Origin of the sequence: Caulobacter sp. CCG-8, from assembly GCF_037402475.1 — a bacterium.
Classification (GTDB): Bacteria; Pseudomonadota; Alphaproteobacteria; order Caulobacterales; family Caulobacteraceae; genus Caulobacter.
On the sequence record NZ_JBBEUD010000022.1, the window covers coordinates 1 to 55,447 of the forward strand.

Genomic DNA, 55,447 nt, shown 5'->3' on the forward strand with positions numbered 1-55,447 from the left:
ACGTTGCTGGCGTTTTCCTCGCCGCTGGCGGGGATAGACGCGGCTCGATCCCCGCGCCGGGGACATGCTCTCACGGCAAGGCGTCTGAAATCCTGCCAGGGCGATCAGGGTGAGTGCGTGTCCCCACCTTCGCCCCGAGCGTGTCCGGCAAGTCCACGGCCGACTTGGGGGACACGCACTCACTCCGACCTCGGCGCGAAGCCGGCAGGCGCAGCGGAATGAGTGCATGTCCCCGTCAGCGATCGTCAGCGGCGCGCGGCCTCTTCCGCCCGCCGCAGCAGCAGCGCCTTCTCCCGCCCGTTCCCCGCCAGCTCGGCGGCGGCCTCGAACGCCGCGCGGGCCTCCTCGAACCGTCCCAGCTTCAGCAGCAGGTCGCCCCGAACGGCGGGCAGCAGGTGGTAGGCCTTCAGCGCCGGCTCGTCGGCCAGGGCCTCGACGATCGCCAGACCCTCCGCCGGCCCCTGCGCCATGCCCACCGCCACGGCGCGGTTCAGCTGCACCACCGGCGACGGCGCCACCCGGGTCAGCTCGGCGTAGAGGGCGGCGATGCGCAGCCAGTCGGTGTCGGCCGCCGTGGGCGCCTGGGCGTGGCAGGCGATGATCGCCGCCTGCAGGGCGTAGAAGCCGCCGGCCCCGCCCAGGTCCTGGGCCCGCTTCAGCGCCTTCAGCCCTTGCCGGATCTGCAGCAGGTCCCAGAGGCTGCGGTCCTGGTCCAGCATCAGCACCGGCTCGCCCCCGGCGTCGGTCCGCGCCGCCGTGCGCGAGGCGTTCAACTCCATCAGGGCCAGCAGGCCGTGGACCTCGGGCTCGTCCGGCGCGACGGCGGTCAGCACCCGGCCCAGCCGCAGGGCCTCGTTGCACAGCTGCGGCCGCTGCCAGTCCTGACCCCGCGTGGCCGTGTAGCCCTCGTTGAAGATCAGGTAGACGACCTCCAGCACCGAGGCCAGGCGCGCCGCGCGTTCCGGCCCGCGCGGGGTCTCGTAGGCCAGGCCGGACTCCGACAGGGTGCGCTTGGCCCGCACGATGCGCTGGGCGACCGCGCTCTCGGTCAGCAGGAAGGCGCGGGCGATCTCGTCGGTCGTCAGGCCGCAGACCATCCGCAGGGCCAGGGCCGCCCGCGCCTCGCGCGACAGCAGCGGGTGGCAGGCGGTGAAGACCAGGCGCAGCATCTCGTCGCCGATGTCGTCGTCCAGGACGGAGTCGAGATCGGGCGCGGCCTGCTGCTCGTGCTCCAGCTCGCGGGCCACCATGCCGTGCTTGCGCTCCAGCATGGGGCCGCGCCGCAGACGGTCCAGGGCCCGCCGCTTGGCCGTGGCCATCAGCCAGGCGCCGGGGCGCTCGGGCACGCCGCTGGTCGGCCACGTCTCGAGCGCGGCCACCAGGGCGTCCTGGGTCAGCTCCTCGGCCAGGGGCACGTCGCGCAGCATCCTCGCCAGGCTGGTGATCAGCCTGGGGTGCTCGACCCGCCAGACGGCGAGGACGGCGCGATGGGCGTCGGCGTCGCTCACGGACGCCGGCGGCGCTTGCCAAGGAATGGGGCCCGGACCGGGGTCAATGCTCGATCATCGGGCGGATCTCGCACGTCCCTTCCCAGCCCGGCTGGTGGTCCTTGTGCAGCTGGAGGAACTCGACCGCCGAGGCGACCGCCTCCTCCTTGCTGGCGAATTCGAACATCGCATAGCCGCCGATCACCTCCTTGGCCTCGACCATCGGGCCGTCCAGCACGGTGAACTTGCCGTCGGCCGACAGGGAGACGCGCGCGCCAGCGTCGATCGGCAGCAGACCGCCGCCGCCCAGCATGCGGCCGGCCTGGATCTCGCGGTTGGCCAGGGTGTTCATCGCCTCGACCAGTTCGGGCGTGGCCTCCGGCGGGCCTGGGGGCTTGGTGACGATCAGGCACATGTAACGCATCGGGGTTTCCTCGCTGGAGCGAACCGGGGGCGCCGTCGCCGCCGGACTGTGTCGCTATTGAGGACGACGAACCAGCCCCGGACGGATCGACAGGGTCGGTGGAGATTTTCAGGCCGCCGAGGCCGCGCGGCGCAGGGCCAGCGCCTGCCCCGCTCCGCGAACGTCGCATCGCCAGGCGGGCAGGATCAGCATGATCGCCCAGGCCTCCAGCTGGGAGGCGACGCCCACCGCGAAGGCGGCCGGCAGCACCCAGCCGCCTGTCCCCGCGACCAGAAGCTGGGTGAGCAGCCCCCACAGGGCCAGGCCGAACAGCTTCGACAGCAGGTGGTGCGGCGAGGCCTCCTTGCGGAAGCGGGCGAAACTGATCGCATGTCCCGTCAGCTCCATCACCGCCAGCACCGCGACCGGCGGCCAGAGCGTCGCGACCAGGCCCGGGTGCAGGACCAGGACGGCGGCGGTCGCGCACAGCCAGAAAACCACGTCCGCGCGGCTGTCGAAGGTGCGAAGGCGATCGGTGACGCAATCCAGCCGCCGGGCGATCACCCCGTCGAAGATGTCGGACAGGACGCCGACGGCCAACAGCACGGCGCAGGCCCAGCGGGCCGGAAGGCCGACCGCCAGGGCCAGGACGAGGATCGCCAGCCCGGCCATGACGCGCAGGACGATCAGGCCGTAGGGAATGGCGCGAAGGGTCATGGGCGGGAGACTAGGGCGGGAAGGCCTCGCGGGTCCACGGCGGGAAGGCCCCGCGCGACCCTGCATTGCAATTTGGCCGCCGCACGTCCTAGCATGGCGCCAGGCCCGTCGCCGGGAGGGTTGATCCCTGGACAAGACACGCGCCTCGTCCTCTCGCCTCAGCGTCGCGGCCCTGGCCGCGGCGGGCCTGCTGCTGTCGGTCGCCCCGGCGGCCCTGGCCGCGACCCCACCGCCCACGCCGGAAGCGCTCCAGGCCCAGATCGACGCCATCAAGGCCAAGCTGCTCAAGCCCGACAAGGACGTCTGGGACAAGCTGACCGCGCTCTCCGGGCTGATCTCCGGCGTCGTGGTGGCCGGCATCGGCTTCTATGCGACCCATATCTACAACCGCCGTCAGACGGCGGCCGAGGAAGCGCGCAAGGCGGCGGAGGAAGGGCGCAAGGACCGCGAGATCCAGTTCGCCGAGGCCCAGACGGTCGAGAAGTTCATCGAACACCTGGCCTCGACCGACGAGCAAAGGCGCAAGGCCGCGCTGATCGCGATCTCGACGCTCGGCAATTCCAAGGTGGCGATCGACCTGGCCGAGGCCTTCAAGGGGCCCGGCGCGACCAGCGCCCTGACCACGATCGCGGCGACCGCTCCGGCCGCCCAGGCCGAACGCGCGGTCCTGGCCCTGCAGGACATCCTCCGCGACCTGAGCGGCCGGGTCGTGACGGTGGAAACGCTCACCAAGAAGGGCGAACTCATCGGCATGGCCAACGGCCTGGTGGTCGACGCCGAGGGGCTGGTGGTGACGGCGGGGCACGTCCTGGTCGCCGCGAAGGGCGTCAAGGGCGCGTCCTTCCGGATCGGCCTGCGGCAAGGCGTGACCGCGCCCGCCAAGCTGGTGCGGCGGGACGGCATCCTGGATCTGGGCCTGCTGCGGATCGACGAGGCGCTGGCCTTGCCGCCGCTGGACCGCACGCCGTCGGACGCGGCGTTCGGGGAGCGCGTGGTGGTGGTCTGGGTCGATCCCAGGAACGGCTATGAAAGCGATCCGGTCCTGGAGGTCGGACGCTTCGCCGAGACCGGTGTCCTGGGGGGCGACGGCGGGGCTTCGTACGCCGGCGTCATCGTCCGCGTGAACGCCGCCCCCGGCATGAGCGGCGCGCCGGCGGTCGACAGCGCCGGACGCCTGCTGGGCCTGGTCCAGGCCTCGGACCAGCAGGGCCTCACGGTCCTGATCCCCGCCAAGGACGTCTTCGCCTTCGCGGCGGAAACGTGAGGCCGGCCTAGCGCTTGGGCTCCGGCTTCCAGCACTTGGCCAGCCGCGCCTCGGTCGCCTCGCCCCATCGCGCCAGGTCTCCCGAATTGGACGACCACTCGACGGTGATCGGCGCGCCGTCCGGCTGGGCGCCGTCCAGGCTCCAGACGGTCTGCAGCATACCGTCGGCCGTGTAAGCGCGCGGCGGCGCATAGGGCGACAGGCCCAGGACCTCGATCCGCTGCGGGGCCAGGCGCTCCAGGAGCGCCAGGCTGGTCACCAGGTCCGGACAGCTGGCCGCGTCGGTCCAGGCGGGGCCTTCCATGTCGCTGGCGACCCGCCTGGCCACCCAGCGGCCGCGCGGCGACTGGGGCCGCTGGATATAGATGGACACCACGCTCCACGCCCCGGTCAGGCTGTGGAGCCGGGTGAAGCCCGCCGTCGGCCCCAGGCCCTCGAGCCTCTCGCCGCGGGCCTTGGCGGCCTCGCGCTCGAAGACGCCGTCGGCGGCCCCGCAGGGCGGGCCGCAGACCAGGGCCGCGAGCATCGCGACGCCCGCGAAGGCCAGGGGTCTCAGCAAGGCTGTCCCGCGGGGTTCACTTCGGGTCCGTGCACGGTTTCGGTCCGATTGCGATGATCATAGACGAAGATGACCCAGGTCGGCTTCGGGCCCTCCGGCGGATAGGTGGCGCCGATGATGTACATCAACAACCTGGACCCATCTCCCCCCGCCGCGGTGATATCGGCCCCCAACCGGTCATAGACCGCGTTCCAGTCGGCCGCGGACGGGATCAGCGTTCCGCCGGGGTGGTTGTGGATGATGCCGATGACGTCCTTCGTGGCGATGCCCGTGAAGTTGTACGGCGCGGAACCGGTCCCGATGGCGCCGGTTCCCAGGGCGCCGACGGCGACGCCGTCGCCGGACTTGTAGAGGACCGCCGACTGCTCCCGGTGCCCCAGCTGTTCGCCGCGGCCCTTGGCGGCCAGGTCGAAGCGCCGTTTCGCCTCGGCCGCCGCCGCGTCGGTGTTCCACTCCCAGCGCTCGTCTTCCGCCTGGGGAGGCCGGCCGGGAAAGGGGTTCGCGGTGTTCGTGCGGCGTTGGCCGACGGCGGCGATGGGCTCGAGGCCTGGAGGGGCGTCCGGCATGGGTCTTCTCCTCTCATCAAAGGCCAGAGAATACACAACCCAAAGTTTGTTCGCACCAAAAGGTGGAGCGGCTCGCCACGGGTGGTCGGCGAGCCTACCCCTCGATCACGTGCGGCACGAACCGGGCCAGGTTCTTGGTCACCACGCTGTCGTCCTCGCGGATGCCGATGCCCGCCGGCTCGTTGCCGACCATCCACGCCCCGACCACCGGGCGCTTGCCGTCGAAGTCCGGCGGCGGGTGGTAGGCCTGGACGATCGCGCCCTCCTCGCCGTAGCCCTGGTCGAGGACCGGCTCATCCCCCCCGACGATCTCGACGTTCGCGCCCTCGCGCGAGAACAACGGCTTGCGCACGAACCGTCCGCCCAGGGCGCTCGCCGCCGGGTCGCCCTCGAAATAGGCCTCCAGCAGGTTGGGATGGCCGCGATGGCGTTCCCACAGCAGCGGCAGGACGCCCTTGTTCGACAGGATCGCCTTCCACGGCGGCTCGATCCAGCGCACCTGGGCGGTCTCCAGATGCGCGGCGTAGGGCTCGCGCAGCATGAACTCCCAGGGATACAGCTTGAACGCCGCCTGCAGGACGAAGCCCTCCAGGTCAACGAACTGGCCTTCCTCGTTCAGGCCGATGTTGTCCATGGCCACGAACTTGGGCTCGACGCCCGACTGCAGGGCCAGGTCCTCAAGGAACCGCACGGTCTGGCGGTCCTCGACGGCGTCCTCGTCGCTGGCGAAGTGGACGAAGCCACCCTTCGGAAAAAGGCGTTTGAACCGGTCGCGCAACGCCTCGAACAGGCTGTTGAACTGGTCGGCGTTGGCCGGGAACGTCCCGTTGGCGATCAGCTCCTCCAGCCACAGCCACTGGAAGGTGGCCGCCTCGAACACGCTGGTCGGGGTGTCGGCGTTGTACTCGTAGAGCTTGGGCTTGGCCTTGCCGTCGTAGCCGAAGTCGAACCGGCCGTAGAGCGAGGGCTGCTTGGCGCGCCAGGAGCCGGCCACCAGGTCGCGATGCGCCTCCGGGATCGCCAGCCGCTCCATCAGCTCCTGGCTGCCGGCGACCTCGTCGACCAGGTCCAAGCACAGGTCGTGGAGCTCGGCCGCGGCCGGCTCCAGGTCCTGCTCCACCTGGTCCAGGGTGAAGGCGTAGGCGACGCTTTCGTCCCAGTACGCCTGGCCCTCGGTGTGGTGATAGACGAACCCGACCGCGTCGGCCTTGGCCTGCCAGTCGGGACGCGGGGTGAGTTTCAGGCGGCGCATCAGGCTTCAATCCATTTCAGCATTGCGGTCGACAGGGCCCGGCGCTTCCAATCCGTCGTCATCCCGGAAGCCTCGCAGAGGCTGTCCGGGACCCAAGGGACTGGGCTGATGCGGTGCGGTTCACCTGGATCCCGGACAGCGCTGCGCGCTTCCGGGATGACAACCCTTTGAGGACCGGAAACCTACTCGGTCTTGCCGTCCTTCTGCTCGATCTGCAGCGGCGGCGGGGCGGAGAGGCGGGCCAGGACGTCGTCGGCGCTGGACTGGCCCGGCAGGATGCCGGCCAGGCGCAGCTTCTCGTCCAGGTCGGCGCCGGTGCGGCGGTCTTCCAGCTCGCCGGCGGCCTTGATCTTCTCGCCGCGGATCGCCTGGCGCTCCTTGATGCGGGCCAGGCTGTCGGCGGCCGAGCCCAGAGCGGCGCCCGCGCCGGCCCCGCGCGCCGAGACGGCGGCCTGGGCCTTCTGGACGCTCTCGTTGACCTTCACGACCTCGACCTCGCGACGCAGGGTCTCAATGCGGCGGTCGGTGGCGGTGATGGCGGTGTGCAGTTGGTCCTCGGCCGCGCGCATCTCGCCGATCTGCGGCTCCTTCAGCGCGATGTCCTGCTCGAGGTCGGCGATGCGCTGGGCCACCTGGCGGGCCAGGTCCATGTCGCCCTTCTGGACGGCGGCGCGGGCCGAGCCCTCGTACTTGGTCACCTGGTCGCGGAAGCCGGCGACCTCCTTCTCCAGAATGCGGCGGCGCGCCACCAGCGTGGCCATGTCGTCGCGGGCCTTGCCCTGGGCGGCGTCGGCGTCGCGGATCTCCTGGTCCAGGATGCGCAGGGCGTTGGCGTCGACGACGGCGGCGGTGGCTTCGTGCGCGCCCGCGCGGCCCAGGGTGAACAGCTTGTTCCAGATGGACATAGGGGTGGTCTCTCTTGAGGCTCTTATGGGTCAGGCGGCGGGGGAGAAGGAAGCGCGCAGGTCGGAAGCCGCGTCTATGGCGTTCTCGGCCAGGGTGCGCAGCTCGATCAGGATCTCGTCGACCGGCGAGGTGGTCGAGATCTCGCCGAACAGCTCGTAATAGTCGCGCCCGCCCACGGTGCTGATGCCGAAGTTCGACAGCGGCACCAGCTTCTGGGCCTTGAGCAGGAACTCGTTGAAGGCGTGGCGATCCTTCTGCTCATCGACGGGCCACAGCAGGGTCGAGGCGGCGATCTGCTGGTCGCTGACGCTGACATAAATCTCCAGGTCGCCCTGCCAGTGCATGGTGGCCAGCAGGATCGGCTCGGCGCCTTCCAGCACCCGCACCGTCAGCTCGTCGGCGCCACGCCCCGGCGCTTCGTCGAGCGCGGCCTTCAGGGTGCGGACAGTCCAGGCGGTCTGGCTCATGGGGGCGTGATCCTCTCTGTGGGCCTCTTCAGGCGAGTTCATACTAGATGGGCGGGCGAACGTCAGTCGTCGAGAGCGCGACCTTACGTGGTCGCATGACAAGTTGGTAATCCCGCCGCCCCTTTTGTCGCCGCGGTTCGCGTCGTACATGTGACGCGAGTTTCGCATCGGGTCGTTCATGTTCAGCAAGCTCTTCGGCCGCAAGGACACAGCCCCCGCCTCGGCCCTGCCGGCGATCCGCAACGTCACCCTGGGCCGCACGGTCTGGCTGGACACCCTGGCCTGGCGCCGGCTGGGCGACGACCTGCGCTTCCCGCTGGACCGCGACACCCTGGAGATCACCGCCCAGGGCCTGGTCGACCTGAAGGACGGCGGCTTCGTGCACCGGTTCTACACCGACGACGACGTGATGTTCCAAGCCGTGTCCGACGACCGCGAGGGCCAGCGGGTCAACGACATCACCGTCTTCGTGCCCTGGGACAGCGCCTATCCGGGCGGCCGCGCCGATCGCGACGCCTGGGGCAAGCGGCTGCGGGCCCGCGCCTTCACCGGCCCCGGCCTGCCCGAGTACCAGCGCCTGTGGTTCGGCGACGAGGCCGAGAGCCAGGAGCCGGTCACCTTCTGGGAAGACGTCCACGACGACCGCGACGGGATCCCGGATCGGCGTATCTTCCAGACCTGCATGCTGTTCGGCCGCGACCTGCCCGGCGAAGGCCGCGAGCTCCTGCTGGCCATCGAACAGGAGAACGAGGACCGCACCGAGGTGTCGTTCGAGATCATGATCGGCGTCCCGCTGGGCGTCGGCGAATTTAGGGCCTAGGGGCCCAAGGGGGAAACAGATGGACCTGCACGGATTTGGCGCCAGCGCCCTGGCCTTCGTGGTCGCCTTCGTGGCCGCGGGCCTGTTCACGGTGATCTTCAAGATCGTCTACCAGTGGGTCACGCCCTACAACGAGGCCAAGCTGATCCGCGAGGGCAACGTCGCCGCCGCCCTGGCCCTGGGCGGGGCGCTGGTCGGCTACGTGCTGCCCCTGGCCTCGGCGCTCAGCAACACCGTCACCCTGCTGGAGTTCTGCGCCTGGGCCGCCCTGGCCGGCGTGCTGCAGATCGCCGCCTTCACCCTGGTGCGCGTGGTGGTGATGAAGGACGTGACCGCCCGGATCGAGAAGGGCGAGGTCGCCGCCGGCGTGTATCTGATGAGCATCTCCCTCGTGGTCGGCGTGCTGAACGCCGCCTGCATGACGGCCTGAGGCGCGCCATGACTGTACAAACCTCCCCTCCCCGCCGCCGCCTGCGCTCCAGCAGCCTGGCCCTGACCGGCCTGATGGCCGGCACGGCGATTTCGGTCAGCGCCTGCGACGATCCCGGCACGGCCACCCAGTGGGGCGACCCGCCGTCGGCCTCGCGCGAGATCGACGCCAAGACCTACGCCTCGCTGGACGACTGCAAGACCTCCGGCGACATGACCGCCGCCCAGTGCCAGGCCGCCTACGACCAGGCCCAGAAGGACAGCGCCGCCAACGCCCCGAAGTTCAGCGACCAGCAGAGCTGCGAGGAGCGCTACGGCGTCGACCAGTGCGTGCCGCGCAACAACGGCGGCGGCGGCAGCTTCTTCACGCCGCTGCTGACCGGCTTCATCGTCGGTCAGGCGCTGAACAACATGGGCGGCGGCTATTACGGCGCGCCGATGTACCGCGACCGCAGCGGGACCTATTACGGCGGCTCGGGCTATCCGCTGTCGCGCGACTACGTCACCGGCCGCACCCGCGTGCGCACCGACAGCTTCAACGCGCCGGAGATGCGAGCCCCGGCCCGCGTCCAGAGCCGCAGCTCGGTGATCTCGCGCGGCGGCTTCGGCGGTTCGGGCCGGTCGTTCGGGGGATGATCCGGACGGGGTAAGGTTGGGGACACGCGACTCGCGAACGGCGCTCTTGTTCTCCCGGCGCGGCTGACGGCGAGCGCGTGTCCCCCCTCCCCCTCCCCTAAGGCTTCACGAACTTCAGGACGAACTGGTCGGTCTTGCCCCGGATCGACGGGTCGAAGACGCTGGCGGTGTGCGGGTCGGCCGCGCTGTGCAGCAGCGGGCTTTCCCCGGCCAGCTTGAAGCCGGCGGCCTCGACCTCGGACTTCACGGTCGCCATCTCGATGCGGTGCAGCTTGTTCGGCGCGTCCGCCGAGCCCGGCGCGGCGGCGTGGTCGACGACCAGGAACACCCCGCCCGGCTTCAGCGACTTGAACACCTCGGCGTTGACCTTGGCGGCGGTGTCGGCGGGGAACGGCGACAGGTGCAGGTCGTGGTAGTTCTGCACGGTGATCACCGCGTCCAGCCCGTCGGGCAGGTCCAGCGCGCCTAGGCTGGCGTCCAGCGGCGTGACGTTCTTGTAGGCCGCCGCGACGGTCTTCAGGTCCTCGCCGTACTGGGCCTTGAACTTGATGAACTCGGCCGGCTGATAGGCGTAGACCGCGCCGGTCGGCCCCACCGCCGGCGACAGGATGCGGGTGAAGTAGCCGCCGCCCATGATCAGGTCGACCACCTTGGCGCCGGGCTTGACGTTGGCCAGGGCCAGCAGCTCGGCCGGGTGGCGCGCGGCGTCCCGGGCGGTGTCGGCGGCGGGCCTGGCCGGATCGGCGAGGGCCGCCGTCAGGTTGGCGGGAGCCTGGGCCAGGCTTGGCGCGGCGACCGCGCCGAGCATGAGGGCGACCGCCACACTCGCGAAGAATGGGGCGGAGATCACGGACCGCGACGTCATGGATTTCCTCACCGTTGTTTCCCCTCGATAGCCTGTCACGGCCATTGGGTGAACATCGATATTCGAAATCGCGATGAGTTTCAGGGGACAAGCTGGGGACAGCTTGCCCCCAGCCCGTCCCCTGAAAGGGCCGCAAACCCTGACGTCAGTGGGTCTCGTAGGCCGCCTTGCCGCCGCTGATCGCGAAGGCCTCTTCCGGCGACAGCACCAGCTTTTTCCGGCCGAATAGTGCGAAATAGGCCACGCCCACCGCGAACCAGATCGCCACCCCGATCACCCCGGTGCGATAGATCGGGTCCTTCAGCTGGTAGAAGATCGTCACCAGCGAGATCACCACCGTCAGGCCCGCGCCGGTCAGGCCGAACCGGCTCTTGTAGGGCCGCTCCAGGTCGGGGAACTTGCGGCGCAGCAGGATGAACGACACCCCCTGCGCCACGTAGGACAGCATCGCCCCGAACACCGCCATGTTCAGCAGGGTGCCGCCGATCACCGCCGCGCCCTTCTCGGCGCCCAGGATGAACCAGACCGCCAGCATCACCGCCAGGCCGGCCCCGGAACCGGTCAGCAGGGCCACGTCCGGCGTCTTGCGCACGCCGTGGGTCACCGACAGGGCGCGGGGGAAGTAGCCGGCCCGCGACAGCGAATAGATCTGCCGGCCATAGGCGAAGATGATGGCGTGGAAGCTGGCGATCAGCCCGGCCACCGCGACGGCCGCCAGCACCTTGGCCAGGCCGCCGCCGTAGATCGTGCGGAAGCCTTCCAGGATCGGCTCGCCCGACTTGGCCAGGGCGAAGGTCCCCGGGGCGATGGCGCTGTTCAGCCACAGCACCAGCAGGGCCGAGACGATCAGGGTCGAGATGCCCAGGATGATGCCCTTGGGCAGGTCGCGCTGCGGCGTGTGGCTCTCCTCGGCCGCCAGGGGCAGCTGCTCAATGGCCAGGAACAGCCAGACCGCGAACGGCAGCTGGGCCAGGGCCCCGCCGATCCCGGCCGGCAGGAACGGGCCGTGCCCGTCCTTCAGCTCGGTCCCGCCCGGCCCGACGTTCATGGCGTACTTGGCGAAGTCGGCATGCGGCAGGGCGCTGACCCAGAACACCGCCAGGCAGGCCAGGGCCAGCAGGGTGATGAACACCGTGAACCGGAACGACATCGCCACCCCGCCGGCGTTCAGCCCCACGAAGATCACATAGGAGCCGATCCAGTAGAGCGGCTGCACCCAGGCCGGCGTCTCGAAGATGCCGCCCAGGTACGAGCCGATGAAGAAGCAGACGACCGCCGCCGTCAGCACGTATTCGACGTTCTCGCACAGGCCGGTGACGAAGCCGCCCCACGGCCCCATGGCGGCGCGGGCGAAGCTGTAGGCCCCGCCGGTGTGCGGCTGGGCCGCGGCCATCTCGGCGATCGAGAAGGTCAGGCCCAGGTACATGACGGTGATGATCAGGGTGGCCACCAGCATGCCGCCCCAGCCGCCGGTCGCCATGCCCAGGTTCCAGCCCGAGAACTGGCCCGAGATCACCGCCCCCACGCCCAGCGCCCACAACGAGAACACGCCCGCGTAACGCTTGAGGCCCCGCTTGTCGAAATAGGCGGCGTCGACCTTTTCGTAGGCCACGCCCCCGCCCACGGCTTCCTCGCTCATGCCCGTCCCTCCGGCTTGAACATCCCGAGACGAGGTTGCGCCCGTACCGCCGGGACGGCGAGTCTCCGTGATCACGAAATCGGCGCTTCGGAGATCGACGTTCACTATTTCGGCGCGCCTGCCGCAGGAGGCGGCATGTACGGTCCGACGGCGATCTCGCCCTCAGGCCGTTCATGGCCATCGCCGACGAGACGTATCGACTGTACAGCGATATCCCGGTCTAGCGCCCGAAGCGGCGCGGGCGAAGGATGGGGCGGGATGGCGGGCGAGATCGACCTGGGGACGTTCGACTACGTCGTGGTGGGCGCCGGCTCGGCCGGCTGCGTGCTGGCCAACCGCCTGTCGGCCGATCCGTCGGTCAAGGTGCTGCTGCTCGAGGCGGGCGGCCGGGACGACTGGATCTGGTTCCACATCCCCGTCGGCTACCTGTTCGCCATCGGCCACCCGCGCGCCGACTGGCGGCTGGAAACCGTCCCCCAGCCCGGCCTGGACGGCCGCAGCCTGCCCTATCCGCGCGGCAAGGTGATCGGCGGCTCCTCGTCGATCAACGCCATGATCTACATGCGCGGCCAGGCCCAGGACTATGACGCCTGGCGGCAGAAGGGACTGGTGGGCTGGAGCTGGTCGGACGTCCTGCCCTACTTCCTGCGCCACGAGGACCACATCGCGCCGTCGGGCGACCATCACCGGTCGGGCGGCGAGTACCGGGTGGAGCATCCCCGGGTGCGCTGGGACATCCTGGACGCCATCCGCCGGGCCGGGGAACAGGCCGGCGTCCCGGCGATCGACGACTTCAACGGCGGTGACAACGCCGGCTCGTCCTATTTCCAGGTCAACCAGCGGGCGGGCCGGCGGTGGAGCACCGCCACGGCCTTCCTCAAGCCGGTGTTGACGCGCGGCAACCTGCGGCTGGAGACCGGCGTCGAGGTCCAGCACATCGACCTGGACGGCCGGCGGGTGACCGGCCTGCGCGCCGTGCGCGGCGGCCAGGTCCTGACCGCCCGGGTCGCCGGCGAGCTGATCCTGGCGGCCGGGGCGATCGGCTCGCCGCTGATCCTGCAGCGCTCGGGCGTCGGCGACGCCGAACGGCTGAGGCAGGCCGGCGTCGTGGTGCGGCATCACCTGCCCGGCGTCGGCGCCAACCTGCACGACCACCTGCAGATCCGGCCGGTCTACAAGGTCTCCGGGGTGCGCACCCTGAACACCGACTACGCCAACCTGGTCCGGCGCGCGGGCATGGGCCTCGACTACGCCCTGCGGCGGTCGGGTCCCCTGACCATGGCCCCGTCGCAGCTGGGGATGTTCTGCCGCTCGGACCCCGGCCGCGAGACGCCGAACCTGCAGTTCCACTTCCAGCCGCTCAGCCTGGACCGCTGGGGCGACGGCTTGCACCGGTTCGGGGCGTTCACGGCCAGCGTCTGCAACCTGCGCCCCACCAGCCGTGGCGCCGTCGCCCTGTCGGGTCCGGGCCTGGCCGATCCGCCCCGGATCGATCCCAACTACCTGGCCACCTGGGAGGACCGCGACGTGGCGATCGCCTCGCTGCGCTGGGCCCGCCGGATCGTGGGCCAGCCGGCCCTGGCGCCCTACGCCCCGGAGGAGTTCCGTCCCGGCGCGGCGGCCCGGACGGACGAGGACCTGCTGGCGGCGGCCAAGGCGCTGGGCACGACGATCTTCCACCCCGTCGGCACGGCGGCCATGGGCCCGGCGGGCGACGCCTGGGCCGTGGTCGACGCGCGCCTGCGGGTGCGCGGGCTGCAGGGCCTGAGGGTGGTCGACGCCTCGGTGATGCCGACCATCACCTCGGGCAACACCAACGCCCCCACCGTGATGATCGCCGAGAAGGGCGCGGCGATGATCCTGGAGGATCGCCGCTAGGACTTCGGCCAGACGTGGGGGAGCCACATGAAGGCGATGGTCCCGAAGACCCCGGCCGCCGTGAAGGCCGAGGCGACCACGACCAGGGCCGCCGTCAGGACCTTGCCGACGCCGCCGGCGCTCCGCTGGGCCGCGCCGTACAGCTCCAGGATCGTCAGCGGGATCAGGTAGCTGCCGAAGGTCAGGACGACGTCGGCGGGCCCCGACATGTCGTCGGTCATGCCGACGGGCCCCCGGTTGACGAGGATCCAGCCCATGATCCCGACCCGCAGGAACCAGACCCCGCTGACCACCATGAACGTCCGCAGGGCCCAGCGCCGATGCGCCTCGAACCGCCGCTTGACCGCGTGTCGCCAGGCCAGGCCGGCGAACACCAGGATGAGGACGGCGTTGACCAGGATGGCGACGGCCGAGATCACCGACAGGTAGGTTCCCCGGACGACCGCCATCCAGACGCCGCTCAGCGCCAGGAAGACGGCGACGACGAGGAAGGTCCGGCCGGTCCAGCGATGCAGCCTGGGCCATCGGCGGCGCAGGCCGGGGATCATCTGCATCAAGCCGCCCAGCGTCACGACCGAGGCCAGCAGCACGTGGGCGGCGAAGACGGCGTTGCCGGCGTCGTCGCCCTTCACGTAGCCGGTGATCAGGGGCTTGTCGTTCCAGCCGGCGAAATTCCCGGTCGCGGTGCGCACGCCGTAGAAGGCCAGGATGAAGGCGATGAAGGCGCTCTGGCCGAGGGCGGCGACGCTGAACCAGAGGACGCCCGCCCACCGCAGGGCAGCGGCCCCGATGGTCCGGGGAAACGGGGACGAGGAAGGGATCGACATGGCGGCTCCTGACGCGACCTCGAGGCTGAGGCCGACGGCAGGGATGGCGGCGAGGCGCGCTGCGGGTCTCGCCGATTTGGAATTCGGCGAGAGATATTTTCCGCCGGTCGCGCGGGCCGGTGGACAGGGCCGGGCCCCGAGGGGCACTTTCGCCGCATGACGACCTTCAACGCTTCGATCGCGACCGTGGAGAAAGGCTTCCGACCGTGGCGGCCGCGCGGCCGGCTGCAGGTCCATGCGACGATCGCGGCGGCGTCGTTCGTCTGCTACATCTTCGGCCGCCTTCTCGAGGGCGGCGCCGCGACGGCCTTCTCGCTGATCGGCGTCGGCGCCTGCGGCTGGGCTTGGCTGGTGGCTCGCGCCCTGTTCGATCCGGCCCCGCGCGACGCGCGATGGGCGCGCGTCGTCGGTCTGGTCCTGGCGCTGAGCGGCGCGCTATCGGTCCTGGCCCCGGCGGGCGGCATGGTCGGGCGCGTCGCCGACAGCCTCTACACGCTGAGCGGTTCGGCCGCTCTGCTGCTGACCTTCGTCGAGCCCTTCCATCGCTACACGCCCGACCTGCCGCTCGGCGAGAAGCGGTTCCGGTTCGCCTTCGTCACGGTCTACGCCGGGCTGGTGGCCGTCTCGGTGCTGGGTCTGCGCGCCGTGGGCGACGGGCCCGGCGAGGCGCTACGGGACGACCTGGTCAAGAGCGCCTGCGCCCTGACGGGCCTGGTGGCCGTCCTGGTCGCCGTGCGGTTCCGCCTGGGCCATCCGCTGGCGGCGCGGACCGCCCGCCGCGCCCCGACCGAGGACGACGCGCGCCTGGCCGAGCGCCTTCGGCGGCTGCTGGTCGAGGAGGCCGTCGACAGCCGGCCCGAGCTCAAGATCGGCGACGTCGCCGCGCGGCTGGGCGAGCCCGAGCATAGGGTCTCGCAATGCATCAGCACGGCGCTGGGCTTCGCCAACTTCAACCGCTGGATCAACCACCACCGGATCGTGCGGGCCAAGGGCATGCTGGCCGCGCCGGACGAGCGGCGGTCGATCCTGGAGATCGCCTTCGCCTGCGGCTTCGCCTCCCTGGGCCCCTTCAACCGCGCCTTCCGCGACGAGGTGGGCACGACTCCGCGGGACTATCGCGCGACGATGCGGGCGGGCGCGACGGCCGCAGGCTAGGTTTGCCGGGCGGCGCTCCACACGCTAACGATCAGCGCCATGAGGACGCTTCTCGACCGCATCCACGACCTGCGACGCCGGCTGTTCGGACACTATGAACTGGACGATCCACGCCCCATCGCCCGCGAGGCCCCTTACACCTTCCATCTGCCGCCGGAAGATGAATTGCGGGCGTTGGCGGTCGGCGATCACGCCAAGCTGATGTTCCGCGGCGATCCGCCCGGCCGGGAATGGGCGGTGGAGCGCATGTGGGTGCAGATCGTCGAGATCGGACCCGGCCACCTTCTCGGCGTCCTCGACAACGTCCCCAACGACATGCCGCAGCTGAAGGTCGGCGCCACGGTGCGCTTCGCCCGCCATCATGTGATCGACATCGACTGGGCCGCCCCCGCCAGGGCGCCGGCGCGCGCACCCGAACGCCAGGTCTGGGATCGCTGCATGGTCGATCAGCACGTCGTCGATGGCGACGCCCCTGTCGGCTACCTCTATCGCGAGGAGCCCGATCTGGCCGAAGACGGCGACCGCTTTCCCGACAGCGGCTGGCGCATCCGGGCCGATGAAAGCGGCTTGGCGAAGGGCGAGGTCGAGGCTCGCGGACCGACCTATGTCGCGATCGGCGTCGTGCTGAACCAGGACGACAGCTGGATCCATCTGCTGGACGAGCCGATCGGCTCCGCCTTCCTCCGCGATCCCGACACGGGACTGTTCGTGCGGGAAGAGCGTCGTCAGGAAGATGAGGCCTAGGGAAAGGCGGGCCGGCCCAAACACAAAGGACGGCCCGGCGGCGAGCCGGACCGTCCTTGTGTCGAGCGCTTCGGACCGGGCTTAGCCGGCCAGAGCGGCCTTGATGGCGTCCAGGCCGTCCTGGGCCTTCGACGCATCGGGCGCGCCGCCCTGGGCGAAGTCGGGCTTGCCGCCTGCGCCCTGGCCGCCCATGGCGATCACGGCGGCCTTGGCCAGGTCGGCGGCGCTGAACTTGCCGGTCAGGTCGGCGGTCACGGCCACGGTGACGGCGGCCTTGCCGTCGGTGGTCCCGACCAGGGCCACGACGCCCGAGGTCAGCTGCTTCTTGAACTCCTCGGCCACGCCGCGCAGCTCCTTGCCGCCGACGCCGTCCAGGACGCGGGCGATCAGGGCCGTGCCGGCGACGTCCTCGGGGCCGGCCGCGCCGCCGCCCGAGCCGCCGCCCAGGGCCAGCTGCTTCTTGGCCTCGGCCAGTTGCTTCTCCAGGGCCTTGCGCTCGGCGACCAGGGCGTCGACGCGGGCCAGGACCTCGGCGACCGGGGTCTTGAACTGGTCGGCCAGGGCCTTTGCGACGCCCGCCTGGTCCAGCAGGAAGCGGCGGGCCGCCTCGCCGGTCAGGGCCTCGATGCGGCGCACGCCGGCGGCCACGCCCTGCTCGGAGACGATCTTGAACAGGGCGATGTCGCCGGTGCGGGCCACGTGGGTGCCGCCGCACAGCTCGACCGAATAGGCCTTGGCCTCATCCGTCAGCGACTTGCCCAGGGTCAGCACCCGGACGCTGTCGCCGTACTTCTCGCCGAACAGGGCCACGGCGCCGGCCTCGATGGCCTCCTGCGGCGCCATTTCCTTGGTCTCGGCCGGGACGTTCTGGCGGATCACCGCATTGACCTCGGCCTCGATGCGCTCGATCTCGTCGGCGGTCAGCGGGCCGCCGTGGCTGAAGTCGAAGCGCATGCGGTCGCCGTCGACCATCTGGCCCTTCTGGGCGACGTGCGGGCCCAGCACATGGTGCAGGGCGGCGTGCACCAGGTGGGCGGCCGAGTGGTTGGAGCGGGTGGTGTGGCGCTTGGCGGCGTCGACCGAGGCCACGACCTGGTCGCCGACCTTCAGCGGGCCGGCCAGCTCGACGCGCTGGACGTGCAGGTCGCCGGCCTGCTTCTGGGTGTCGATCACGCGGCTCTCGACGCCGTTGGCCTCGATCACGCCGGTGTCGCCGGCTTGGCCGCCGCTCTCGGCATAGAAGCTGGTGCGGTCCAGCAGGACGTCGGCGGTCGTACCGGCCTCGACCGACTGGACGGGCGCGCCGTCGACCAGGATGGCCTTCACCGTCCCGGTGGTCTCGGTGTTGTCGTAGCCGACGAAGTTGGTCGGGCCGTTGGCCTCGCGGATCGGGAACCAGGCGGCGGCCGCGCCCTGCTGGCCCGAGCCGGCCCAGTTGGCGCGCGCCATCGTGCGCTGGCGGTCCATGGCCACGTCGAAGCCGTCGGTGTCGACCGTCAGGCCCTTGGCGCGCACGGCGTCCTGGGTCAGGTCCAGCGGGAAGCCGTAGGTGTCGTAGAGCTTGAAGGCGGTCTCGCCGTCCAGCACGCCGCCGGCCGTCAGGTTGGCGGTGGCCTCGTCCAGCAGGCCCATGCCGCGGCCCAGGGTGACGCGGAAGCGCTCTTCCTCCTGGCGCAGGGTCTCGACGATGGAGGCCTCGGCGCGGCGCAGTTCCGGATAGGCCTGGCCCATCTCGGCCACCAGGGTCGGGGCCAGGCGGTGCATCAGGGGCTCCTGCGCGCCCAGCAGGTAGGCGTGGCGCATGGCCCGGCGCATGATCCGGCGCAGGACGTAGCCGCGGCCTTCGTTCGACGGCGTGACGCCGTCGGCCAGCAGGAACGAGGACGAGCGCAGGTGGTCGGCGATGACCCGGTGCGACGGGGCCTGGTCGCCCTCGGCCTTGACGCCGGTCAGCTCGACGCTGGCGGCGATCAGGCTCTTGAACAGGTCGATGTCGTAGTTGTCGTGCACGCCCTGCAGGACGGCGGCGACGCGCTCCAGGCCCATGCCGGTGTCGATCGACGGCTTGGGCAGCGAGACGCGCTCGCCGCCGGCCATCTGCTCGAACTGCATGAACACCAGGTTCCAGATCTCGATGAAGCGGTCGCCGTCCTCATCCGGGCTGCCGGGAGGGCCGCCGGGGATCGAGGGGCCGTGGTCGTAGAAGATCTCCGAGCACGGGCCGCAGGGGCCGGTGTCGCCCATCGACCAGAAATTGTCGTTGGTGGCGATGCGGATGATGCGGCTGTCGTCCAGCCCCGCGATCTTCTTCCAGAGGTCCGCCGCCTCGTCGTCGGTGTGGTAGACCGTGACCAGCAGCTTGTCCTTGGCCAGCTTGAACTCGCCGGTCAGCAGGGTCCAGGCGTGGTGGATCGCCTGTTCCTTGAAGTAGTCGCCGAACGAAAAGTTGCCCAGCATCTCGAAGAAGGTGTGGTGGCGGGCGGTGTAGCCGACATTGTCCAGGTCGTTGTGCTTGCCGCCGGCGCGGACGCACTTCTGCGAGCTGACCGCGCGCGGATGGGCCGGGGTCTCGGCGCCCGTGAACACGTTCTTGAACGGCACCATGCCGGCGTTGACAAACAGCAGCGTCGGATCGTTCTGCGGCACCAGCGGCGCCGAGGGCGTGATGGCGTGATCGGCCGCGCCGAAATAGTTCAGGAAGGTGCTGCGGATCTCGTTCAGGCTGGGCATAGGTGTCTCGGATGTTCCGTACGCGTGTCCGGTCGAACCGGAAGTCGGCGCTGCATAGCGCGGTTTCAAGATTTGTGGAAACCAACTCGACGGGTTGAAGGCGGAATGCCGCGCTCGGTGCGGCCGTGTCGCCCCTCCCCCTGTGGGGAAGGACCTTGGCGCACCGACTTGCCCCCGCCTTACCGCTTCGCGGTCTGTCCGCCCCCGTGGGGGGCGGAGGCTCGGTTCCGGCGGCCGGCTCAGCGCCCCCTCCGTCGTCCCGGACTTCGCCCGGAACGCCACCTCCCCTGGAGGGGGAGGATCAAACGAAATCGGGCGCCTGGCATGGGGTCCAGGCGCCCGGGTCGCGGCCGGCCGTGGCGGTGTTCACGGCGGGCTATAAGGCGGGGTCGCCCGCTGTGGGCGGCGGCCGCGAAGCTTCCGGTCGGCGGCCCATGGGGGAGCCGCCGCCCGAAAATCCTATTCCTCTGCGTCGTCGTCCTCGGGACCGCCGACCAGCAACTCTTCCTCGATCTTCCGCGACGACTGACGGACCGCGGCCTCGATCTCGGCCGACAGGTCCTTGTTGGCCTTCAGGAACTCGCGGACGTTGTCGCGGCCCTGGCCGATGCGCTGGCTGTTGTAGGAGAACCAGGAGCCGGCCTTGTCGATGATCCCGGCCTTGACGCCCAGGTCGATGATCTCGCCCAGCTTGGAAATGCCCTCGCCGTACATGATGTCGAACTCGACCTCGCGGAACGGCGGGGCCACCTTGTTCTTGACCACCTTGACCCGGACGTTGTTGCCGACGATCTCGTCGCGGTTCTTGATCGAACCGGTGCGGCGGATGTCCAGGCGGACCGAGGCGTAGAACTTCAGGGCGTTGCCGCCCGTGGTGGTTTCCGGGCTGCCGTACATCACCCCGATCTTGTGACGGATCTGGTTGATGAAGATGACGATGGTGTTGGCCTTGTTGATCGAGGCGGTCAGCTTGCGCAGGGCCTGGCTCATCAGGCGCGCTTGCAGGCCCGGCAGGCTGTCGCCCATCTCGCCTTCGATTTCGGCCTTCGGCGTCAGGGCCGCGACCGAGTCGACGATCACGATGTCGACGGCGCCCGAACGCACCAGGGTGTCGGTGATCTCCAGGGCCTGTTCGCCGTTGTCGGGCTGGGCCACCAGCAGGTTGTCGAGATTGACGCCCAGCTTGTGGGCGTAGCCCGGGTCCAGGGCGTGCTCGGCGTCGACGAAGGCGGCGGTGCCGCCAGCCTTCTGGCATTCGGCCACCACGTGCAGGGCCAGGGTGGTCTTGCCCGAGCTTTCCGGCCCGTAGATCTCGATCACCCGCCCCTTCGGCAGGCCGCCGATGCCCAGGGCGATGTCCAGGCCGAGCGAGCCGGTGGAGATGGCCTCCATCTCGACCTTGCCCTTCTCGCCCAGCTTCATCACCGAGCCCTTGCCGAACGCGCGATCGATCTGGGCCAGAGCCGCCTCGAGGGCGCGTTGTTTGTCGCCGTCTTCTTTGCCCACGAGTTTCAAAGCCGCCTGATTGCTCATTGGAGATATCCGCCCTTATTCCATGATTCCGACAGTCGGATCGGAGGTTCGCGACCGCCGCGCCCACCCGCCTGTGGAATGATTAATGCGTACATGTTTTGTTCCATGTTCGCAACATGTTCTTACTCTAGAGGCAGGGTACGTCAGAACCGGTCGCTTCGAGGGCGGCGCGTGCGACAATTCCTCGCGCCCCGGACCGACGCTGAAAGCGACTGAAAAAGCCCCGGCTCAACCCGGCCTTAACGACGCCCCGCGATGCTGCCCCCCTTCCGGGGGACCTAAAGTCTTGTCGATCGATCCGCGCCGCCTTCTGGGCCTGGCCTTCGCCAGCGCCGACCTGCTTCTGGAAGTCGAGAACGGCCGCGTGAGCCTGGCGCTCGGCGCGGCCCAGCGGATCATGGGCCAGGACGAACGGACCCTGACCGGACGCGCCTGGCGCGACCTGTTCACCGCCGCCGACCGCCCCCTGATCGACGCGGCGACCAGCGCCACGGACGACGGCCAGCGACATGGCCCGATCACCGTCCGCATGGCCGGCGGCGCGGCGCGCCACGTGACCCTGGTCCTGCGCGCCCTGCCCGACAACGGCGGCCGGATCTCGGTCTCGGTCACCCCGGCCCCCGCCCCGTCCGGCCAGCTGGACGAGGAAGGCCTGCGCGGCCGCGAGGCCTTCGAGGACATCGCCCGCGGCCTGTTCGAGGCGGCGCGCGTCACCGGCCTGGAGCTGGAGCTGGCTATGGTCGACTTCCTGGGCCTGGACGCCGTGCGCCAGCAGCTGTCCCAGCCCGAGGCCCGCGCCCTGGACCTGAAGCTGGCCGGCGCCGTGCGCGCCGAGTCGCACGCCGGCGCCATGGCCACCCGCCTGTCGCCCGACCGCTTCGCCCTGATGCGGGCCAAGCCCGACCATCCCGACGACATGGCCCAGCGCCTGAGCCGCGTCACGTCCGTCCAGGCCCAGGCCCACGTGGCGCCGGTGGACGGCGGCTCGGCCCCGGCCCGTAGCCTCAAGGCCCTGCGCTACGCCCTCGACGACTTCCTGCGCGAGGGCCTGAAGGACGCGCCGCCGCTCAGCCTGTCCGAGGCGATGAACCGTTCGGTCAAGCGCACCCTGTCGCGCGCCGGCGCCTTGGGCCTGGCGGTCAGCCAGCGCCGCTTCACCCTGGCCTACCAGCCGGTGGTCGACCTGAGGACGGGCGCGGCCCACCACCACGAGGCCCTGGTGCGCTTCGAGGACGGCGGCAGCCCGTTCCAGCTGATCCGCATGGCCGAGGAATTCGACCTGATCGAGGAGCTGGACCACGCGATCGCCGAGATGGCGGTCAAGCGCCTGGCCGCCGACCGGACCGGCGCGATGAAGCTGGCGATCAACGTCTCGGGCCGCACCATCGTCAACGAGGGCTTCGTCGACCACATCGGCCGCCTGCTGGCCAAGAGCGACATGGCCAAGGGGCGGCTGATCTTCGAGATCACCGAGACCTGCGCCATCGACGACCTGCCGCGCGCCAACCAGCACATCCAGGCCCTGCGCGGCCTGGGCTCGCTGGTCTGCCTGGACGACTTCGGGGCCGGCGCCTCGTCGTTCGCCTATCTGCAGGAACTGAGCCTGGACATCGTCAAGATCGACGGCCGCTACGTGCGGGAGCTGGCCGGCAACGGCCGCGACGGGGCCATGGTCCGCCGGCTGGTCGAGCTGTGCCGCGACCTGAACATCCGCACCGTCGCCGAGATGGTCGAGACCGCCGAGGTCGAGGACGTGGTCCGCAAGGCCGGCGTCGACTTCGCCCAGGGCTGGCTGTTCGGCAAGCCGTCCGACCAGCCGCAGCCTGCGCTGAAGCTGACGCCCGTGGCCCCGGCCGCGCGACGGGCGGGGGTCTCGGAAGGCTGGGGGTAAACGATGACTCCCTCCCCTTCATGAGGAGGGTGGACGCGAAGCGGACGGGTGGGGCCCGCTGACTCGCCTTGCTGACTCAGCAGCCCCCCCCCACCAGCTTCGCTGGTCCCCCTCCCCACAAGGGGGAGGGAAGATTTCCTGGCCTACTTCCCCGCCTTGGTCTTGGCGATGTAGTCGTCGACCACCTTGTCCAGCACGGTCAGCGGGGTCATGCCCGCCAGGATGCCAGCGTCGTGGAACTGGCGGATGTCGAACTTCTTGCCCAGGGCCTTCTTGGCGCGTTCGCGGGCGCGCAGCCAGGTGATCTTGCCGATCATGTAGCTGCAGGCCTGGCCCGGCCAGACGACATAGCGTTCGATTTCGGTGATCGTGCCGCTCTCCTCGTCGCCCATGGTCTCGGCCATGTACTTCACGGCCTGCTCGCGGCTCCACTTCTTGTAGTGCATGCCGCTGTCGACCACGAGGCGGACGGCGCGGAACAGGGCGTCGTGCAGCATGCCGATGTGGCCGCGCGGGTCGCTCTTGTAGATGCCCATCTCGACGGCCAGCTGCTCGGAATACAGCGCCCAGCCCTCGGCGTAGCCGGAGTTGCCGATCGTCTTGCGCAGCAGCGGCAGGCCCTGCGCCTCGTTCGACAGCGACAGCTGCAGGTGGTGGCCCGGGACGCCCTCGTGCACCGTCAGGGTGGTCAGGGTGTACTTGGCCTGCTCCTTGGTGTCGCGCAGGTTGATCCAGTAGATGCCCGGGCGCTTGCCGTCCAACGAGGGCGAGTTGTAGTAGCCGCCCGGCGCGCCGGCCTCGATGGCCTTGGGCACCCGGCGGATCTCCAGCGGGGCCTTGGGCAGCTGGCCGAAATAGGCCGGCAGCTGCTTCTCGATCCATTGGGCCTTGGCGTTCAGGTCCTTGATCAGCTGTTCCTTGGCCGCGTCGGTGTTCTCGTAGATGTCCTTGCCCAGCTCGGCCATCCGCTCGCCGACCGTGCCCTTGGTCATGCCGATGCTCTTGAACAGCTTGTCGGCCTCGGCGCTGATCGACTTCACCAGGTCCAGGCCCAGCTGGTGGATCTCGTCCGGCGTCAGGGTGGCGGTCGTGTAGTTCTTCAGCGATACGGCGTAGTAGTCGCCGCCGTCCTTCAGGCGCCAGACGCCGGCGTCGTGCGTGGCCTTCGGACGGACGCCCTCCAGCAGGGCGATCTGGCGCTTCAGGGCCGGCAGCACCGAGTTCTCGTAGATCTTGCTGGCCTCGCCGGCCCAGTCGCCGGCGATACTCTTGGCCTTGGTCCGGCGCGCCACCGACAGCACCAGCGGCGCCTCGGCGGTCGGGGTGTCGGCGAAGGCCTTCATCTGGACCAGGGCCTTGTCGATGATGAAGTCCGGCGGGATCACGCCGTCGGCGTAGTCGCGCTTGGCGATCTCGGACTCCTGGTCCATCAGCCGCGCGAAGGCCTCCATGCGCGACAGATAGGCGTCGGCGTCTTCCTTGGTCTCGATCGAGTGCTGGGTGTCGAGGAAGTCGGGATACGACTGGTAGGCGCCTGTCAGCTGGCTGAGCACGTAGGGCGCGCCCGAACCGCCGCCGGCGTAGGTGAACTTGGTGTTGCCCTCGTCCTGCACCGCCAGGGTGAACTCGACGGTGTCGTAGTTGACCACGTCCATGCCGGTCAGGGCCTTGCGGTCGATGGCGCGCAGGTCGGCCAGCTGCTGCTTGGTCTGGGCGACGCCGGCGGCGATCGCGGCCCACGAGCGGTCGGCCAGCTGGGCCTTGGTCCAGGCCAGGTCGCCGACGTCCAGCCCCAGGCTGGTGGCCGTCTCGGGCGACTGGCGCAGCTGCTTGGCCATGATGGCGTCGAACAGGGCGTTGAGCTTGGCGCTCTCGCCCGAGGCGGCGGCCTGAGCGAGGGCCAGGCCCGGGGTCGCGGCGGCCAGGCCGACGGCGACGGTGGACAGCAGCATCTGACGGCGGTTTTGCAAGGCGGGGTCCCCTTCCCTCGAAATGTTTGACGCAAAGGCGTAGAGGCCCTTGCCCCTCCCGGCAACGGCGCCGGTATTAATTTCGCGTCATCTTGCGGCGGAGCGCACGTTTCGTGCGGCCGGCGGCCTGGCGCCCAGTCCCTCAGCTCAGCGTCACGAACAGCTCGTTCTCGATCACCCACTGGCCGGTCACCTTGCGCCAGGTGGCCAGGTAGGTCCCGCGGGTGTCCGGGACGCCCCGCGTGGTCCCGACCCAGGTCCCCTGCTCGGCGGCCCGGTCGCCGGCGGCGTCCAGCTCGATGCGGTCGGTGGTGCGGACATAGGCGACGAAGGCCGGGTCGGCGAACTGGGCGGCGAAGGCCTCCAGCACGTCGCGCGCCCCCAGGATCAGCGAGCCGTCGCCGACGATCACCTTGATGTCCGGCGCGAAGAACGGGGCCAGCCGACGGGCGTCCTTGCCGGCGATCAGCTTGTTGGTCAGCTTGCGGCGCGCGGCGATGGCGTCTTGCGGCGTGGTCATGCGCGTATCCGGGCTCTCTGGTCCGTGGCGGGCGGGCCGCCCCGGTATAGGCTGGCGCGCCAACTTCCGGAAAGCCGATGATTCCCCCGACCCTGACCACCGCCCGCCTGACCCTCAGCCCGCCCCAGGCGTCCGACTTCCAGGACAGCGCCGCGATGTGGGGCGACCCGATGGTGACCCGCTTCATCGGCGGGCGAACCTCGACGCTCGAGGAGAGCTGGCAGCGCCTGCTGCGGGCCCGGGGGCTGTGGGCGGTGCTGGGCTACGGCTACTGGGCGGCGCGCGAGACGGCGACCGGCCGCTATGTCGGCGAGATCGGCTTCGCCGACTTCCACCGGGGGATCGAGCCCTCGATCGACGGCGTGCCCGAGATGGGCTGGGCCCTGGCTAGCTGGGCCCACGGCCGGGGCTTCGCCACCGAGGCGATCGCCGGCGCCCTGTCCTGGGCCAAGGGCCAGTGGGGCGACGCGCCCGTGGTCTGCATCATCGACCCCGACAACGCCCCGTCCCTGAAGCTGGCCTACAAGATGGGCTTCCTGGAGGTGGCGCGGACCACCTATCGCGAAGCGCCGACGGTCCTGCTGCAGCGGGGGTGATCCCGCTAGCCCCTCGCCAGAACCGGCGTCCGGGCCTGGTCCCGCCGGCTCGACCACGCGCCGAACCCGATGCAGGCCAGGATCCCATAGCTCCAGAGCGCCATGCTCAGCCGGAAGGTGTCGAGGGTCACCCTGAAATCGATCGCGGTGGCCACGTGCGAGGCCACGATGAGCAGGATGAAAGCCGTCGCCACCGCCGTCCAGATGCGGCGGGCGTCGAGCGACGCCCAGGCGAAATAGACCAGGGTGGCGCTGTCGATGCAGAAGATCGCCAGGCTGGCGCCGCCCGGAAGGTGGAGCTTGCTGACCACCAGGGACGCCACCCACGAGGCCAGGAACGAAACGCCGAACCTCCGCGCCGCCCGGTCGCCGGACTTCACGGCGAAGACGGTGGTCCCCACGGCCAGGCCGAGGGAGATCATGGTGTGAAGCTGCAAGCGTCCCCCGACGGCGGCGATATGTCCGCCGGGGCCTTACCTCACGCCGCGCGCGGCCGACAGAAACCCCAGGTCCGGTCGTCCGACGGCGCCCGTTTCACGGCAGCTAGGCCGCCTGCAGCTGCTGCTTGACCCGTTCGGCCAGGGTCTTGATGTCGATGGGCTTGGGCAGGAAGGTCACGCCGGTCTCGCCTTCCAGCAGGTCGCTGAACTCGGCCTCGGCATAGCCGCTGATGAACATCACCGGCGCGTTGCCCAGATAGCCGCGGGCCTTCTTCAGCAGGGTCGGGCCGTCGATACCGGGCATGATCACGTCGCTGATCAACAGGTCGATCGTGCCGGCGTTCTCCTCGGCGATGATCAGGGCCTCCTCGCCGTCGCTGGCCTCCAGCACCTCGTAGCCGCGGGCGCGCAGCAGGCGGGCGGCGACGCCGCGCACGGCGTCCTCGTCCTCGACGAACAGGATGCGGCCGGCGCCCGACAGGTCGCGGGCGGCGCGGGGCTTGGCCGCTTCCGGCGCGGCGGCGGCGGCCGCGGCGGCGGCTTCCTGGGCCGGGGTCGGCTCGTGCACGGGCAGGAAGATGCGGAACGCCGCGCCCTCGCCCGGACGGCTGTGGACGTGGATCCAGCCGTCGCTCTGCTTGACGATGCCGTAGACGGTGGCCAGGCCCAGGCCCGTCCCCTCGCCCACCGGCTTGGTGGTGAAGAACGGGTCGAAGATCTTGCCCATCACCTCGGGCGGGATGCCCGGGCCGTCGTCGCTGACCTCGATGAAGGCCTGATCGCCCTCGGCGCCCGGGAAGCCCAGGCTCTGGGCCTCGTCCTGGGTGAGGCGGGCGGTGCGGATGCGCACGACGCCGCCGCCCTTGGCCGCCCGCACCGCGTCGCGGGCGTTGACGGCCAGGTTCATGACGGCGGTCTCGAGCTGGCTCTTGTCGGCCCGCACCTGCGGCAGGTCGCGGCCGTAGTCGGTGATCAGCTTGACGTCCTCGCGCAGCAGGCGGCGCAGCAGGACCTCGAACTCACTGATCAGCTCGCCCAGTTCCAGCACCTCGCGCTGGACGGTCTGCTTGCGGCTGAAGGCCAGCAGCTTGCGGACCAGGTCGGCGGCGCGCACGCCGGTCTGGCGGATCTCGTTGAGGCCCTCGTAGGAGGGGTCGCCCACCGGATGGCGGTGCAGCAGCTCGTCCAGGCGCAGCTGGATGGCGGTCAGCAGGTTGTTGAAGTCGTGGGCCACGCCGCCGGCCAGCTGGCCGATGGCCTGCATCTTCTGGGCCTGGGCCAGCTGAAGCTCCATCTGCTTCTGCTCGGACACGTCGATCAGATAGGCCACCAGCCGCCCGTCGGCGCGGTAGAGATAGAGGTGGGCGATGCGGGTCGGGTCGCGGGCCAGGCGCACCTCGAACGGACCGGCCTTGCCCTCGGCCAGGCGGGTCTCGGCCTCGGTCCGCGAGGGCGGGTCGATCAGGGCGCCGAACAGCGTCCCGGCCGGCACGGCGCCGGCCATGGCGGTCAGGGCCGGATTGGCTTCCAGGATGCGCGAGTTGAACGGGTCCAGCCCGTCCAGCAGGGCCGCGCCGAACGGCGAGGCGCCCGAGAAGGCGTCCAGGGTGCGCGGGGCCGGGGCGGACTGCGAGATCACCGGGGCCGGGGCGGCGGTCGGGACGAAGACCTCCTTCTCGATCACCGTCGGCAGGCGGACCAGCAGGCGGCCGCCGCGCAGGCGGGCGGCCTCGGCGCGACGCTCGTGGCCGCCGATGACCAGCGTCCCGTCGGCGCGCCCTCCTTCTCCCTTGGCCCCGTCGCGGGCCTTGACCAGGGCGGCGAACAGGCCGGCCCCGGCCGCGCCCTTGGGCAGGCGGCGGGCGTCGCCCACGGCCTGGGCCCAGGCGGCGTTGGCGGCCAGGATGCGGCCGTCGGCGGCGGTGAGGGCCGCGGGTTCCGACAGGGCGTCGACGAAGAGCTCGGCGCCCTCGGGCTCGGGATCGGTCACGGCGGTCGAGGCGCGGATGGCCACCAGGCCCAGGATCGCCACGCCGGCGACGCCGCCCAGCAGCAGCAGGCCCGCCAGGGTGGCGGGACCGGCCCGCAGGGCGGGGGCGGCGGCGAAGGCGGCGGCCAGGACGAGGAAGATGGCCGCGCCCCAGATCAGGAGGTCCGGGCGACGCTTCGCGCCGACGGAGTCTGTTGCGCCAAAGTCTTTCATGGGCGTCTCGGTCATGGTCGACCGAAATCCTTCTTCAGCCTTGCGGGCGTCCAGCCCATCGATTCGCGGGATAGAATACCCTTAACCCGCTCGCGGAGCGCGATCCGTGATCGATTCCTGATTCCGTGACCGGATTATGGTCGCCGCGACCTAGTCCGCCACGTGGGCGCGCAGCCGCAAAAGCAGGCCCCGCAACAGGTCGACCTCCGCTCCCGTCAGGTCGCCGCGCAGGCGGGCGTCGAAGCGCTCGGCTGTCTGGCGCAGCTGCAGGAACCGCGCCCGGCCCTCGGGGGTCAGGGCCACTTGGTGGGCCCGGCGGTCGGCCGCGTCGCGGGTGCGGGTGATCAGCCCCTGGGCCTCCAGGCCGTTCAGGTGGTGGGTCAGGGTCGGCCCCTGCACCCCCACGGCCTGGGCCAACTCCGATTGGGGCTGATGGCCGCCGGGCATCAGCGAGCGCAGCACCAGCCAGGTCGACAGCGAGCCGCCCGCCTCGGTCATGGCGTCGTCGAACGCCCGCGCCACGGCCTTGGACACCTGGGACAGGACGAAGCCGATCGGCGGGGCGGAAAGCGGGCCCGGAGGGTTCATGATTCGATAGATAGACGTCGAATGATTCGATGTCTATGAATATCGCCGCCGCCAGAACGGCGGTCCGCGAAAGGATATCGCCATGACCATCGCCTTGATGCTGCTGCTGTCGCTCCACGTGCTGTCCGCCGTCTTCTGGGCGGGCTCGACCTTCGTGCTGGCCCGGACGGGCGGAAGCGGGATCGACGCCCTGCGTCGTCCACAGTTCGGCGCGGCGGGGGTCGCCATTGTCACCGGGGTCCCGCTGGCCGCCATCCTGCACGGCGGGGCCTTCGGCCGGCAGGAGCAGGTGCTGATGGTCGCCGTGGTCGCCGCCGTCACCGCCCTGGCCGTCCAGATCCTGGACCGCGCCAGCCCCGCCCGCAGCCAGCGTATCGCCGGCGGCCTGCTGATGATCACCATCCTGGGCATGGTCATCGCCCGCTACGTGGCGTGACCGCCGCCCCATTTTTTCGCGCGCGGATTTACAGCGGGGACTGATCGCCCAACACTCCCGAGGAAAGACACCGGTGTCAGAAACCGGCCGTCGCCTCGGGAGGCCCGCTATGACGAAGACCGCGCGCGACGAGAGCGCCCCCTCCCCCAGCCGGCGCGCCGTGCTTTCGGCGGCCGGCCTGGGGGCCGCCGCCCTGGCGACCACCGCGACGGCCGCGTCCGCCTCGACCGCCAAGACCGCCAAGGCCGCCGCCAAGTCGACCGGGCTGCGCCTCGACCCGCGCGACTTCGGCGCCAAGGGCGACGGGACGACCAAGGACACGGTCGCCCTGCAGACCGCCCTGGACCGCTGCGCCGTGCTGGGCGGCGGGGTGGTGACGGTTCCGCCCGGCGTCTACCTGACCGGCGCGCTGCGCCTCGGCTCGAACACCACCCTGCTGCTGGACGAGGGCGCGACGCTGCAGGGCTCGCCCGACCTGGCCGACTATCCGGTGGTCCAGGTGCGCTGGGAGGGCCGCTGGACGCCGGGCCATGTCGGCCTGGTCTGGGCCCAGGACGCGCGCGGCGTCGCCATCGCAGGCAAGGGCCGCATCCTGGGCTCCAAGGCCATCCCGGGCCGCGTCGACAAGGCCAGCGGCCTGCGCCACCCCGCCCTGCTGGAGTTCGTCGAGGTCCAGGACCTGTCGGTCACCGACGTCTTCACCGAACAGAACGACATGTGGTCGATCCACCCGGTCTATTGCGACGACGTCCTGTTCCGGGGCGTGACGGTCCGGGGCGGGGCCGACGGGATCGACGTCGACTCCTGCCGCCGCGTGGTCATCGAGCGCTGCGACTTCGACACGGTGGACGACTGCATCTCGCTGAAGTCCGGCCGGGGCATGGAGGGGAACCTGATCGGCCGCCCCACCGAGGACGTGCGGATCAGCGACTGCGCGTTCCGCGACCACCGCTGGGCCTGCATCGGCATCGGCAGCGAGACCTCGGGCGGCATCCGCCGGGTGCTGGTCGAGCGCTGCCAATGCCTGGCCGCCTACACCTTCGCCATCTACATCAAGAGCCGGCCCGGGCGCGGGGCGTTCATCGAGGACATCGTCATGCGCGACCTCGACGTCTCGGGCGCCAGGGACGGCTTCCTGCGCCTGAACTTCCTGGACAGCGGCAAGCAGGACCCCTTCCCCGTCGCCGGCCCGGAGGGCGTGCCGACGGTGCGCAACTTCACCTTCGAGCGCATCAAGGTCACCGACGTCCCGGTGCTGGTCCAGGCGACGAACATCCATCCCGACAAGCCGCTGGACGGTTTCACGCTGAGGAACGTCACGGGCTCGGCGGGCAAGGGCATGAGCCTGGCCAACATGAGGAACGTCGTGCTGGACCATGTGGACGTGGCGGTGGCCGAGGGACCGAAGCTGGCGATCAGCAACGTCACGGGCCGGGGCCTGGCGGGCGCCGCGGCGCTGGAACCGACGGTGCGGCCGGCGGACGTGGCCGCCGCGGAACCGCCGTATCGGCTGGGGATGATGTCGGGGAAGCCGAACTAGTCCGCCCCCAACGGTTGTCATCCCGGAAAGCGCGGAGCGCTTGTCCGGGACCCAGGGGAACCGCAAAGCATCAGCCCAGTCACCTGGGTCCCGGACAGCCCCTGCGGGGCTTCCGGGATGACAACTTTTGAATGCGATTATCTCGCCGGCTAGTCCGCCCAGGCCCGCTTGCGGTTCTGCTTGTTGCTCATCACGAAGCCGATGACCTTGGCCACGGCCTCGAAGTGTTCGGCGGGGATCTGCTCGTCGATGTCCATGGCGGCGTAGAGGGCGCGGGCCAGGGGCGGGTCTTCCAGCACGTAGACGCCGTGCTCCTCGGCGACGGCGCGGATCTTCAAGGCCAGGTCGTCGACGCCCTTGGCCACGCAGATCGGCGCGGCGGTCTCACCCTGCTCGTACTTCAGCGCCACGGCGTAGTGGGTCGGGTTCATGACGACGACGGTCGCCTTGGGCACGTTGGCCATCATCCGCTGGCGCGAGCGCTGCATGCGGATCTGCTTCTGCTTGCCCTTGACGTGCGGGTCGCCTTCCGACTGCTTCATCTCGTCCTTGACGTCCTGGACGCTCATCCGCATGCGCTTGTTGAAGCGCAGGCGCTGCCAGAACCAGTCGAAGCCGGCGGTGGCGATCAGGAAGATCAGCACCATCCAGAACATCTTCATGCACAGCTTCATGGACAGCGGCACGATCGCCGCCACGTCCATGCCGACCAGGGTGGTGATCTGAGCCGCGTCCGGCTTGATCACGAGCCAGGCGATGATGCCGGTGACGATGAACTTCACGGCCGACTTGGCGAACTGGACGAAGCCGTCCGGACCGAAGATCCGGCCCAGGCCCTTGATCAGGTCCAGCTTCTGGAGGTCGGGCTTGATCTTGTCGGCCGACAGCAGGAAGCCCGTCTGCGCCACGTTGCCCACCACGCCCATCAGGGCCGAGACCACCATCACCAGGACGATGGCCGGCAGGGCGGCCATGATCGCCATCTTGGCGATGGCCCGGATGCCGCCCTCGACGTCCATGGTCCCCGCATGGGCCAGGAAGGGCGTCAGGTTGCCGACCATGTCGCGGGTCAGCCAGCCGCCGGCGATGACCACGACGCCGAACGCGCCCGAGAGCGAGGCCAGTTGCGCGATGTCGGCGGATTTCGGGACGTCGCCTTTGGCGCGAGCGTCCGACAGCTTCTTGGCTGTTGGTTCTTCTGTCTTTGACGCGTCGTCCTGTTCGTCAGCCACGCCCGCGCCTCCCTAGTTGAACACCGACAGGAGTTCCCGATAGCGATCGGTCCACACCATGGCGATGCCGCCGAGCGAAAGGCCCAGCAGGGAAAGGCCCAGGATCACGCTGAGCGGCGAAGTGACGAAGAAGATCTGGAACGACGGCATGACCCGGCCGACCAGGCCGGTCGCCAGGTTGAAGACGATCGAGAACACCAGGACGGGCGCGGCCAGCTGCAGGCCCAGCTTGAACGAGTCCGCCACCGTGCGCACGGCCAGGGTGGCGGCGTCGTTGACGGGCACGGGGCGGCTGAACGGGAACAGGTCGTACGACTTGGCCATCGCCCCGATGAACAGGTGGTGCAGGTCGGTGACCATGATCAGGGTCAGGCCCAGCATCGACAGGAAGGTGGCCACGGCCGTGCTGCTGGGCGCGCCGGCCGGGTTGGTGGTCTGGGCGAAGGACAGCGAGGTCTGGATCGAGATCACCTCGCCCGCCGTGGTCAGCGAGCTGACGAACATCTTCAGGATCAGGCCGATCATCAGGCCGATCAGCACCTCGTGCAGCACCGCCCCGCCGATGGCGCCGACGCTGCTGGGCACCGAGACGATCGACTTGCCCACCAGCGGCGCCAGCAGCATGGCCATCAGCACGGCGAACGACAGGCGGATGCGCTGGGGCACCACGGTCTCGCCGATGCCGGGCATCAGCATGACCATCGCCCCGATCCGGGCGAAGACCAGGCCGCCGGCGTAGACCTGCAGGACTGTGGCGTAGCTGTCCAAGCCCCGCCCCTACATCCCGGCGATCTTGGCGGCGATCTGCCTCATGAAACCGGACATCAGCGCGCCCATCAGCGGCAGGAACAGCAGCAGCGAGACGAAGATGGCGACGATCTTGGGCGCGTAGACCAGGGTGGCTTCCTGGATCTGGGTCAGGGCCTGGAACAGGCCGATGGCCACGCCGACCACCAGGCCGACGATCAGGATCGGCGCGCACAGCTGAAGGGTCAGCCAGATCGCGTCGCGGCCGACATCCAGGACTTCGGCTCCGCTCATCGGATGGCCTCTAACTACGCGGTCAACGCGGGGACTTTAGGTGACTCGCACCTTCCTCCGTCATGGTTAACAGCCCGTTAGGCACAATTAACAGGGGACAGTTGCGCGCGTGGCGAAACGTCGCTCGGGCGGATGGCCTCTTCCCCCTTTGGGGGAAGACGATCGCGAAGCGATCCGTAGGGGGCAAGTGGGTCGTAGGGCCCCGAGGCTCACCGACTTGCCCCCACCTGACCGCTGCGCGGTCTGTCCGCCCCCCGTAGGGGGGCGGAGCGCCTTACTTCGGTTTCCGCGCCGCCTGGACCTCGATCTCGACCAGCATCCCCGGCTGGACCAGCGAGGTGATCTGGCTGGTGATGCGCGAGGGCTTGTTGGGCTGCTCGGGCGTGCCGAAGAAGGTCTTGTAGCTTTCCATCATGCCGGCGAAGTCCATCTTGCCGCCCTTGGCCGGGTCGCCGACCAGCAGCACGCGCATCATCACCACGTCGCCCATGGTCGCGCCCTGCGTCTTGAGCGCCTCCTCGATGCGCTTGAGCACGCCCAGGGTCTGGGTCTTGGTGTCGCCGAAGGTGGCCGTCAGGGCCGGGTCGCCCTTGGGGTCCAGCATCGGCGGGGTCATGCCGCTGACATAGATGGTGTCGTAGCCGGCCGGCACGGTCACCACGCTGGCGATCGGCGAGGTCGGCGAGCCGCCGCGGACGATGTCCTGGGCGTGGGCGGCGGTCCCGGCAAAGGCCAGTGCGGCGGCGGCGAGGATCAGGCGCTTCATGGTCGTCTCCTGTTGATTTGGGTCCGAAAGATCAAAGCCATTCCTCCCACCGCCCGATCGGCTAGTGGGCCTGCAGGCTGGCCGGCTTCTTGGAGGCCTTCAGCTTGGCGCGGGCGGCGGCGACGTCGGCGGCCGTCACCGGCTTGCCCTTGTTGCCCCAGGACGTGCGGATGTAGGTCAGGATCGCCGACAGGTCGGCGTCGTTGATGTCGTCCTTGAAGGCCGGCATGCCGGCGCGGCCCGACAGCACGGTGGCCGTCAGCGGGGCGGCGTCGCCCTGGACGAAGGGGTCGCCGGCCAGGGCCGGGAACGCGCCCTTCACCCCCTTGCCGGTGGTCTGGTGGCAGGCCGAGCAGTTGTCGTTGAACAGCGACTGCGGCGTGGCGGCCAAGGCCGTCGTGGAAGCGGCGGACACGGCCAGCAGGCCGCAAACGAAGGCGATCGAACGACTCATGGAAACTCCCCGAGGAACGGTGACGAAGGCATAGCGCGACTTCACGCCTTGATCACCCGCGCATGGATCTTGCCGATCTGCTGCCAGGCCGACTCGATGGCGCCCGCCTGCCAGCCGCCCAGATAGGTCAGGTGCTCGCCGGCCAGATAGACGCGGCCGTCGGGCTCGGTCAGGACCGGATAGGCGTTCTTGCGCCCCTCCTCGCCCCACTCGGCCCAGCCGCCCAGATTGAACTCGGCCAGGTGCCAGCTGAACGAGAAGGCGTTCTCGAAGTTCTCGGCGTATTCGGGGAAGATCTTCTGGCCGGCCGCCACGGCGAAGGCCGCGCGGTCGGCGGGGCTCTTGGCGCTGATCTTGGCCGCCTCGCCGCCGAACGCGTAGTAGCCCAGCAGCACGCCCTTCTGCCCCTGCCAGCCGGTGGACGGCAGGGTGATCGTGCCGATGCCCGGCATGTCGTTGTAGATGTGGCCGCCGTAGATGAAGTGGTTCTCCTCCCAGAAGCGGGTCTTCATCTGCAGGCCGATCTTGTTGACCGGCGCGTAGGACACGCCCGACATCGCCGCCTTGAACGGCTTGGAGAAGTCGGCGTCGACATTCTTGAGCACGCTGAGCGGGATGGTGCAGACGCAGTAGTCGGCCTCGATCACGTCCTGCTCGCCGAACTTGTCGCGGTAGGTGACCTTCACGCCCTTGTCGGACTGCTTGATCTTCTCGACCACGCACGAGTAGCGGATCATCGACCCGACGTGCTTCTCGAAGCCCTTGGCGATCTGGTCCATGCCGCCGATCGGCTGCAGCATGGTGCGCTGCTGCTCGTAGCCGGCGACCGAGCTCAGCACCCGCCAGGCCTTGGAGTGCAGCACGTCGGTCAGGCTGTAGGGCTTGGACGGCTTGCCCGGGCCCGGATCGACGCCGGCGCCGGGATGGATGTCGAAGCCCCGCCCCTCGGTCCCCGTATAGGCCAGGTCGGTCGGCGACAGCCGCCCCTCGTTGATCATGTAGGCCACGAAGAGGTCGCGGTCCTCGGGCGTCAGCGGCGCGTCCAGCTGGCCCTTGGAGGCGGCCTTGGCGATCAGCTCGGCGGCGTAGCCGCGGGCGTCGGCGGCGATCTCGCCCTTGCGGATCGGCTTGCCGGCCAGCGGGCCGTCGCCCTTCTCGAAATAGACATAGGCCGCGTCGTTGTCGTTGACGAAACTCTCCAGCTGCACCCCGAACAGCTTGGTGTAATGCAGGGTCGAGCGGTGGTGGTACGGGATCCGCCACGGGCCGTGGTTGATGTAGAGCCCCTCGTCGAACTCGCAGGTCTGGCTGTTGCCGACCAGGTCGGTGTGCTGGAAGCCCTTGCGCGCCGTCTGGCAGCGGCCGCCGGCGAAGGACCGGGCCTCGATCACCTGGACGCTGTAGCCGGCCTTGGTCAGTTCGTAGGCGGCGGTCATGCCGGCCAGGCCCGCGCCCAGCACCACGACCTTGGTTCCCTTAGCGTCGCCTTCCAGCTTGGGCGGGGCGGCCTGGGCCGAGGCGAAACCGAAGCCCAGGGCGTCCATGCCGGCCATCGCCAGCGACACCCCGCCGAAGGCCGCCAGGCCCTCGAAAAACCGTCGCCGCGTCAGAACGCCACCCGACACGACCGTCGATTGATCACCCATACCGTCCCCGATTTTTCTTGTCGCGAAAGGCCGCCTGCGAGCCAGGCGATCGCCTTGGGTATGTCAGACGACGTTGTTTCAACAACAATGCGAAAAACTCGATCTTCTTATGAGAAAGCCCCCGGCGCCCCGCCCTTGGGCGCCTAAAGCAAGGCTTGTGCGGAGAGCGGGCGACCTGAAATTTCACGCCCGGGAACGCGATTTGACTGATCGGCCGGCGCCCGCCGGAAGGTTTGCCGAAAACGCAGAAAAGCCGGGCGCGGGGCCCGGCTTTTCCTTGGTTTTTCAACCGATAAGGCGCGGTCAGAAGCTGTAGGTGACCTTGCCGTAGTAGTAGCCGCCGTTGATGCCGAAGGGCGAGAACGAGGGATACTGGGTGACGTAGCCGTTGCTGTTGTTCTTCAGGTAGTGCTCGCGCAGCAGCCCGTTGATCCGGTTGGGGTAGTAGTTGAGCAGGTTGTTGGCCCCGATCGACACCTTCACGCTGTCCAGGACCTGGTAGCTGAGGTCCAGGTCGGTGATCATCGCCGGCTTGATCTTGGTCTTCATCAGCGCCGACGAACCGCTGTCGGTGCTCAGGCCCGAGGTCTCGCCGTAGAAGGTCTCCTTCAGGTTCATCGCGAACTTGCCCAGGCTCCAGTAGCCGCCGGCGATGACCTTGTACTTGGGCGAGGTGTCTTCCAGGTTGGCGATCGCGATGGCGTCGAACAGGGTCAGCGTCGGGTCCAGGCCCGGCGGGTTCGGCGCGATCTTGGTCACCTCGGTCTTGTTGTAGCTGGCGCTCAGCGACCAATCGACCCGGCCCCAGTCGCCGAAGTCGCTGTAGTAGGTGCCGACGAAGTCGATCCCCTTGGTCTTGGTGTCCAGGCCGTTGACGAACATGTTGGCGCCGACGCTGTAGGTGGCGTTGGTGCGGATCGTCGGGTCGACATTGACGCCGTTGGCCGCCAGGGCCGCGATGACCGCCGGCGAGACGATGCCGTTGGTCACCTTGTTGCCGTTCACGGTGATCACGTTCTCGCCGTACAGCGTGCCCGAGCTGACGATGCGGTTCTTGATTTTGATCTGGTAGGCGTCCAGCGTCATGGTCAGCTTGGGCGCCAGGTGGGTGACCAGGCCGACGCTGATGTTCTCGGACTTCTCGGGCTTGAGGCCGTTGATGCCCAGCAGGGCCGCGCCGGGCGAGTTCGGCGGCAGCTGGCCGCTGATCGAGCTGGGCGAGACGTTGATGCCCGAATAGTACGACTCCGCCAGGGTCGGGGCGCGGAAGCCGGTGCTGACCGTGCCGCGCACGGCGACGGCCGGCGAGAAGTCGTAGCGGCCCGTCAGCTTGGCGACGGTGGTGTCGCCGAAGTCGCTGAAGTCCTCGTAGCGGACCGCGGCGTCCAGCTTCAGCGGCTCGATCGGGCTGACGGCCAGGTCGACATAGACCGCCTTGTTGTTGCGCTTGTGCTTGCCGGCGTTGACCGGCGCGAAGCCGAAGTACGACTGCGAGCCGCCGCCGTAATAGGTGGCCACCTCGCCGGCCGTGATCTCGTAGCTTTCCTTGCGGTATTCGGCGCCGGCCGCGAAGGTCAGGGGGCCGGCCAGGCCGACGTCGAACTCGTGGCTGACGTCGAGGGTGTTGCTCCACTGGGTGTTGATGAAGCCGCCCGCGTGGATGTCGGTCGGCGTGTAGCCCTTGGCCGTCGTCGTGGAGGTGTCGGCGTAGAGCGAGGCGTTGGCCGTATCCAGCACGTTGACGGAGTCGTCGTCCTTCCCCCAGGTCGAGCTCAGGTCCCAGTTCCAGGCGTTGGTCACGCCGCTGATCCCGCCGGTGATCGCGTAGTCGGTCTCGGTGATCGACTCCTTGGGATCGAAGCCCAGCGGGAACGGGATGTCGGTCGCCATCTTGCCCTTCACGACGTTGGGCAAGCGGTAGTTCTCGTGCGCGGCGCTCCATTTCCGCGCGATGGTGCCGAAGCTGTAGACCTCGATGTCCGGGGTGACCTGGACGCCGCCGTTATAGGCCAGCACGGTCTGGCGGTACTGGGCGTCGCCCGAGATGCGGTTCACGTACGGCCAGTTCGGCGCGTTGATGACCTGCGGATAGCTCTTGGCCGGGCTGTTGGTGGCGCCGGTGTTGTAGGGCGTGTCCACCACGCGCGGGTCGTAGGCCCCGCGGAAGCTGTAGCCGTGGTACTTGGTCTCGCCGGTCAGATTCAGGTACGAGTTCTCGGTCGGCGCCAGGCCGACGTTGATGGCCAGGTCGCCGGTCGTGCCGCCGCCGTCCATGTAGCCGCCGCCGTTGATGATCACCTCACCGCCGGACGTGGCCTTCTTCTGGATGATGTTGATGACGCCGGCGATGGCGTCGGTGCCGTACTGGGCGGCCGCGCCTTCCAGCAGCACTTCGACGTGCTCGACCGAGGCCAGCGGGATGAAGTTCAGGTCCGCGGCGGCGCCGCCCTGATAGGCCCCGCCCAGCACGGCCAGGTTGGCGGTGCCGTGACGGCGCTTGCCGTTCAGCAGGACCAGGGTGTGGTTGGGGCTGACGCCGCGCAGCTTGGCCGACAGGGTCAGGGCGGCGGTGTCGCCGCCGAAGGCCTGGGCGTTGAACGACGGCACGTTCTGGGCCAGCGCCTGGATCATGTCCGGCTGGCCGGTCTTCTTCAGCACGTCGCTGCCCAGGACGGTGATCGGCGCGGGGCTGTCGACGGCCTTCATGCCGGTGGTGCGCGTGCCGGTGACGATCACGGCCTCGAGTTCGGCGACGTCGGGAGAAGGTTCCGGAGTGTCGGCTGCATAAGCATTTGCAGCAATGGCGAAAGCGATTCCGACGGTCGAAACTCCCGCGAACAGGATGTTACGCGAACGACTATTCATGTATACCCCCTCGTGCGCCGTCTAGGCGCGATTGTTTTTCTCCTCTCTGGCGTTTCCCGATGGTCGTGTTCTTGTCATTGAACGCGAATACAGACGCAACTCACGGCGATGCCGCGATTGAAACAGTTCGTCGAAGCTGAAATTTCTGCAAGCGCCGCGACCGTCACGGGACCGTAACGGGGGCCTTCAGGCCCTCCGGCGCCCCTTTGCACGGCGCCCGCCATGCTTTTTGTGCAGTGCGATGATCAGGATTCCGGCGCCGGGGCGGCCTTCGCGTCCCACCGCCGTGGCGGCCGATTTCCGCGGACTTTTCCGTAGGCGCACGAGAGGACCCACGGCCCGGTCAGGGGACGAACAGACTCCGCCCCGCACGCTTTCCGTCGGCCGAACGGGCCCGGACCTCGACTCGCCCGGCGACCGGCGCGTCCGGCGCATAGGGCCGCCAGGCGCCGCCCTCGACCCGGTATTCGATCGGCAGGCCGGGGAACTCGACATTGGCCCGCAGCCTGCCGTCCTCGACCACCGCCCCGACCGTGGGGATGCGATAGGCCACGCCGGCCGCGTCCAGCCGCGCCAGTTCGCGCCCGCCCAGCAGGTTGGCGAAGGCGGCCCAGTCGGCGTCGCGCCGGGCCCGCATCGCGTCGGTGAAGGCGCCGGTCGTGGGATCGTAGCCCTTGCCCGGGACGTAGGGCGTCTCCCAGTTGGCGCCGTGCCAGGCCCGCTCGGCCAGGGCCAGCAGGCGCGGGTACAGCATGTAGTCGCCCTGGGCGTCCGAACGGATCGTCTCGCTCCACAGCTGGCCCTGCAGTCCGTTGAAGCGCACGCCGGGCTCCAGCGGGTGGTCGTCCTTCGAGGCCTGGGGCCTGCCGCGCAGGTCGGCCCACAACTCGGCGTGGGCCGGCAGGTTCTCGGGCATGAAGTCGAACACCTTGCGGGTGTCGGTGGCGCGCGAGGGCCAGTCGTAGCCGCGCTCCTTGGGGTCGGCGGCCTGGGGGCTGTCGAAGTACATCACCTCGGGCGTCGAGATCACCACCTCCCAGCCTTGGTTGGCCTGGACGTGGGCGCTGGCGGGCCCCTCCCCGGCCAGGGCGCCCCAGTTGTTGGAGTGGACCTTGGCCGGCATGCGGTCGGGCTTGGCGTGGCCCATGCCGTCGCTCCAGCCGGCCGGCGTCACGCCCTTCTGCGCCAGCAGGGCCGAGACCTTCTCGATGAAGTGGCCGCCCAGGTCGGCCGGCTTGATCCCGGTCTTGGCCTCGTAGGCCGCGCAGGCCGGCGAGGCGCTCCAGGCGCCGGGCGTCTCGTCCGCGCCGATGTGGTAGCGGGTCAGGGGCTGGCCGGCGGCGGCGTGCAGGGCGGCCATCTCGTCCACCACCTTGCCCAGGAAGGCGTAGGCGCTGTCGAGGCACACGTTGATGGTGTTGTCGTCGTAGTGCTGGATGCTGCTGTAGACGCTCTTGTTCTCAGCCTCGCTCAGCAGATAGCGGCCGGCCTCGGCCTCCGGCTTGCCCTCGGCCCGCAGCCGGGCGGCGCGGGCCTCCATCGCCTTGATCGCCGCCCGCGAATGGCCCGGCATGTCGAAGGACGGGATCACCTGGATATGCCGCGTCTGGGCCGCGCGGACGATCTCGATGTAGTCGGCGCGCGTGTAGTAGCCGTTGACCGGCGTCGATGAATCCGGCCCCGCGCCCAGCTGCGGCAGCAGGCAGGTCCGCTCGCCGGGATCGTGGCAGCGGCGCGAGCCGATCTCCGTCAGCTCCGGCAGCCCCGCGATCTCGACCCGCCAGCCTTCGTCGTCGGCCAGGTGCAGGTGCAGGCGGTTCAGCTTGTAGGCCGCCATCTGGTCCAGGATCGCCAGGATCTCGGCCTTGGAGTGGAAGTTGCGGGCCACGTCGACATGCAGGCCCCGGAAGTCGAAGCGCGGGGCGTCGTCGATCGTCAGCAGCGGAACCGTCCGCCGGGCGTCCACCAGCTGGGCCAGCGAGGCCAGGCCGTTGGCCGCGCCCTCGGGGTCGGAGGCGACGATCTCGATCCCGCTCGTCTTGATCGCCAGCCGGTAGCCGCCCAGCGCCAGTTTTTCATCGGGGACCAGCCGGACCCGCAGCGGGACGCCCCGGGCGCCCTCGCCCGCCCCGGCCCTGGCCAGACGGCCGAGCGCCGCCTCGACCTGGACGCGCGGCAGGCCGCCGACCGAGACCTTCAGGCCGCGCGACAGGTCCAGCGATCCGCCCTTCGGGTCGGGCCTGGTCCTCAGCGGCGTGGGCAGAACCGCCGTGGCCGGAACCGGCTGGACGCTGGCCCCGGCGGCGGCGTTCACCGCGTAGACCCGGGCCGCCGTGGCCCAGACCGTGGCGTCGGCCGCCGAACCGCCGGCCAGCCGGGCCTCGTCGGTGAAGGGGGCCACGAACGGCAGGCTTTCCAGGCCGGTCTCGGGATCGACCACGGGCCGGGTGCTGGCGATGGTCCGCGCCGCCAGCCCGTCGCCGGCCACATAGTAGTTGGGCATCGGGTACAGCTCGGACAGCTGATGGCCCGCCAGCTTCAGGGGGATGCGGACCGGCCGCCCCGGCGCGAAGCCGGCGAAGGCCGCCGTGGGGGTCAGGCGATAGAGGTCGCCGTTGATGTGGCTCAGGGCGAAGCCGTCGTTGTCGGCCTGCAGGATCGGGGTGACGCTGCTGAAGTAGATCGACCAGCCGGCGGCGGGAGCCTTGGGCGCCGTCAGGTTCAGCTCGGCCAGATGGCACGACGGCGACGGCGCGCACACGGCGGGGGCCGGATGGTTGTCCAGCACCTGGTAGCGCACCTGCAGCTCGGCCGCGAAGCGGTCCAGCTGATCCTGGGTGGGCTGGGCGTGGGCTGCGGTCGTCACGAGCGTCAGGGCGGTAAGCGCGAACAGGCGTCGTGACATGGAGGCTCCCCGGGGTTTTGGCGTACCGTAACCCTCTCCCGGCGGTCGAGGCTAGGACGGGGACATGCACATGTGCATGTCCCCAGCCGCACTCAGCAGCCCGGTCCCGCCCCCAGCGGTAGGCAGCGCCCGTCCACGTCGGCGGGGACCGGCACGCCCGTCACCGCGGCGATCGTCGGGGCGATGTCGACCGTCTCGATCGGCAGCACCCGCTCGCGGGCCGGGCCGCCCTTCCACCAGAACAGGATCGGCACCCGGCGGTCGTAGTTCCACGGGCTGCCGTGGCTGGCCACGTAGGTCGCGCCCGCCGAGGCGGGGGTCTGGTACGGCTGGAAGGCCACCAGGATGTCGCCCACCCGGCCGGGATAGGCGCTGCGGCGCATGCGCTCGGCGACGCTGATCTCGTCCGGCGGCGTGCCCTTGGGCGGCGGAGCCATCGTGAACAGGGTGTTGGAGTCGTAGGCGGCGTAGACCTCGGGCCGCTTGGCCAGGATCGCCAGGGCCGCCGTCGTGATCCGGGCGTGGTCGCCGGCCGTCGGCGTCTTGCCGTCGGGGCCGACCACGTACAGCGACTCGATCCCGCCGGCCTGGACCAGCGGATCGTAGGCCAGGGCCAGCTGACCGCGCAGCGCGGCGTTCAGGTCCTTCAGCCACTGGGTGGGCGGCACCCGGCCGGCGTCGTAGCCCTGCTGGGCCAGGCGCTCGGGGAAGTCCGACCCGCCGTGGTCGGCGGCCAGCACGACCAGGACCTGGCCCTTGACCTTGTCCAGGCTGTCGAGGAACGCGCCCAGCCGGTCGTCCAGCCGCAGCAGGTGGTCGCACATCTCCGGCCCCTTGGTGCCGAAGCGGTGGCCGATGAAGTCGGTGGCCGACAGGCTGATCGTCAGGACGTCGGTCGCCTCGCCGTCGCCCAGCTTGAACTCGTCGCGCAGGGCCTGGGCCGCGTCGAGCGTGACCCGGTCGGTGTAGGGGCTGACCGACAGGTCGTCGGTCGCCGTCGCCTCGTCCTTGGGCGCCGGGCGCGGCAGGGCCGCGCGCCACGACCGGCCGCCGGTGACGTAATCGTCCTCCAGCGCCGCGCAGCGCTTGTCGCCATAGGTCCAGGTGAACGGATGCTTCTTCTGGTCGGCTGTCAGCTTGGCGTTGAACGCCGCCACCGGGGCCAGCTTGGCCTTGGCGTCCTCGCCCGGCGAGACCCAGGTGGTCATGCCGAAGCGGGTCTCCAGCCAGAACACCCCGTCGGCCTTGTGACCGGCCATGTTGATCGCGCCGCGGTCCTTGCCCGACACGGCGTAGACCCGGCTCTTGGGCGACACCGCCTTCAGCCAGTCGCCATAGGCGTCGGCCATCAGCAACTTGGGGCTGGCCAGACGGCCGCCGCCCGACGGGTCGTTGGCCAGGACGACCGACGGATCGGCCAGGCAGTAGGTCTTCTTGCCGGTCGCCAGGTCGTAGAAGTCGTTGGCGACGATGCCGGTCTTGTTCGGATACTTGCCCGTCAGCAGGGTGGAGTGGCCGGGGCAGGTCTCGGTCATGCCGTGCGACTGGAAGCCGCTGGGATAGACCGTCCCCTGCCGCGCCATCCGGCCCAGGCCGCCGTGGAAGTCGGCGCGATACTGCTCGAACAGGCTGGCGCTGAACTGGTCGATCGAGATCACCACCACCAGCTTGGGCTTGGGCGTCTCGACCGGCGCGGCGTGCGCCAGGGGAGCGGCGAGGACGGCGGCGCTGAAGGCCGCGGCGGCGACGGTTTTGGGCAAGCTGAACATGGGCGATCAACAAGCACTGTCACAAAACCGTCGCAAGCCGGAACTGAGCGAACGCTGGGTTTTGCGTCACACCGGCGCGTGGCTGACGAACTCCACCAGCCGGCCGTCCGGATCGTGGGCGAAGCCGGCGTAGTAGTGGGGATGGATCTGCGGCAGCACGGCCGGGACCCGCTCCTGGACGCCGCCGTGCTGGCCGGCCAGGCCATAGGCCCGGTCCACCGCCGCCCGGTCGGCGGCGACGAAGGCGTAGTGCACGTCGACCGACGGCTCGCCCTCGCAGATCCAGAAGTCGAGCCGGCCGCCGTTCGAGCCGAAGCCCTTCTTGGGACCGTCCACCACCAGGCGATAGCCGGTGGGTTCCAGGACCTGGCGGTAGAAGGCCACGCAGTCGTCCAGGCGGCGGGTGCGGATTTCAAGGTGATCGAGCAAGGGAGCGACCTTTCAGGGGAGCGAAACGACGCCGTGACGTGTAGCCGCGCAGTGCTGTCGCCTGGCGGCGAAGATGGACCCCGAAACGCGGAAATTCGGCGTCCGTGCGCCTGGATTTGGCGTAGGCTCAAACCCATGAAACTCGACCGCTTCGACCGCCAGCTGCTGAACCTCGTGCAGGAGGACGCCGGCCGCACCTCCGAGGACCTGGCCCAGCGGGTGGCCCTATCGCCCTCGGCCGTGCAGCGTCGCCTGCGCAAGCTGAAGGAGGCCGGCGTCATCGTCCGCCAGACCGCCGTGCTGGAGCCGCGCAAGGTGGGACGGCCGACCTTCTTCATCGTCTCGCTGGAGGTCGAGCGCGACCGGCCCGAGCTGCTGACCCAGCTGCGCACCTGGCTGGCGGGCCAGGAGCACGTGCAGCAGGCCTTCTACGTGACCGGCGAGGCCGACTTCATCCTGGTGGTCACCGCCCCCGACACCGAGACGTATGACGCGCTGATGGCGAGGCTGACCATCGAGAACCCCAACGTGCGCAAGTTCACGACCAACGTGGCGCTGGGGGTGGTCAAGCGCGGGCTGACGATCCCGGTTTCGCTGGACGAGGACTAGGCCGGGGGCGACACAGGGGACACACACTCGCCCCACCGCTGTGGCCGTCCTGGCGAGACCGTGGGGCGAGTGTGTGTCCCCACCTTCGTCACCGAAGCCCCGTCTCCAGCGCCCGCGCCGCCTCGCTCGGCGAAACCTTCCCCGCATCGCGATCCACCGAGAAGTTCGCGCGCTGCATCGCCTCCACCGTGATCGCGCCGTCCAGCCCGGCCAGGGCCTCGCGCAGCCGGCGGTCCTGCGCCCGCCCCGGCGCGATCAGCAGCACCGCGTCGTACGGCGGCAGCGCGCCCTTGGGGTCGCCCAGCACCACCAGGTCGTCGGCGGCGATACGGCCGTCGCTGGAGAAGGCCGAGATCACGTCGGCCTCGCCCGAGCCCAGGGCGCGGTACATGAAGGTCGGCTGGAACTGCCGCTTGGCCTTGAACCTCAGGCCGTAGGTCGTCTCGACGCTGGTCCATTCGGGCCGCGAGAAGAACTCCAGGTCGCCGCCCATGGTCAGCTGCGGGGCCTTGGCGGCGAGGTCGGCCAGGGTGGTGATCCCCAGCGCCTGGGCGCGATCGCGGCGCATGGCCAGGGCGTAGGCGTTCTCGAAGCCCAGCGGGGCCAGCAGCACCACGCCGTCGCGGCGCTTCAGCTCGGCCCGCAGGCCGTCCAGCACGGCGGCCCGGCCGGGGTTGTCCTTGCGGCCCAGGACGTTGGCCCACAGCGTGCCGGAATAGTCGACATAGGCGTCGATCTCGCCGGCCGCGAGCGCCCGATAGGCCACCGCCGAGCCCAGATTGATCTTGCGGTCGACCTGGGCGCCCTTCGCCTCCAGCCGGTCGGCCATCAGCTCGGCCAGGATGTACTGCTCGGAGAAGTTCTTGGCCCCGATCACGTAGCGGGCCGGTCGCGGCGCCAGGTCGGCGGCCAGGGGCGCGACGGCCACGGCGAGACCCACGGCCAGGCCCAGCAGGCCCGCGCCCCACAGCCGGCGGTCGCGCCGCTCGGCCCCGCGCTCGACCAGGCCCAGCAGCTGGTCCACCACCAGGGCCAGGGCCGCCGAGGCGACGCAGCCGGTCAGGACCATCGCCCAGTTCTCGGTCTGCAGCCCCGAGAAGATGTAGTCGCCCAGCGAGGTCTGGCCGACGGGCGTGGAGAGGGTCGCCGCCCCGATGGTCCACACCGCCGCCGTGCGCACGCCGGCCATGATCACCGGCGCGGCCAGGGGCAGCTCCACCCGCCACAGCCGCTGGCCGTCGGTCATGCCCACGCCGCGCGCGGCCTCGACCACCGCCGGGTCCACGCCCGTCAGGCCGGTCACCGTGTTCCGCAGGATCGGCAGCATCGAATAGAGGGTCAGGGCCAGCAGCGACGGCAGGAAGCCCAGGGCCGAGAAGCCGTGGCCGAACGCGCCCTTGGCCAAGTTCGAGAGCAGCAGCAGCAACGGATAGAACAGGGCCAGCAGGGCCAGGCTGGGAATGGTCTGGACCAGTCCGGCCAGGGCAAGGGACGGCCAGCGCAGGCGCGGGCTGCGGGCGGCCAGCACGCCCATCGGCAGGGCGATCAGCAGCCCCAGCCCCAGGGCCGCCGCCGACAGCACGACGTGCCAGGCCAGGCGGTCCGGCAACAGGGAGAGAAGCCCGCTACTCACCGGCGATCTCCCGCATCCGGGCGGCCTGGCGGCGCGGGGCCTGCATCAGGGCCTCGACGGCCGGGTCTGGGTGGCCGGCCAGCAGCGCCCGGGGCGTGTCGTCGGCGATGATCCGGCCCTGGCTCATCACCACGATCCGGTCGGCCAGCAGCACGGCCTCGGCGATGTCGTGGGTGACCATCACCGTGGTCAGGGACAGCTGGTCGTGCAGGCGGCGGACGTCGTCGGCCAGGGCGACGCGGGTCACCGAGTCCAGCGCCCCGAACGGCTCGTCCATCAGCAGGATCGCGGGCCGCGCCGCCAGGGCCCGGGCCACGCCCACCCGCTGGCGCTGGCCGCCGGACAGGGCGGCGGGGCGTCGAGCGGCGACCTCGCGCGGCAAGGCGACCAGGTCGAGCAGTTCGGCGGTCCGCGCGGCGATCGCAGCGGCGTCCCAGCCCAGCAGGGTCGGGACGATCCCAATGTTCTCGGCCACGGTCAGATGCGGGAACAGGCCCACCTCCTGGAAGACGTAGCCGATGCGCCGCCGCAGGGTCGGGCCATCGAGGTCGGCGGCGGCCGCCCCGTCGATCAGCACCCGGCCGCCGTCGGGCGCGACCAGGCCGTTGATCGTCTTGAGCAGGGTGGTCTTGCCCGCCCCCGACCCGCCGACCAGGGCCACGAACTGGCCCCTGGCGATGGACAGGGAGGCGGGCTGGAGGACGGTCTGGCCGTCATAGGCCTTGCGCACCTGGTCCAGGACGATCGCGTCGGTCATGGGGCTCCGAGAGGGACGTGCTGTCGCAGGGACGTCCTGTCACAGTCAGTCAGAACGCGCGGCATGGGAAGCCTAATGCTTCAGCTGATTCCCGGCGCGCGCGACGCGACGGGGAGCGGCTCCCAGGAGACCCATCATGACCCTCGCCGTCGACGGCCGCCCGTTCCAGGCCTCCCCGTTCGAAGCCCGTGTCCTGCCCGCCCGCAAGCGGGCCCGCGCCGCCCTGGCCCGCCTGCGCTGGGCCGTCGCGGCCATGGTCCTGCTGAACGCGATCGTCTGGGGCGGCATGATCGCCACGGCGCGGGGCGTGATCGACGTGCACCGGCTGGTGGACGAGGCCCAGGCCGTGGCCGCGACCTGGATCGCCGCCCTGCCCCAGGTGAACATCACCATCACCCGCTGACGCGGCGACCTCACTCGAACCAGTCGTCCAGCCTCGCCCGGGATCCCGCTCCGGGGCTGAAACCTGCTGCCCGATCGTCCTCTCCGCATGGACGATCGACGCCGCGGCTTTGGCGAGCCGTAAAAACCCATGACGCGAACAAGGCTTTTTCGCTCGCTCTAGTTGCGCTGCGCCAAAACTCGCCCTAAGACTCCCTCATAGGTCGATATCAATGAACTTGCGTCTTATGGAAGAAATTCCGGGAAGACGAGCTGACCAGGAGCGCCGTCGATGATCCGCCTCTCCTCCCCCAAGACCGCCCCCAAGTCCTTGCTCCGCCTGGCGGCGGTCGCGGCGGGCGCCGTTCTGGCCGGCGGCCTGCTGATGGCCTGCTCGGCCAAGGCGCCGACCGGGGCGGCCAAGGCCGAGCTGGCGACCACGCCGATCAGCATCAGCTCCACGCCGCCCGGCGAGCTCAACCCCAACGGCGGCGGGGCGGCCAAGGCCACCCTCGACCAGGCCGCCGCCTTCGCCTGGCAGGAATTCATCGCCCTTAACTGGCCGGCCAAGATCCAGACCGGCGCGGTCGGCGACCGCGACACGCCCGCCGCCGACTGCCTGTTCGGCGACCCGAACTGCGCCGCCCGCCCGCTGACCTGGCAGACCTTCCGCGGCAAGGCCGAGATCTTCACAGCCGGGGCCACCCAGCCCTACGACCAGATCCCGACCTACGCCGACGTCTACAACTCGCCGATCGCGCCCTGCAACGGCGGCCAGCCGCCCGCCCAGGCGGCCTGGGTCAATCTGGACGAGACCACCGAGATCACCCTGGCGGCCATGTACGCCGGGGTCGGGGTGGCCACGCCCACCCCCGACAACAGCGCCCCACAGCTGATCCGCTTCATGGCCAAGGCCAACCGGGCCGAGTTCGACTACGTCCAGAAGATCGGGGCGGTGAACGGGCCCTCGCGCGCCCTGCGCACGGCGACGATCAACTACTTCAAGACCCAGGGCGACCCGCCTCCCGGCGGCACCAGCTATGTGAGCCTTCCCAACAACACCATCGAGATCAAGGCCGGCTGGCGGATGCTGAACCCCGCCAAGGAGGACGCGACCCGGTTCCACACCACCAAGGTCCGCTACTACGAGGGCACGGGCGACGCGCTCTGCTACAACGAGGCCGTCTGGGGCCTGGTGTCGCTGCACATCATCCAAAAGACCCCCTCGGCCCCCTATTTCATCTACGCGACCTTCGAACAGGCCGACAACATCCTGACCACCGCCGGCAAGCCGGTGGAGGACGCCGACGGCGCCGTCGCCGGCCTGCCGCCCTGCCGCTCGGACCAGACCGCGCCCTGCCCGACGATCCCGGCCCTGACCTTCAACGACACCGGCACGGTCGCGCCCAGCCAGGTGCCGCCGAACGTCACCCTGAACCCGGCCAACGCCGCCTACTGCACGACCAGCACGTCGCAGCTGCCGCAGAACCAGGCCTACTACCTGAACACCTCGACCCTCACGGCCCTGCCGGTCGGCGGCTTCGTCTGCATCAACTACCGGGCCAACCCGATCCCGCCGGTGATCGTCAACGCCAACAAGACCGCCCACGCGGCGATCGCCGCCTACAACACCGCCAACAAGATCAAGAGCTCGCCGTGGGCCTTCTACAAGCTGGTCAACGTGCAATACACGCCGATCGACAAGACCCAGCCCGGCTTCTACACGGGCAACGATCCGAACACCGACAAGAACCCGGCCAGCTATTACCTGGCCAACATCATGGTCGAGACCAACCGCCCGCTGCAGATCTTCAGCGGCGGCCTGGTCGGCGCCGTGGGCGGGGTCGGCGGCACGGGCGCCAATTCGGACTACGCCTCGCAGTTCGACGAGCCCGGCGGCGGCACCCACAAGAACACCTATTTCCAAACCGTCGGCCACGACATGGGCGGGTGCATGGGCTGCCACGGCAGCCAGGGCCAGAGCCTGGGCGGCGACTTCAGCGTGATCCTGGCGCGCGGCATCGTGGGCACGCCGGAATCCGTGCCGGGGATTTCAAGCTCCGGCGCGCAGGTGGTTCCCAACAAGAACCGCGCACTCGTCTACCGGCGATAGGGCCGACACCCCTCCGCCGAACCATTCTCTCCAGCCATTTCCTTCGAAGGGGAAAGCCATCATGGCCAACGTTCGTGAACTGCTCGCCGCCGGCCTGACCTGCCCGACCAGCGTCAGCTTCGCCACCGATATCGCGCCGCTGTTCAACAGCACCGACATCAGCCACATGAAGAACGTCACCGGCGGCAAGCTGGACCTCAGCAACTATGACAGCGTGGTGATGTGGTCGAGCGCCATCTACGGCAAGGTGCAGTCGGGCGACATGCCGCCCTTCCCCGCGCCCGCCTGGACGGAGGAACAGGTCAACCTGTTCGGCTGCTGGATCCAGCTGGGCTGCAAGCCGTAGGGACGCTTTGGGGGCCTCGTCCTAGCCGAGGCCCGTCGGCCCCTAGATCGGCATCCGCATGATTTCCTGGTAGGCCGAGATCACCTGGTCGCGCACGGCCATCACCGTGTCCAGGCTGGCCTCGGCCGAGGAAATGGCGGTGACCACGTCGATCAGCTCGGCCTTGCCGGCCGCCTGCTGGGCCATCTTGGTTTCGGCCGCGCGGGTCTGGTGCAGGGTGTCGGTCATGGCCGACTTCAGCATCTGGCCGAAGTCCATGGCCTTCTTCGGGGCCTCGGCCCCGCCGATCGACGGCATGGCCATGGAGCCCTGGGCGGCGTAGGCCTTGGCGGCCGCGAGCGCGGTGATCATCGCCTAGGTCCCTTACTTGCGCAGGATGTCGAGCGTGCGCGCTTCCATCGCGCGCGACGTCTCGATGACGTTCATGTTGGCTTCGTAGGCGCGCTGCGCCTCCTTCATGTCCAGCGCCTCGACCAGGGTGTCGACGTTGGGCAGCTTGACGTAGCCCTTGGCGTCGGCGGCCGGGTTGCCGGGATCGTACTCGGTCTTGAAGTCGCTGCGGTCGGGATCGACCGAGGTCATGGCCACGCCCTCGCCGCCGGCCACCTGGGCCGGCTTGAACACCGGCACCTGGCGGCGATAGGGATCGCCGCCGGCCGTGCGGGCCGTCGAATTGGCGTTGGCGATATTCTCGGCGATCACCCGCATGCGGCCCTGCTGGGCCTTCAGGGCGCTGGCGGCGATGGCCATGGTCGCCATCGACTGGGAGCGGATCTCGGTCATCTAGGCGTTCCCCCTTGGAGATTTTTGCAAAAAATCTCCAAACTAAAAGTTGGCGTGTGGCGGACGCCGAAACCGGCGGCCACTTTCGGCTGCCACACGCTAGCTGCCCGGACGGCGCGTGGCCGTCTTCAGCATGGCCATGGACTTCTGGTAGAAACCGACGGCCGCGTCGTAGTTCATGCGCGCGTCGGTCATCTTGAGCATCTGGTCCTCGAGCGTCACCGAATTGCCGTCCAGCGTGGTCTCGCTGTCGGCCTGCTCGGGCGAGCGCCACGGGCTGTACGGCTTGGACGGCGCCATGTGGGCGGCGCTGGTGGCCACCATCTGAACGCCGCTGGTGGCCTGCGACGACACGGGCCCGCCGCGATAGGGCTGGCCGGTCGCCTGCTGGTCCAGCGACGCCTTGAAGCTGTAGGCCTTCAGGTCGCGCGGCTGGTAGTCCGGCGTGTCGGCGTTGGCGACGTTCTGCGCAATGACCTTCTGCCGCTGGGACAGATAGCCCATGCGGCTCTTCAGCATCGCGAACAGGGGAATGTCATCGGGACCCATGCGAGTCATGGTGAAGAAACAGGGTTAATCACGCATTAAGGACCGTGCTGCACACCAAGGGTGCGGCCCCGGGTCGCGCCCTGCGCTATTCTCCTTCGCGACTCATCCGTACTCGTTCAGCCCCTCCTCATTCCCAGGCGTCATGGACATCTTCGAACTGATCCGCGCCGTCGCCGCCCTGGCCATCACCCTGGGCCTGGTGGGGCTGGCCGGCGTGGCGTTGCGCAAGTGGGGACCCGACGCGCTGTCGCGCATGACCGCCCTGCGCAAGGACCGCCGGATGCAGGTGGTCGAGACCCTGGTCCTGGACCCCACCCGCCGCCTGGTGCTGTTCACCCTGGACGGCGAGGAGCGCCTGCTGATGCTGGGCGAGGGCCAACTTCTGGACTGGGTCCCGAAGAAGCCCCGCAAGGTCCCCGCCCCGCCCCGGACGGCTTCCGGCAAGCCCGCTTCCAACAAGTCCTCCGCGGAGACCGTGGTCTGATGCGCCGCCTGCTCAAGCTGATCACCGGCGCCGACCCCAAGGACCTTCGCCAGGCCGCGATCATCTCGGTGCTGGCCGGTCTGATCACCGTGATCGGCCCCGCCGTGGCCATGGCCCAGTCGGCGATCAATGTCGACCTGGGCACGGGCGCGGGCCTGTCCGAGCGCGTGGTGCAGATGGTCGGCCTGCTGACCGTGCTGTCGCTGGCCCCGTCGATCGTGATCATGACCACCTCGTTCGTGCGGATCGTGGTGGTGCTGGGCCTGCTGCGCACCGCCATCGGCGTCCAGCAGAGCCCGCCCAACCCGGTGCTGATCAGCCTGGCCCTGTTCCTGACCGCCATCGTCATGGGCCCGACCTTCGAGCAGTCCTACGACGCGGGGATCAAGCCGCTGCTGGACAAGCAGATGGAGATGCCCGAGGCCTTCGACGCCGCCGCCCAGCCGGTGAAGGTGTTCATGCTGCGCCAGGTCGACCAGGACGACCTGGCCCTGTTCATCCGCCTGTCCAAGATCGAGCGCCCCAAGACCGCCGTCGAAACCCCGCTGAAGGTGGTGACGCCGGCCTTCATGATCTCGGAACTGAAGCGCGCCTTCGAGATCGGCTTCCTGCTGTTCATCCCGTTCCTGGTCATCGACCTGGTGGTCGCCAGCGTGCTGATGAGCATGGGCATGATGATGCTGCCCCCCGCGACGGTGAGTCTGCCGTTCAAGCTGATCTTCTTCGTGCTAGTGGACGGCTGGCGCCTGGTCGCCGGCAGCCTGGTCGAGAGCTTCCAGCGCGGGGCCGGCGGCGGCTAGGGCGCTTTCGAGGAATCTAGAGAAGAAGAACTATGGGCGTTTTCGTACTGGGGTCGATCAATCTGGACGCCGTGGCGCGGGTCGACGACCTGCCCCGGCCGGGCGAGACGGTGGCCGGCATCTCGCTGGAACTGTTCCCCGGCGGCAAGGGCGCCAACCAGGCCGTCGCCGCCGCCCGCATGGGCGCGGCCACCCGCCTGATGGGCGCGGTCGGCAAGGAGGACAGCGGCCCCAGCCTGAAGGCCAAGCTGGCCGGCTACGGCGTGCAGGTCTCCGACGTCAGCGAGCTGCCCTCGATCCCGACCGGACAGGCCCACGTCTGGGTCGGGTCCAGCGGCGAGAACATGATCGTCGTCACCAGCGGCGCCAACGCCACCCTGACGCCCCAGCACGTGGCCGCCACGCCGCTGGAGGGCCAGCGCGTGCTGCTCTGCCAGTTGGAGACCCCCGCCCCGGCCATCGAGGCCCTGTTCCGGGCCGGCGTCGCCAAGGGCGCCCTGCGCATCCTGAACGCCGCCCCCGCCCTGCCCCAGGGCGCGGCGCTGTTCCCCCTGACCGACATCCTGATCCTCAACCAGACCGAACTGGCCACCTACGCCCGTCTGGACCACGAGCCCACGCGCCTGGAAGAGGTCAGCCGCGTGGCCCGCAAGCTGATGAGCCGCCCGGATCAGACGGTGATCGTCACCCTCGGCTCGGCCGGCGTGGCCACCGTCCGCCGCGACGAGGCCTTCCTGATCGAGGGCCGCAAGGTCAAGGCCGTGGACACCACCGGGGCGGGCGACTGCTTCTGCGGCGCCCTGGCCGCCAGCCTGGCCGCCGGCATGGACCTGCGCGAGGCGGTCGAACACGCCAACGCCGCCGCCGCCCTCTCGGTCCAGAAGGCCGGCGCCGCGCCCTCGATGCCCAGCCGCCGGGAAGTCGAGCAGTTCCTGGCGGGCTAGGTCGCCTACCGCCGCCAGGTAACCTTGACGCCGAGGCCGCTGCGCAGCTGGGGCCGCACCTCGACGGGCGGCCGCGGCGACGCGGCGGCCGTGACCGCCGGATCCCAGCTGAGCCGGTACCGCACCAGATAGCCGTCGTGATCCGACAGCCGCCGCCCCGCCCCGGAAACGCCGAACAGCGTCTCGATCCGGATCGGCCGCACGGTCACCGGCCCGGCGCCGGCGAAGGCCTGCAGGTCCTGGGAGCGCAGCCAGGGTCGGGCGGCCGGGTCCCCCATGGCCTGGCCCTCGCAGGGATCGGCGGCGCGGTTGCAGAATTCGCTGACCACCTGATACGGCCGCTCGGCGGACCGATAGTCGTAGCGGTCCGGGGCGTCGAGGACATTGAAATCGCCGCCGACCAGCAACGGCCGATCGGCGTCGCGATGGGCGTCGATGAAGGCCATCAGCTCTTCGGTCTGCAGGTTGTGGGCCCGCAGCGACCGGGCGATCGGCACCTTGGCGGCGCGACGCGAATTGAGGTGGGTGTTGACGATGTCGATGGCGCCGGGCGCGCCCGGAAGCGCCAGGCGCGCCAGCATCACCCCCTTGTTGGCCAGGCAGTCGAAGCCGGCGCAGTAGCGGTAGGGCGTGTCTTCGACCTCCGTGATCGGCGCGTCGCTCAGCACGTGCAGGCCGGCGCCGGTGAACTTGCCCCAGCCCTCGCCGAACGACGGATACCGCACCGTGGCGTAGCGCCGTCCATCCGCCGGCCCCGCTCCCGAAGCCCGCTGGAAGCGGCTGGGTCCGCGCGCCCAGTAGCGGTAGCCGCTGGCCTCGACCAGGTCGCCGATCTCGCCGCGAAAGCCTTCCTGGATCAGCACCACGTCGGGCTGGTGGCCGTCGCGCCGCATCGTCGCCAGCTCGACCCCGATGGCCTTCAGGGCCTTGGCGCGCCCCTTGGCCAGGGGCCAGGGCAGGCCCCGGACATTGTAGGTGAGCACGCTGATCTCTGTGCTGTGGGGGGCGGGCGGGACGACCGCGCCACCGCCCGTCGAGGCGCCGAGATCGATCGCGTCGGGGGCCAGGACCGCCACAGCGGGAACCAGGGCCAGAGTCGCCAAAATCATCATTCGCCGCTCCCAGACATGCGGGCCGCTTTGAATGACGAACCAGACCTTTGTCGTCGTTCAAGACGGCGCGTAGTTCAGACGCAGCCGGATGTTTACTGAGCTCTATTGCCGGCGAGGCCTGTTTCCGCTGAATCGGCGACGGCGAGGTGAAGCGGATGCGAAGGTTTTATTTTCGTGGTCGAGCGCCGACGACGGATAGCCGTCCTTCTAGCGCTCCGCGCCCCGGCCCTGGCTGGAGCCCATCGCGCCGATATAGCCCAGCCCCGTCGCCCGGTGGACGGCCTGGGCGCGGCCGGCCACGCGCAGCTTCAGGGCTGCGTTCTGGACGTGGAAGCGGACGGTCGGGCCCGAGATGCCGATGATCTGGGCGATGTCGGCGTCGGTCTTGCCGGCCGCCGCCCATTTCAGGCACTGGATCTCGCGCTTGGTCAGGCGCACCGGCGGGACGTCGTCGTCCTGGCCGTCGCGATAGGCCGAGACCAGGCGCAGGGCCGCGCCGTGCAGCTGGTCCGAGCGCGCCGCGTAGAGCGCCGGCAGGTCGGCCACCGGCTGGGACGAGGCCCAGACCACCGCCCCGATCACCCCGCCGGTCAGGTGGGCCGGGGCGATGATCGCCGCCTCGACGCCGAAGGTCTTGGCCGCCTCGCCGACCTCGATCGCCTCCAGCCGGACCAGCGGCCGCCAGCTGGAAAAGCGCCCCTGATGGAAGAAGAACGGCTCGGCCGTGCAGCGCGCGGCCAGGATGAACGGCGCCCGCAGGGCGAAGGA

Annotated in this window: 53 protein-coding genes (1 of these 53 cut by a window edge); 18 read left to right on the forward strand and 35 right to left on the reverse strand. The window is 69.9% G+C overall.

Translation table 11 applies throughout. The annotated features are described in order from the left end of the window. Positions 1–245: 245 nt before the first annotated feature. The 3 genes from WAE60_RS19230 to WAE60_RS19240 form a co-directional block, all read right to left on the reverse strand. Complete coding sequence (locus tag WAE60_RS19230) at positions 246–1,508, reverse strand: RNA polymerase sigma factor (RefSeq protein WP_337687980.1); 1,263 nt, start codon at positions 1,506–1,508, stop codon at positions 246–248. A gap of 43 nt (positions 1,509–1,551) precedes the next feature. After that, positions 1,552–1,911, reverse strand: coding sequence for a YciI family protein (locus WAE60_RS19235; protein WP_029916034.1), 360 nt, complete (start codon positions 1,909–1,911; stop codon positions 1,552–1,554). Between the two features lie 108 nt (positions 1,912–2,019). Next, positions 2,020–2,607: a CDP-alcohol phosphatidyltransferase family protein gene (locus tag WAE60_RS19240; protein ID WP_337687983.1), complete on the reverse strand. Its 588-nt coding sequence runs from the start codon at positions 2,605–2,607 to the stop codon at positions 2,020–2,022. A 349-nt stretch (positions 2,608–2,956) separates the two neighbouring features. Between WAE60_RS19240 and WAE60_RS19245 the strand changes: the two genes are divergently transcribed. After that, a complete protein-coding gene (locus WAE60_RS19245; RefSeq protein ID WP_337687985.1) occupies positions 2,957–3,871 on the forward strand; it encodes a serine protease in 915 nt (304 codons plus the stop codon). A 7-nt stretch (positions 3,872–3,878) separates the two neighbouring features. Here WAE60_RS19245 and WAE60_RS19250 read toward each other — a convergent pair whose 3' ends face one another. From WAE60_RS19250 to WAE60_RS19270, 5 genes are all read right to left on the reverse strand, one after another. Further along, complete coding sequence (locus WAE60_RS19250) at positions 3,879–4,430, reverse strand: hypothetical protein (protein ID WP_337687986.1); 552 nt, start codon at positions 4,428–4,430, stop codon at positions 3,879–3,881. Further along, a complete protein-coding gene (locus WAE60_RS19255; protein WP_029916028.1) occupies positions 4,424–4,996 on the reverse strand; it encodes a hypothetical protein in 573 nt (190 codons plus the stop codon). Before WAE60_RS19255 ends, WAE60_RS19250 begins: the two co-directional genes overlap by 7 nt. Before the next feature lie 94 nt (positions 4,997–5,090). Continuing rightward, positions 5,091–6,248 (reverse strand): glutathionylspermidine synthase family protein, encoded by a 1,158-nt coding sequence (locus WAE60_RS19260; RefSeq protein ID WP_337687987.1) that lies wholly within the window; start codon positions 6,246–6,248, stop codon positions 5,091–5,093. 182 nt (positions 6,249–6,430) lie between these two features. Further along, entirely contained in the window at positions 6,431–7,153 is a 723-nt protein-coding gene (locus tag WAE60_RS19265; RefSeq protein ID WP_337687988.1) for a PspA/IM30 family protein, read from the reverse strand. 30 nt (positions 7,154–7,183) lie between these two features. Beyond that, entirely contained in the window at positions 7,184–7,621 is a 438-nt protein-coding gene (locus WAE60_RS19270; RefSeq protein ID WP_337687990.1) for a YjfI family protein, read from the reverse strand. A gap of 178 nt (positions 7,622–7,799) precedes the next feature. Here WAE60_RS19270 and WAE60_RS19275 point away from each other — a divergent pair, with 178 nt between their 5' ends. Genes WAE60_RS19275 through WAE60_RS19285 form a run of 3 tightly spaced genes read left to right on the forward strand, consistent with a single transcriptional unit; the run spans position 7,800 to position 9,506 of the window. Continuing rightward, entirely contained in the window at positions 7,800–8,441 is a 642-nt protein-coding gene (locus WAE60_RS19275) for a YjfK family protein (protein ID WP_337687992.1), read from the forward strand. 19 nt (positions 8,442–8,460) lie between these two features. Next, positions 8,461–8,871 (forward strand): DUF350 domain-containing protein, encoded by a 411-nt coding sequence (locus WAE60_RS19280; protein WP_029916019.1) that lies wholly within the window; start codon positions 8,461–8,463, stop codon positions 8,869–8,871. Positions 8,872–8,879: 8 nt separating this feature from the next. Then, a complete protein-coding gene (locus WAE60_RS19285; protein WP_337687994.1) occupies positions 8,880–9,506 on the forward strand; it encodes a DUF1190 domain-containing protein in 627 nt (208 codons plus the stop codon). Between the two features lie 97 nt (positions 9,507–9,603). On the opposite strand, the gene WAE60_RS19290 is transcribed toward WAE60_RS19285, so the two are convergent. Continuing rightward, the gene (locus tag WAE60_RS19290) at positions 9,604–10,314 is read right to left on the reverse strand and encodes a class I SAM-dependent methyltransferase (RefSeq protein ID WP_337687996.1); all 711 of its coding nucleotides are present in this window, start codon (positions 10,312–10,314) and stop codon (positions 9,604–9,606) included. A 202-nt stretch (positions 10,315–10,516) separates the two neighbouring features. Next, positions 10,517–12,010, reverse strand: a complete 1,494-nt coding sequence (locus WAE60_RS19295; RefSeq protein WP_337687998.1) for an amino acid permease — start codon at positions 12,008–12,010, stop codon at positions 10,517–10,519. Between the two features lie 258 nt (positions 12,011–12,268). Between WAE60_RS19295 and WAE60_RS19300 the strand changes: the two genes are divergently transcribed. Continuing rightward, positions 12,269–13,888 (forward strand): GMC family oxidoreductase N-terminal domain-containing protein, encoded by a 1,620-nt coding sequence (locus tag WAE60_RS19300; protein WP_337688000.1) that lies wholly within the window; start codon positions 12,269–12,271, stop codon positions 13,886–13,888. Here the strand turns inward: WAE60_RS19300 and WAE60_RS19305 are convergent. Further along, positions 13,885–14,715 carry a DUF2306 domain-containing protein gene (locus WAE60_RS19305; RefSeq protein ID WP_337688002.1) on the reverse strand — a complete coding sequence of 277 codons (831 nt, stop codon included), beginning with the start codon at positions 14,713–14,715 and terminating at the stop codon, positions 13,885–13,887. The two genes, WAE60_RS19300 and WAE60_RS19305, sit on opposite strands and share 4 nt — an antisense overlap. 156 nt (positions 14,716–14,871) lie before the next feature. Between WAE60_RS19305 and WAE60_RS19310 the strand changes: the two genes are divergently transcribed. Together WAE60_RS19310 and WAE60_RS19315 are read left to right on the forward strand one after the other, a co-directional pair. After that, the gene (locus WAE60_RS19310) at positions 14,872–15,870 is read left to right on the forward strand and encodes an AraC family transcriptional regulator (RefSeq protein ID WP_337688004.1); all 999 of its coding nucleotides are present in this window, start codon (positions 14,872–14,874) and stop codon (positions 15,868–15,870) included. A 39-nt stretch (positions 15,871–15,909) separates the two neighbouring features. Beyond that, positions 15,910–16,614, forward strand: a complete 705-nt coding sequence (locus tag WAE60_RS19315) for a DUF2185 domain-containing protein (protein WP_337688005.1) — start codon at positions 15,910–15,912, stop codon at positions 16,612–16,614. A gap of 81 nt (positions 16,615–16,695) precedes the next feature. Here the strand turns inward: WAE60_RS19315 and alaS are convergent, their stop codons facing one another. Further along, on the reverse strand, positions 16,696–19,344 hold the full coding sequence (alaS, locus tag WAE60_RS19320; RefSeq protein ID WP_337688008.1) for an alanine--tRNA ligase: 2,649 nt from the start codon (positions 19,342–19,344) through the stop codon (positions 16,696–16,698). 459 nt (positions 19,345–19,803) lie between these two features. Further along, on the reverse strand, positions 19,804–20,877 hold the full coding sequence (gene recA / locus WAE60_RS19325) for a recombinase RecA (protein ID WP_029916009.1): 1,074 nt from the start codon (positions 20,875–20,877) through the stop codon (positions 19,804–19,806). A gap of 286 nt (positions 20,878–21,163) precedes the next feature. Here recA and WAE60_RS19330 point away from each other — a divergent pair, with 286 nt between their 5' ends. Further along, entirely contained in the window at positions 21,164–22,768 is a 1,605-nt protein-coding gene (locus tag WAE60_RS19330) for an EAL domain-containing protein (protein WP_337688011.1), read from the forward strand. 143 nt (positions 22,769–22,911) lie between these two features. On the opposite strand, the gene WAE60_RS19335 is transcribed toward WAE60_RS19330, so the two are convergent. Beyond that, positions 22,912–24,738, reverse strand: a complete 1,827-nt coding sequence (locus tag WAE60_RS19335) for a DUF885 family protein (RefSeq protein ID WP_337688013.1) — start codon at positions 24,736–24,738, stop codon at positions 22,912–22,914. A 142-nt stretch (positions 24,739–24,880) separates the two neighbouring features. Further along, positions 24,881–25,258: a nuclear transport factor 2 family protein gene (locus WAE60_RS19340; RefSeq protein ID WP_337688016.1), complete on the reverse strand. Its 378-nt coding sequence runs from the start codon at positions 25,256–25,258 to the stop codon at positions 24,881–24,883. A 77-nt stretch (positions 25,259–25,335) separates the two neighbouring features. On the opposite strand from WAE60_RS19340, the gene WAE60_RS19345 reads away from it, so the two are divergent. Next, the gene (locus WAE60_RS19345; RefSeq protein WP_029916000.1) at positions 25,336–25,854 is read left to right on the forward strand and encodes a GNAT family N-acetyltransferase; all 519 of its coding nucleotides are present in this window, start codon (positions 25,336–25,338) and stop codon (positions 25,852–25,854) included. A gap of 5 nt (positions 25,855–25,859) precedes the next feature. On the opposite strand, the gene WAE60_RS19350 is transcribed toward WAE60_RS19345, so the two are convergent. From WAE60_RS19350 to WAE60_RS19360, 3 genes are all read right to left on the reverse strand, one after another. Further along, the gene (locus WAE60_RS19350; RefSeq protein ID WP_337688018.1) at positions 25,860–26,291 is read right to left on the reverse strand and encodes a hypothetical protein; all 432 of its coding nucleotides are present in this window, start codon (positions 26,289–26,291) and stop codon (positions 25,860–25,862) included. A gap of 106 nt (positions 26,292–26,397) precedes the next feature. Then, a complete protein-coding gene (locus WAE60_RS19355; RefSeq protein WP_337688020.1) occupies positions 26,398–28,497 on the reverse strand; it encodes an ATP-binding protein in 2,100 nt (699 codons plus the stop codon). A 150-nt stretch (positions 28,498–28,647) separates the two neighbouring features. Further along, positions 28,648–29,085: a MarR family winged helix-turn-helix transcriptional regulator gene (locus tag WAE60_RS19360; RefSeq protein ID WP_337688022.1), complete on the reverse strand. Its 438-nt coding sequence runs from the start codon at positions 29,083–29,085 to the stop codon at positions 28,648–28,650. An 82-nt stretch (positions 29,086–29,167) separates the two neighbouring features. On the opposite strand from WAE60_RS19360, the gene WAE60_RS19365 reads away from it, so the two are divergent. Together WAE60_RS19365 and WAE60_RS19370 are read left to right on the forward strand one after the other, a co-directional pair. Continuing rightward, a complete protein-coding gene (locus tag WAE60_RS19365; RefSeq protein ID WP_029915992.1) occupies positions 29,168–29,521 on the forward strand; it encodes a hypothetical protein in 354 nt (117 codons plus the stop codon). 109 nt (positions 29,522–29,630) lie between these two features. Further along, entirely contained in the window at positions 29,631–31,061 is a 1,431-nt protein-coding gene (locus WAE60_RS19370; protein ID WP_337688026.1) for a glycosyl hydrolase family 28 protein, read from the forward strand. A 149-nt stretch (positions 31,062–31,210) separates the two neighbouring features. Here the strand turns inward: WAE60_RS19370 and flhB are convergent, their stop codons facing one another. The 10 genes from flhB to WAE60_RS19420 form a co-directional block, all read right to left on the reverse strand. Then, positions 31,211–32,293, reverse strand: coding sequence for a flagellar biosynthesis protein FlhB (gene flhB / locus WAE60_RS19375; RefSeq protein WP_337688027.1), 1,083 nt, complete (start codon positions 32,291–32,293; stop codon positions 31,211–31,213). Positions 32,294–32,305: 12 nt separating this feature from the next. Next, positions 32,306–33,061, reverse strand: coding sequence for a flagellar biosynthetic protein FliR (fliR, locus tag WAE60_RS19380; protein ID WP_029915986.1), 756 nt, complete (start codon positions 33,059–33,061; stop codon positions 32,306–32,308). Between the two features lie 9 nt (positions 33,062–33,070). Next, on the reverse strand, positions 33,071–33,334 hold the full coding sequence (gene fliQ / locus WAE60_RS19385; RefSeq protein ID WP_029915984.1) for a flagellar biosynthesis protein FliQ: 264 nt from the start codon (positions 33,332–33,334) through the stop codon (positions 33,071–33,073). 274 nt (positions 33,335–33,608) lie between these two features. Next, positions 33,609–34,100, reverse strand: a complete 492-nt coding sequence (locus WAE60_RS19390) for a RidA family protein (RefSeq protein ID WP_029915982.1) — start codon at positions 34,098–34,100, stop codon at positions 33,609–33,611. 61 nt (positions 34,101–34,161) lie between these two features. Continuing rightward, the gene (locus WAE60_RS19395) at positions 34,162–34,554 is read right to left on the reverse strand and encodes a cytochrome c (protein WP_029915981.1); all 393 of its coding nucleotides are present in this window, start codon (positions 34,552–34,554) and stop codon (positions 34,162–34,164) included. Positions 34,555–34,595: 41 nt separating this feature from the next. Continuing rightward, a complete protein-coding gene (locus WAE60_RS19400) occupies positions 34,596–36,200 on the reverse strand; it encodes a flavin monoamine oxidase family protein (RefSeq protein ID WP_337688031.1) in 1,605 nt (534 codons plus the stop codon). Between the two features lie 303 nt (positions 36,201–36,503). Continuing rightward, positions 36,504–38,936 (reverse strand): TonB-dependent receptor, encoded by a 2,433-nt coding sequence (locus WAE60_RS19405; RefSeq protein WP_231499530.1) that lies wholly within the window; start codon positions 38,934–38,936, stop codon positions 36,504–36,506. A gap of 472 nt (positions 38,937–39,408) precedes the next feature. Beyond that, on the reverse strand, positions 39,409–41,970 hold the full coding sequence (locus WAE60_RS19410; protein ID WP_337688032.1) for a family 20 glycosylhydrolase: 2,562 nt from the start codon (positions 41,968–41,970) through the stop codon (positions 39,409–39,411). 92 nt (positions 41,971–42,062) lie between these two features. Further along, positions 42,063–43,739, reverse strand: coding sequence for an alkaline phosphatase family protein (locus WAE60_RS19415; protein WP_337688034.1), 1,677 nt, complete (start codon positions 43,737–43,739; stop codon positions 42,063–42,065). A gap of 66 nt (positions 43,740–43,805) precedes the next feature. Continuing rightward, the gene (locus WAE60_RS19420; protein WP_337688036.1) at positions 43,806–44,168 is read right to left on the reverse strand and encodes a VOC family protein; all 363 of its coding nucleotides are present in this window, start codon (positions 44,166–44,168) and stop codon (positions 43,806–43,808) included. A 135-nt stretch (positions 44,169–44,303) separates the two neighbouring features. Between WAE60_RS19420 and WAE60_RS19425 the strand changes: the two genes are divergently transcribed. Continuing rightward, complete coding sequence (locus WAE60_RS19425; RefSeq protein ID WP_029915969.1) at positions 44,304–44,777, forward strand: Lrp/AsnC family transcriptional regulator; 474 nt, start codon at positions 44,304–44,306, stop codon at positions 44,775–44,777. An 88-nt stretch (positions 44,778–44,865) separates the two neighbouring features. On the opposite strand, the gene WAE60_RS19430 is transcribed toward WAE60_RS19425, so the two are convergent. Continuing rightward, positions 44,866–46,410: a glycine betaine ABC transporter substrate-binding protein gene (locus WAE60_RS19430; protein ID WP_337688039.1), complete on the reverse strand. Its 1,545-nt coding sequence runs from the start codon at positions 46,408–46,410 to the stop codon at positions 44,866–44,868. Then, positions 46,403–47,167, reverse strand: a complete 765-nt coding sequence (locus tag WAE60_RS19435; RefSeq protein WP_337688040.1) for an ABC transporter ATP-binding protein — start codon at positions 47,165–47,167, stop codon at positions 46,403–46,405. Before WAE60_RS19435 ends, WAE60_RS19430 begins: the two co-directional genes overlap by 8 nt. A gap of 136 nt (positions 47,168–47,303) precedes the next feature. Between WAE60_RS19435 and WAE60_RS19440 the strand changes: the two genes are divergently transcribed. The 3 genes from WAE60_RS19440 to WAE60_RS19450 all read left to right on the forward strand — a co-directional run bounded on the left by WAE60_RS19440 (position 47,304) and on the right by WAE60_RS19450 (position 50,007). Beyond that, on the forward strand, positions 47,304–47,570 hold the full coding sequence (locus tag WAE60_RS19440; protein ID WP_029915964.1) for a hypothetical protein: 267 nt from the start codon (positions 47,304–47,306) through the stop codon (positions 47,568–47,570). Between the two features lie 270 nt (positions 47,571–47,840). After that, entirely contained in the window at positions 47,841–49,661 is a 1,821-nt protein-coding gene (locus WAE60_RS19445; protein WP_337688042.1) for a hypothetical protein, read from the forward strand. Positions 49,662–49,722: 61 nt separating this feature from the next. Continuing rightward, positions 49,723–50,007, forward strand: coding sequence for a hypothetical protein (locus WAE60_RS19450; RefSeq protein WP_029915956.1), 285 nt, complete (start codon positions 49,723–49,725; stop codon positions 50,005–50,007). A 42-nt stretch (positions 50,008–50,049) separates the two neighbouring features. Here the strand turns inward: WAE60_RS19450 and fliE are convergent, their stop codons facing one another. The 3 genes from fliE to flgB all read right to left on the reverse strand — a co-directional run bounded on the left by fliE (position 50,050) and on the right by flgB (position 51,339). Beyond that, positions 50,050–50,358 carry a flagellar hook-basal body complex protein FliE gene (fliE, locus tag WAE60_RS19455; protein WP_029915954.1) on the reverse strand — a complete coding sequence of 103 codons (309 nt, stop codon included), beginning with the start codon at positions 50,356–50,358 and terminating at the stop codon, positions 50,050–50,052. A 12-nt stretch (positions 50,359–50,370) separates the two neighbouring features. Next, a complete protein-coding gene (gene flgC, locus WAE60_RS19460) occupies positions 50,371–50,790 on the reverse strand; it encodes a flagellar basal body rod protein FlgC (RefSeq protein ID WP_029915952.1) in 420 nt (139 codons plus the stop codon). Between the two features lie 99 nt (positions 50,791–50,889). After that, complete coding sequence (gene flgB, locus WAE60_RS19465) at positions 50,890–51,339, reverse strand: flagellar basal body rod protein FlgB (protein WP_029915951.1); 450 nt, start codon at positions 51,337–51,339, stop codon at positions 50,890–50,892. Positions 51,340–51,481: 142 nt separating this feature from the next. Between flgB and WAE60_RS19470 the strand changes: the two genes are divergently transcribed. The 3 genes from WAE60_RS19470 to WAE60_RS19480 are packed head-to-tail and all read left to right on the forward strand — an operon-like array spanning position 51,482 to position 53,567. Beyond that, positions 51,482–51,823, forward strand: a complete 342-nt coding sequence (locus tag WAE60_RS19470; RefSeq protein WP_337688046.1) for a hypothetical protein — start codon at positions 51,482–51,484, stop codon at positions 51,821–51,823. After that, positions 51,820–52,623, forward strand: coding sequence for a flagellar type III secretion system pore protein FliP (gene fliP, locus WAE60_RS19475; RefSeq protein WP_035018877.1), 804 nt, complete (start codon positions 51,820–51,822; stop codon positions 52,621–52,623). Before WAE60_RS19470 ends, fliP begins: the two co-directional genes overlap by 4 nt. Before the next feature lie 32 nt (positions 52,624–52,655). Continuing rightward, entirely contained in the window at positions 52,656–53,567 is a 912-nt protein-coding gene (locus tag WAE60_RS19480; protein ID WP_029915945.1) for a ribokinase, read from the forward strand. A gap of 5 nt (positions 53,568–53,572) precedes the next feature. On the opposite strand, the gene WAE60_RS19485 is transcribed toward WAE60_RS19480, so the two are convergent. Both WAE60_RS19485 and WAE60_RS19490 read right to left on the reverse strand, forming a co-directional pair. Continuing rightward, entirely contained in the window at positions 53,573–54,679 is a 1,107-nt protein-coding gene (locus WAE60_RS19485; protein WP_337688049.1) for an endonuclease/exonuclease/phosphatase family protein, read from the reverse strand. Between the two features lie 207 nt (positions 54,680–54,886). Continuing rightward, positions 54,887–55,447: the 3' portion of a LuxR family transcriptional regulator gene (locus WAE60_RS19490; protein WP_029915942.1), read on the reverse strand. The gene runs 213 nt beyond the window's last position; only the last 561 of its 774 coding nucleotides appear in the window; its start codon lies off the right edge, out of view; its stop codon occupies positions 54,887–54,889.

Coding starts and splice junctions, on each gene's coding strand:
- WAE60_RS19315 (WP_337688005.1), top strand. CDS start 15,910: ATGAGGACGCTTCTCGACCGCATCCACGACCTGCGACGCCGGCTGTTC.
- WAE60_RS19410 (WP_337688032.1), bottom strand. CDS start 41,970: ATGTCACGACGCCTGTTCGCGCTTACCGCCCTGACGCTCGTGACGACC.
- WAE60_RS19400 (WP_337688031.1), bottom strand. CDS start 36,200: ATGGGTGATCAATCGACGGTCGTGTCGGGTGGCGTTCTGACGCGGCGA.
- WAE60_RS19255 (WP_029916028.1), bottom strand. CDS start 4,996: ATGCCGGACGCCCCTCCAGGCCTCGAGCCCATCGCCGCCGTCGGCCAA.
- recA (WP_029916009.1), bottom strand. CDS start 20,877: ATGAGCAATCAGGCGGCTTTGAAACTCGTGGGCAAAGAAGACGGCGAC.
- WAE60_RS19305 (WP_337688002.1), bottom strand. CDS start 14,715: ATGTCGATCCCTTCCTCGTCCCCGTTTCCCCGGACCATCGGGGCCGCT.
- WAE60_RS19345 (WP_029916000.1), top strand. CDS start 25,336: ATGATTCCCCCGACCCTGACCACCGCCCGCCTGACCCTCAGCCCGCCC.
- WAE60_RS19340 (WP_337688016.1), bottom strand. CDS start 25,258: ATGACCACGCCGCAAGACGCCATCGCCGCGCGCCGCAAGCTGACCAAC.
- alaS (WP_337688008.1), bottom strand. CDS start 19,344: ATGCCCAGCCTGAACGAGATCCGCAGCACCTTCCTGAACTATTTCGGC.
- WAE60_RS19360 (WP_337688022.1), bottom strand. CDS start 29,085: ATGAACCCTCCGGGCCCGCTTTCCGCCCCGCCGATCGGCTTCGTCCTG.
- fliQ (WP_029915984.1), bottom strand. CDS start 33,334: ATGAGCGGAGCCGAAGTCCTGGATGTCGGCCGCGACGCGATCTGGCTG.
- WAE60_RS19260 (WP_337687987.1), bottom strand. CDS start 6,248: ATGCGCCGCCTGAAACTCACCCCGCGTCCCGACTGGCAGGCCAAGGCC.
- WAE60_RS19480 (WP_029915945.1), top strand. CDS start 52,656: ATGGGCGTTTTCGTACTGGGGTCGATCAATCTGGACGCCGTGGCGCGG.
- WAE60_RS19290 (WP_337687996.1), bottom strand. CDS start 10,314: ATGCTCGGCGCGGTCGCCGCGCCAAGCCTGGCCCAGGCTCCCGCCAAC.
- WAE60_RS19280 (WP_029916019.1), top strand. CDS start 8,461: ATGGACCTGCACGGATTTGGCGCCAGCGCCCTGGCCTTCGTGGTCGCC.
- WAE60_RS19300 (WP_337688000.1), top strand. CDS start 12,269: ATGGCGGGCGAGATCGACCTGGGGACGTTCGACTACGTCGTGGTGGGC.
- flgC (WP_029915952.1), bottom strand. CDS start 50,790: ATGACCGAGATCCGCTCCCAGTCGATGGCGACCATGGCCATCGCCGCC.
- WAE60_RS19370 (WP_337688026.1), top strand. CDS start 29,631: ATGACGAAGACCGCGCGCGACGAGAGCGCCCCCTCCCCCAGCCGGCGC.
- WAE60_RS19270 (WP_337687990.1), bottom strand. CDS start 7,621: ATGAGCCAGACCGCCTGGACTGTCCGCACCCTGAAGGCCGCGCTCGAC.
- WAE60_RS19275 (WP_337687992.1), top strand. CDS start 7,800: ATGTTCAGCAAGCTCTTCGGCCGCAAGGACACAGCCCCCGCCTCGGCC.
- flgB (WP_029915951.1), bottom strand. CDS start 51,339: ATGGGTCCCGATGACATTCCCCTGTTCGCGATGCTGAAGAGCCGCATG.
- WAE60_RS19425 (WP_029915969.1), top strand. CDS start 44,304: ATGAAACTCGACCGCTTCGACCGCCAGCTGCTGAACCTCGTGCAGGAG.
- WAE60_RS19415 (WP_337688034.1), bottom strand. CDS start 43,739: ATGTTCAGCTTGCCCAAAACCGTCGCCGCCGCGGCCTTCAGCGCCGCC.
- WAE60_RS19235 (WP_029916034.1), bottom strand. CDS start 1,911: ATGCGTTACATGTGCCTGATCGTCACCAAGCCCCCAGGCCCGCCGGAG.
- WAE60_RS19450 (WP_029915956.1), top strand. CDS start 49,723: ATGGCCAACGTTCGTGAACTGCTCGCCGCCGGCCTGACCTGCCCGACC.
- WAE60_RS19435 (WP_337688040.1), bottom strand. CDS start 47,167: ATGACCGACGCGATCGTCCTGGACCAGGTGCGCAAGGCCTATGACGGC.
- WAE60_RS19240 (WP_337687983.1), bottom strand. CDS start 2,607: ATGACCCTTCGCGCCATTCCCTACGGCCTGATCGTCCTGCGCGTCATG.
- WAE60_RS19485 (WP_337688049.1), bottom strand. CDS start 54,679: ATGATGATTTTGGCGACTCTGGCCCTGGTTCCCGCTGTGGCGGTCCTG.
- WAE60_RS19265 (WP_337687988.1), bottom strand. CDS start 7,153: ATGTCCATCTGGAACAAGCTGTTCACCCTGGGCCGCGCGGGCGCGCAC.
- WAE60_RS19390 (WP_029915982.1), bottom strand. CDS start 34,100: ATGAAGCGCCTGATCCTCGCCGCCGCCGCACTGGCCTTTGCCGGGACC.
- WAE60_RS19395 (WP_029915981.1), bottom strand. CDS start 34,554: ATGAGTCGTTCGATCGCCTTCGTTTGCGGCCTGCTGGCCGTGTCCGCC.
- WAE60_RS19295 (WP_337687998.1), bottom strand. CDS start 12,010: ATGAGCGAGGAAGCCGTGGGCGGGGGCGTGGCCTACGAAAAGGTCGAC.
- WAE60_RS19445 (WP_337688042.1), top strand. CDS start 47,841: ATGATCCGCCTCTCCTCCCCCAAGACCGCCCCCAAGTCCTTGCTCCGC.
- WAE60_RS19310 (WP_337688004.1), top strand. CDS start 14,872: ATGACGACCTTCAACGCTTCGATCGCGACCGTGGAGAAAGGCTTCCGA.
- WAE60_RS19355 (WP_337688020.1), bottom strand. CDS start 28,497: ATGAAAGACTTTGGCGCAACAGACTCCGTCGGCGCGAAGCGTCGCCCG.
- WAE60_RS19440 (WP_029915964.1), top strand. CDS start 47,304: ATGACCCTCGCCGTCGACGGCCGCCCGTTCCAGGCCTCCCCGTTCGAA.
- WAE60_RS19365 (WP_029915992.1), top strand. CDS start 29,168: ATGACCATCGCCTTGATGCTGCTGCTGTCGCTCCACGTGCTGTCCGCC.
- WAE60_RS19285 (WP_337687994.1), top strand. CDS start 8,880: ATGACTGTACAAACCTCCCCTCCCCGCCGCCGCCTGCGCTCCAGCAGC.
- WAE60_RS19470 (WP_337688046.1), top strand. CDS start 51,482: ATGGACATCTTCGAACTGATCCGCGCCGTCGCCGCCCTGGCCATCACC.
- fliE (WP_029915954.1), bottom strand. CDS start 50,358: ATGATCACCGCGCTCGCGGCCGCCAAGGCCTACGCCGCCCAGGGCTCC.